Here is a 57671-nt window from a genome sequence, read left to right on the forward strand (position 1 = left end):
GAGTTATTGCTTTTTGTTTAAAAAATGTTCAGAAAGTTGTATCTTTATGCCGTTAAAAACTAACTAATACCCCCAATTTATGAAAACAAGTCGTTGTTTACTTTTCCTGATTTTATTAGGATTTGCCTTTTCTTTAAAGGCTTCGGATACGGTTTATGTACGTGAGACCCAGATCCCTATTTTGATTGAACGACAAGATAATGTGTTGTTTTATCTTCGTTTGGATGCTAAAGAGAGTAAGATATTGAATGAAGTAGTCTTAGACTTAAGTAAAAGTACAAATGTATCAGATATTCAGGCTATCAAACTTTATTATGGAGGAACAGAGGCTTTGCAGGATAGAGATAAGAAAAGATTTGCTCCTGTTGAATATATTTCCAGTCATCGTCCGGGGAATACCTTGGCGGCTATTCCTTCTTATTCAATAAAATGTGCGGAGGTGTTGCACCCCTCTGGCAAGGTTACATTAAGAAGTAATTATCAGTTGTTTCCCGGTGTAAATTTCTTTTGGATTAGTTTACAGATGAAATCTAGTACTTCTTTACAGACAAAAATAAGTTCAGCATTAAAGTCTATTAAGGTAGATGATAAGACTATTATCTGTCAATCAGTTTCACCAAAGGATGTTATTCATCGTATGGGAGTCGGAGTGCGTCACGCTGGTGATGACAACTCTGCATCTTTCCGTATTCCAGGACTAATTACTACAAATAAAGGGACATTATTAGGCGTATATGATGTTCGGTATAATAGTAGTGTAGATTTGCAGGAATATGTAGATATAGGTTTGAGTCGTAGTACGGATGGAGGAAAGACATGGGAGAAAATGCGCCTTCCTTTGTCGTTTGGTGAATTTGGTGGACTACCAGCTGCACAAAATGGAGTAGGGGACCCCTCTATTTTGGTAGATACTAAAACAAATACCGTATGGATAGTTGCTGCATGGACCCATGGAATGGGAAACCAACGTGCATGGTGGAGCTCACATCCGGGTATGGATTTGAATCATACAGCACAATTAGTGATGGCAAAGAGTACGGATGATGGTAAAACCTGGTCCAAGCCTATAAACATAACAGACCAGGTGAAAGATCCTTCCTGGTATTTCTTACTTCAGGGACCGGGACGAGGTATTACAATGAGTGACGGAACATTAGTGTTTCCAACTCAATTTATAGATTCTACCCGTATTCCAAATGCTGGCATTATGTATAGCAAAGATCGAGGAAATACATGGAAAATGCACAATCTTGCACGAACGAATACAACTGAGGCACAAGTTGTTGAAGTAGAACCGGGAGTACTGATGCTGAATATGCGTGATAATCGTGGAGGAAGCAGAGCTGTTGCTATAACCAAAGATTTAGGTAAAACCTGGGAAGAACATCCCTCTTCCCGTAAAGCATTGCAGGAATCAGTTTGTATGGCGAGTATCATTCATGTCAATGCTAAAGATAATATACTAAATAAAGATATCCTTCTTTTTTCTAACCCCAATACCATAAAGGGCAGGAATCATATTACGATTAAAGCAAGTTTGGATGGAGGACTTACCTGGCTTCCGGAACATCAATTATTGTTGGACGAAGCTGAAGGGTGGGGATACACCTGTTTGACTATGGTGGATAAAGAAACAATTGGAATTTTGTATGAAAGTAGTGTGGCACATCTGACGTTTCAGACTGTGAAATTAGCTGATATTATAAAGTAGTTTCATCTTTCAAATTATTTCTTTTAATTAATAAGCATAGAAAGAATGAAAAACAATTATAATTTATTTACAACTTTCCTTTGGCTTATTTTTTGTCTAATTTCAACTGTTGCAGAGGCTGATGATCTTCTATTGCCTAAACCACAGCAGTTTATTTCTAAAAGTTCTGACTTTGTACTGAATAGAATTAATTTGAGAACTCCGGTCCTTCAACAGGAATGGACTGATTTTGTGGTAGAACATGGAGGATATGTGGATACTCATGCAAATTCTGTAATAGAGGTCATAATAGTTCCTTCTTTGAATGGTGTACTCATCAATCAAGAAGAGGCTTATCGTATGACAGTGAATAAACAAAAAATAGAGATTGAAGCCGTAACAGAACGTGGAGTATATTGGGCTATGCAAACTTTAGCTCAATTAGCTGATAAATCAAAGAAAAGAACTAGCTTTCATGGTTGTGAAATTTTAGACTGGCCTGCTTTTCGAATTCGAGGATTTATGCAGGATGTTGGACGAAGCTATTTACCTTTGGAGGAGTTAAAACGTGAGATTGCTATTCTTTCCAAATTTAAAATCAATGTGTTTCATTGGCATTTAACAGAAAACCAGGCATGGCGCTTACAAAGTAAAATATTTCCAATGCTGAATGATAGTACGAACATGACTCGATTTCCTGGTAGCTACTATACATTAGAGGAAGCTAAAGAGTTGGTCGCTTTTTGTAAAGCTCATCAAGTCTTGTTAATTCCGGAGATAGATATGCCGGGACATAGTGCAGCTTTTGTACGTACTTTCCGTCACGATATGCAGACACTGGAAGGCATGAAAATATTGAAACTATTATTGGATGAAATTTGTGATACTTTCGATGTCCCATATATTCATATTGGAACAGATGAAGTAGGATTCACCAATCCACAATTTGTACCTCAAATGGTGGCATATGTACGTTCTAAAGGAAAAAAAGTGATTTCATGGAATCCAGGTTGGAAATATAATCTGGGCGAGATCGATATGATGCAGCTTTGGAGTTATCGTGGTAAAGCTCAGAAAGGCATTCCGGCTATTGATTCCCGATTTCATTATTTAAATCATTATGATACATTTGGTGATATCGTAGCACTATATAATAGTCGGATTTATAATGAAGAAATGGGAAGTGAAGATCTAGCTGGAGTCATTTTAGGAGTTTGGAATGATCGTATGTTGAGTAATGAACAAAATATAATTCTAGAGAATAATTTCTATCCGAATATGCTGGCTATTGCAGAACGTGCATGGAAAGGAGGAGGGACTGAATATTTTGATAAACAAGGTACCATTCTTCCTACAGATGAAAATTCTGATGTGTTTCGTGACTTTGCAGATTTTGAGCATCGCATGTTATGGTATAAAGAACACCTTTTTGCAGGTTATCCATTTGCTTATGTCAAACAGACAAATGTGAAGTGGAATATTACAGACGCTTTTCCAAACGAAGGTGATTTGAGAAAAGTGTTTCCTCCGGAAAAAGAACTCAACGATTCGTATATTTATGAAGGTAAACAATATAAGGTACGTCCGGCAATAGGAGCCGGCATTTATCTTCGACATGTTTGGGGAAATCTTGTGCCGGCTTTTTATAAAGATCCACAAGAAGATCATACGGCCTATGCCTATACTTATGTCTATTCTCCTGCAAAACAGGTTGTCGGATTATGGGTAGAATTTCAGAATTATGGACGCTCAGAAAATGATCTGCCTCCGTTGCAAGGGAAATGGGATTATAAAGAAAGCCGTATCTGGATAAATGATCAGGAAATAGTACCCCCGGTATGGACTGCTATTCACCGGAAAAAAAGTTCGGAAATAGCATTAGGAAATGAGAATTGTGTAACTCGTTCTCCTTTGCAGGTTCAGTTGAATAAAGGTTGGAATAAAGTATTACTCAAACTTCCAGTGGGTAAATTTATAATTGATGAAATTCGTCTGGTGAAATGGATGTTTACTACTGTATTTGTGACTCTTGATGGTGAGAAAGCTGTGGAAGGATTGATTTATTCTCCAGAGAAAAAGTTATAATGTGTCGATAGACATAAGTATGGCTTTGCTCAGGACAGTCGAATATGGCATTTATGTTGAAACATAGTTCAACAGCTAAGAATGATATCCCGCAAGCTACTGATCAACAGATTCGTCTGTTTGATATGAAAGCACGTTGGAATACTAGTGCGGCAGAGTGGGATTCAACGGTGCTAGGTTCTCTAAATCATCTTCAATATTATCGGGATACTGAATGGACTACTTGTACTGCTGAAACTGCATCTGACTTTTCAGCAGTAGCTTATTATTTTGGAAAAGCATTACGGGATAGTTTGCAAGTACCAATAGGACTGATTTGTAATGCAATTGGTGGTTCGCCTACAGAATCTTGGATTGATAGATCATCATTAGAATATGGATTCCCTGCTATTCTGAAAGATTGGTTAAATAATGATTTTATTCAAGGATGGCAAGGGAACGAGCTGCTCTGAATATTAAGAAATCAGCATATTCATTTCAGCGTCACCCTTATGAACCCTGTTACTTGTATGAAGCAGGTATCGCTCCTTTAGAACAATATCCTATCAAAGGAGTCATTTGGTATCAGGGAGAATCAAATGCACATAATAAAGACGCTCATGAGAAACTCTTTAAATTATTAGTTCAGAGTTGGCGAAAGAACTAGAATGAGGATCGTTTGCCTTTTTATTTTGTACAATTACCCAGTATAGACCGTCCTTCATGACCATGGTTTCGTGATAGCCAACGAAAATTGATGAAAGAAATTCCATATACCGGTATGGCTGTATCCATCGATTATGGTGATTCATTAGATGTTCATCCCAATTGTAAGAAACCGATTGGCGAACGTTTGGCACGTTGGGCTTTGAATAAAACATACTCGAAGAAAATAATTCCTTCCGGACCTTTATTTCGCAGTGTCAGCAGTCGGGGTAATGCTGTGTTCTTATCTTTTGATTATGGACAAGGAATGAAGAGCTCAGATGGAAAAACATTACGTACGTTTGAAGTAGCGGAAATAGATGGTCTCTATTACCCGGCAACAGTAGAAATCATAGGGGAACAAGTGAAAATCTATAGCAAGAATGTATCGAAACCACGATACGTACGATACGGATGGCAACCTTTTACTCGGGCTAATTTAGTTAATCAAGCCTCTCTTCCGGCTTCGACCTTTATGGCTGAAATTCTAGTGAAATAAGAATTTTGTATGTTTTATAGTAAAGATTTGACAAGAAAACAGTATCTTTACTCCGTTAAATATCTAATGCCCCCACTATGATTTTAAATTTAACAGGAAAAGTGACCAAAATAGCATGCGGACTACTATGTTGTTGCACTATGACATATGCACAGAATAACGATACTTCGGATGTTGTTATTTTGGACGTTGGCTGGGAGTTTTCTCAAGCAGGAACAGATAAATGGATGTCGGCTACCATACCTGGTACAGTCCATCAGGATTTACTTCATCATAATTTATTGCCTAACCCTTTTTATGGGACTAATGAAGAGAAAATTCAATGGATAGAAAATGAAGATTGGGAGTATAAAACTGCTTTTATGGTATCCGAGGATCAGTTAAAGCGGGATGGAGCTCAACTTATTTTTGAAGGGCTCGATACTTATGCCGATGTATATCTTAACGGATCTTTGTTATTAAAAGCGGATAATATGTTCGTTGGCTACACCCTTCCGATAAAATCAACTTTGCGTAAAGGGGAAAATCACCTACAGATTTACTTTCATTCACCTATACGCCAGACTTTGCCTCAATATGATTCTAATGGATTCAACTATCCTGCAGACAACGATCATCATGAAAAGCATCTAAGTGTTTTCACTCGCAAAGCTCCATATAGTTATGGTTGGGATTGGGGAATACGGATGGTAACGAGTGGTGTTTGGCGTCCGGTAACACTTCGTTTTTACGATGTTGCAACGATATCTGATTATCATGTAAAACAGATGTTATTGACGGATGAGGCTGCAAGCTTATCCAATGAATTGATTATCGACAATATCTCTGAGGAAACAACTGCAGAAGTTGAAATTAAAGTTTCTTTGGATGGAACTAATGTTACAGAAGAGAAGCAATCAGTCATACTACAGCCCGGAATCAATCATATTGCTATTCCTGTAGAAATATCCCAACCTGTTCGTTGGATGCCCAATGGCTGGGGTAAACCTACATTATATGATTTTTCTGCTCAGATTTTTGCTAATGGAAAGGTGGTTGCCGCACAGTCCCATCGAATAGGCTTGCGTACTATTCGTGTAGTAAATGAAAAAGATAAAGATGGTGAATCCTTTTATTTTGAAGTGAATGGCATTCCCATGTTTGCCAAAGGAGCCAATTATATTCCTCAGGATGCTATGTTACCTTCTGTTACTCCGGAGCGTTATCAAACTTTGTTTCGTGATATTCGCGAGGCAAATATGAATATTGTGCGTGTATGGGGAGGAGGAGTATATGAGGACGACTATTTCTATGATTTGGCAGATGAAAACGGAATTCTGGTATGGCAGGATTTTATGTTTGCCTGTACCCCTTATCCTTCAGATCCAACTTTTATGAAAAGAGTGGAGACGGAGGCTGATTTTAATATTCGCCGACTTCGAAATCATGCCTCTTTAGCTATGTGGTGTGGGAATAATGAAATATTGGAAGCCTTAAAATATTGGGGCTTTCAGAAGAAATTTACTTCCGAAGTATATCAGGGAATGCTTAGTGGTTATGACAAATTGTTTCGTGAATTACTTCCTGCAATGGTGAATAAACTTGATACCGATCGGTTTTATGTACACAGTTCTCCTTATTTTGCAAATTGGGGACGACCTGAATCATGGGGAATAGGAGATAGCCACAATTGGGGGGTCTGGTATGGCAAGAAACCTTTTGAATCTTCAGATACTGATATTCCTCGTTTCATGAGTGAATTTGGATTCCAGTCATTCCCGGAAATGAAGACCATAGCAACTTTTGCTGCTCCTGAGGATTATCAGATTGAATCCAAAGTGATGAATGCGCATCAAAAGAGTAGTATTGGTAATGCATTGATTCGTACTTATATGGAACGCGATTATGTTGTTCCCGACAAATTTGAAGATTTTGTTTATGTCGGATTAGTCTTGCAGAGCAAGGGGATACGTCATGGACTGGAAGCTCATCGTCGTAATCGTCCCTACTGTATGGGTACTATGTATTGGCAATTGAATGACAGTTGGCCGGTTGTGTCTTGGTCAAGCATTGACTATTATGGCAATTGGAAAGCTTTGCATTATGAGGCAAAACGTGCTTTTGAACCACTTTTGATTGATCCTATACAGCAGAATGACAGCCTATGTATCTATATACTTTCTGATCGGTTAGACAACATGGAACAAATGAAGCTGGAAATGAAAGTGATCGATTTTGATGGAAAACCGATAGGAAAGAAAAATCAGATAAACTCATTGACTATTCCGGCCAATACATCTTTATGTGTTTACAAGGAAGATTTCAGTACGAAATTAACTCAGGAAGAACTTCAACGTTGTTTTTTGCAATTGACACTTAAAGATAAATCAGGGCATACTCTGGCAGAATCGATTCATTATTTCAAAAAGACGAGAGAATTACTTCTGCCTCAAACAACAGTCAGCTATAAGATGAAACAGACGGATGGAAAGTGTGAATTAACCATTACTTCCTCTAAACTGGCAAAAGATGTTTTCATTGAAGTTCCTTTTCAAGGTGCTCGCTTCAGTGATAATTTCTTTGATCTTTTGCCGGGAGAACATAAGACGGTTGTCATCACCTCTACTTCAATAAAGAAAGGAGAGAAGCTGCCCTTGACCATTAAACATATTCGTGAAACATATAATTAAAGACAAATTTATTAACTAACAAATTTATTAACTAACCCCTAATTTTTATTTTAATGAAACAGTTTTTAAAATTAACCGGTTGTCTTGCAATTGCCGGACTTGTTGCGTCCTGTAAGTCATCGGTGCAGCAAGAAGCCAATTATCAGATTATTCCATTGCCACAGGAAGTAGTAGAGACTCAGGGAGATCCTTTTGTTCTAAAGAGTGGCGTTAAGATTCTCTATCCGGAAGGAAATGAAAAGATGCAGCGCAATGCAGAGTTTCTAGCTGATTATCTGAAAGCATCTACCGGAAAAGATTTTGCTATTGAAGCAGGTACGGAAGGAGAAAATGCAATTGTATTATCGTTAGGATTAGAATCAGAAAACCCGGAAGCTTACCAATTGAAGGTTGAAGGTAATGGAATAGCGATTACGGGGCCTACAGAAGCTGGCGTTTTTTATGGAATTCAATCCTTACGTAAATCATTGCCTATCGTAATAGAGGGAGATATTGTATTACCGGCTGTGGATATCAAAGATTATCCGCGTTTTAGTTATCGTGGTGTACATTTTGATGTAGGACGTCACTTCTTTACAGTAGATGAGGTGAAAACCTATATCGATATGATGACATTACACAACATGAACCGTCTGCATTGGCATCTTACTGAAGACCAAGGCTGGCGTTTGGAAATAAAAAAATATCCGAAATTGACGGAAATCGGTTCCAAACGTTCAGAAACGGTAATTGGACGTAATTCCGGTAAGTATGATGGTAAACCATATGGCGGATTTTACACACAGGAACAGGTTAAAGATATTGTAGCATATGCTGCTGATCGTTATATTACCGTTATTCCTGAAATAGACCTTCCCGGACATATGCAAGCTGCTCTTGCTGCTTATCCGGAACTGGGATGTACAGGTGGCCCTTATGAAGTGTGGAGACAATGGGGAGTATCAGACAACGTGCTTTGTGCTGGAAATGATAAGACCTTGCAATTTATTGATGATGTGCTGACTGAAGTAATGGAACTGTTCCCTTCAGAATATATTCATGTCGGAGGTGACGAATGTCCGAAAACACAGTGGGAAAAATGTCCAAAGTGTCAGGCGCGTATCAAAGCATTAGGTTTACATTCTGATGGAAATCACACTAAGGAAGAACGTTTACAGAGTTTTGTGATCAATCATGCGGAGAAATTCTTGAATGACCATGGTCGTCAGATTATTGGATGGGATGAGATTTTGGAAGGTGGACTTGCTCCTAATGCAACTGTTATGTCGTGGCGTGGAGAAGCTGGTGGTATTGAAGCTGCCAAGCAAAAACATGACGTAATCATGACTCCTAATACTTATCTTTATTTCGATTATTACCAGACTAAAGATGTAGAAAATGAACCGTTGGGTATCGGTGGTTACGTGCCTATCGAAAAGGTATATGGTTACGAACCTACGCCTTCTTCACTTACTCCGGAAGAACAGAAACATATTATAGGTGTACAGGCTAATCTTTGGACCGAGTATATTCCTACTTTTTCTCATGTTCAATACATGGTATTACCACGTTGGGCTGCATTAAGTGAAGTTCAATGGACCATGTCTAATAAAAAGAATTATGCTGATTTCTTATCTCGTCTTCCCCGATTGATTAAATGGTATGATGCAGAAGGATACAATTATGCAAAATTTGTATTTGATGTATCAGCTGAATTTACTCCAAATCCTACAGACGGTACATTGGATATTACACTGACTACAATTGACAATGCCCCTATTCATTATACTTTGGATGGCACAGAACCTACTGCGACATCTCCATTATATGAGGGTACATTGAAAATAAAAGAGAATGGAACATTAACAGCGATTGCAATTCGTAGAAATGGAAATAGCCGTACTGTTTCAGAAAAAATCAATTTTAGTAAGTCCAGCATGAAGCCGATTGTGGCTAATCAGCCTGTCAATAAGCAATATGAGTATAAAGGAGTTACTACTTTAGTCGATGGCTTGAAAGGAAATGGCAATTACAAAACAGGTCGTTGGATTGCATTCTACAAGAATGATATGGATGTGACCATTGACCTTCAGCAATCAACAGAGATTTCAAGTGTTGCTATATCTACTTGTGTAGAAAAGGGTGATTGGGTATTTGATGCAAGAGGATTCTCTGTAGAAGTATCAGAAGACGGTGCAAATTTCACCAAAGTAGCATCTGAAGAATATCCGGTTATGAAGGAAACAGATAAAAATGGTATCTATGAGCATAAACTGACATTCACTCCGGTAAAAGCTAAATATGTAAAAGTTATCGCTCTATCTGAAAAACAGATTCCTGAATGGCATGGTGGAAAGGGAAATCCCGGTTTCTTATTTGTAGATGAAATCACAATTGATTAATGGATAAATGGAAAAGACACTTTAATGTTTGTCTTTTCATCTAATTATTGGGGATATGTCAGTGGGCATATCCCTTTTATATACAAGAATAGCCAAAGGTGCTATATACGATATCAGGCACGTTTACAGATAAAGTAGACGTGAAGTAAAATTGAAAACAGATATTTATGATAATAAAAACTAAAATTCTATTAGGATTAGTTATCTTCTCATTCTATAATGTGTTGAATGCACAGGTACGTACTACTTATACCTTTGAAAAAGGATGGAAGTTTACGCGTGAAGACAATACTGAATCTTTTCAGCCCGGTTATAACGACACTAAATGGCAATCAGTTATAGTACCTCATGATTGGGCTATTTACGGACCATTTGGTATAGATAATGATAAACAAATAACAGCTATCTCACAAGATGGACAAAAAGAAGCAATGGAACACGCTGGACGTACCGGAGGACTTCCTTTTGTGGGAGTCGGTTGGTATCGGTTACAGTTTGAAGCCCCTTCTTTTACGAAAGGAAAAAGAGCTACGCTTATTTTCGACGGTGCCATGAGTCATGCTCGTGTTTACGTGAACGGTCAAGAAGCCGGTTATTGGCCCTATGGTTATAATTCTTTCTATTTGGATGTTACTCCATATTTGAAAGAAGGAGCACCTAATATTTTAGCTGTTCGTTTAGAGAATCAACCGGAATCTTCCCGTTGGTATCCCGGTGCAGGACTTTATAGAAATGTACATCTGGTAGTCACAGAAGATGTACATATCCCGACATGGGGTACACAATTGACTACTCCGGTAGTGAAAGACGATTATGCAAAAGTAAACCTGAAGACTAAGCTTGTAGTACCTACTGATAAAAACTTTGATAAGTACCGTATTGTGACTGATTTGTTGGATAAGAATGGTAAAGTGGTAGCTACTAATGAGAAACAAGGTACTCGTTTTGATGACAATACATTTAGCCAAGAACTAATAGTTACCTCTCCAGCTTTGTGGAGTCCGGAAACTCCGAATCTTTATCAGGCAAACTTCAAAGTTTACGAAGGAGATGTGCTGAAAGACGAATATAGCACAACTTTTGGTATACGTACTATTGAAATTATTCCTGATAAGGGCTTCTATCTAAATGGGAAAAGAACGGTTTTTAAAGGAGTGTGTAATCATCATGATCTTGGTCCTTTGGGTGCTGCTGTCAATGATGCGGCTATTCGTCGTCAAATTCGTATTTTGAAAGATATGGGTTGTAATGCTATTCGTACCTCTCATAATATGCCGGCACCGGAATTGATTAAAGCTTGTGACGAAATGGGAATTATGGTAATGGCTGAAACTTTTGACGAATGGAAAGCAACCAAGGTCGCGAATGGTTATCATCATGTGTTTGATGAATGGGTGGAAAAAGACCTAACTAATTTAATATGTCATTATCGTAATAACCCGAGTGTAGTAATGTGGTGCATCGGAAATGAAGTACCCGAACAATGGCAAGGTGGAACAGGAGCTAAAATGTCTCTTTTCTTACAAGATATTTGTCATCGTGAGGATCCGACTCGTCCTGTCACGCAAGGAATGGATGCACCGGATGCTGTGGTCAATAATAATATGGCAGCAGTGATGGATGTTCCCGGATTTAATTATCGTCCTCATAAATATCAGGAGAATTATAAAAAACTTCCTCAACAGATTATATTGGGTAGTGAAACGGCTTCAACAGTCAGTACTCGTGGTATATATAAGTTTCCTGTCACTCGTCAGTGGATGAAGAAATATGACGATCATCAGTCCTCATCCTACGATGTAGAATCGTGTTCCTGGTCCAATCTTCCAGAAGATGACTTTATTCAGCATGAAGATTTACCCTATTGTATAGGAGAATTTGTCTGGACAGGTTTCGATTATATGGGTGAACCGACACCTTATTATACAGATTGGCCCAGTCACTCTTCATTGTTTGGCATAATCGATTTGGCAGGTTTACCTAAAGACCGTTATTATCTTTATCGTAGTCATTGGAATAAGGAAGAAGAAACATTGCACATCCTTCCACATTGGAATTGGGAAGGGCGTGAAGGCGAAGTAACTCCGGTTTTTGTTTATACCAATTATCCATCAGCGGAATTATTTATCAATGGTAAGAGTCAGGGAAAACGTACAAAAGACCTTTCAGTGACAATAGACAATAGTGCCGATTCTGTTTCTATTATGAATTTAAAACGTCAGAATCGTTATCGGTTGATGTGGATGGATACAAAGTATGAGCCGGGAACTGTCAAAGTGGTTGCATATGATAAAAATGGAAAAGCTGTAGCCGAAAAAGAAATTCATACAGCGGGAAAGCCAGATCATATAGAGTTGATAGCCGACCGTAATAGGATAGAAGCTGATGGAAAAGACCTTTCGTTCGTAACAGTAAAAGTCGTAGATAAAGAAGGGAATCTTTGTCCGACAGCCTCTCATGAAATCACTTTTAAAGTAAAAGGAGTAGGGACATATCGTGCTGGAGCCAACGGGAATGCTGCCTCTTTAGAATCTTTCCAAAATCCGAAAATGAAAGTATTTAATGGTATGATGACTGCTATTGTTTCTTCGACGGAGCAATCTGGCAAGATTATACTTGAAGCTACAGGCAAAGGATTGAAAAAAGGAATCCTGAATCTTGAAAGTGTTTCAGAAAATGTAAAATAAGAAAAATATTTTATTTTAATAAATGTCCCTCTAAGTATTTCATTGAAACGTACTTAGAGGGATTTTCTTTAGTGCTTAAAAGTAGATTAACATCCTATCCGATAAAATTAAAGTGATAAAAGTATGTTCTTTGATTAAATTGTATTACTTTTGCAGCGTTTTAGTACTGTATCCGTTCCTCTATGAACCTTAGTTCTTATATGGAGGGAAGATAAAAAGGCTAAATCCTTAAGAGATGCGCTACTGATTCATAAATGAATTTCGTTTATGGAGGTCAGGGCGCTTTTGTCTTTTAAGATGCTATAAAATCTAATAAAAACTAGGGGATGGTGTAGATAATGAATGAGCGGGGCAACGACCAGCAAATAGAAAAACGACGCGTATGGTATGCCATACAAACTTTCTATTGTAAAGAAGAACATTTGGGGAAATTTTTGGAAGAAAGGGGAATAAACTATTTTATTCCGATGCGCTATACAGAGCAAGAGACTTTGGATGGCAAAAAGCATCGTAGACTCACTCCTGCTGTTCATAATTTATTGTTTGTTGAGAAAACATTTACGGAAAAAGAGTTCTTAGAGAAAATTGAAGGGTGTCCTATCCCTTTTCTAATTATACGAGATCGTAGTACACGCCAGAGTTATGAAATTCCGGATAGAGAAATGTTGGAATTGCGTGCTATTTGTGATCCGAATTACAAAGGAACTCTCTATGTTGATACAACAACAGCTGAAGCCCGCCCAGGACAAGCAGTCCGGGTAATCCGTGGCCCGTTTGCCGGACTCGAAGGTAAACTTACGCAATACAAAAAAAGCTACTATGTAGTCGTTACTTTGGCTACTATTGGTGTTATGCTACACATTCCCAAATGGTATTGCGAGAAAATCAACTAATCATATCTTTTTAATTTTTCTGTACGGCATGTGATGTATTTGAAGGCTATTTTTCAATAGTCCTGCTTTTTTACATCCATACAAAAAGTACTTTTCATATTTATTGAAAATTTTAATTATCGATGAAAATACAAAAACTTTTTAGCGTATTTCTATTTGCTTTGATGCTAGGAAGTACTTCTTTACTCATGGCTCAAACCATGAGTGATCAGCAAGTACTTGAGTATGTGAAGGAAGGTATCAAGCAAGGCAAAGAACAGAAGCAAATGGCTGCTGAACTGGCACGCAAAGGTGTGACTAAAGAACAGGCGATGCGTGTAAAAGAGCTGTATGAAAAACAGAACAATGTGGATACAGCTAAATCCACTGGTACAGATATCAATGAATCTCGTTTGCGTGAGGAAATGAAGGAAAATACTTCCGATATGTTGGAGGATCAGCCTACTACGCAAGATCTGGTTCGTGAAGATCAAGTATTCGGCAGAAATATTTTCAATACAAAGAACCTGACTTTTGAACCTAGTTCTAATCTTGCTACTCCTCCTAATTATCGTTTAGGTCCTGGTGATGAAGTAATCATTGATATCTGGGGTGCCAGCCAGAATACTATTCGTCAGCAAATCTCTCCTGATGGAACCATTAATATTCAAAAGATTGGTCCTGTATATCTGAGTGGACTGACAGTTTCAGAGGCTAATGATTATCTAAAGAAATCCCTGAACAAGATATATAACGGTCTGAACAATACGACTGATCCCAGTTCGGACATTCGTCTTACTTTAGGTAATATTCGTACTATTCAGATTAATGTCATGGGTGAGGTTGTTCAGCCCGGTACATATGCACTTTCTTCTTTCTCAACCGTCTTTCATGCTCTTTATCGTGCAGGTGGAGTGAGTGATATCGGAAGTTTGCGTAATGTTCAACTAGTAAGAAACGGCAAGAAGTTAGCAACGATTGATGTATATGAATTTATCATGAAAGGCAATGCTCAAGATGATATCCGTTTACAGGAAGGAGATGTTGTCATTGTTCCTGCTTATGACGTTCTGGTTAAGATTAGCGGTAAAGTGAAACGTCCAATGCGTTTTGAGATGAAAAAGGATGAACCACTTTCTACTTTGATAAAGTATGCCGGAGGTTTTGAGGCTGATGCTTTTACCCGTTCTTTACGTGTAGTACGTCAGAATGGTCAGGAATACGAAGTAAATACAGTGAAAGACATAGACTATAGTGTTTACCAGATGCGTAATGGTGATGTTGTGACTGCTGAGGCTATCCTTAATCGTTTTACTAATAAGTTGGAGATTCGTGGAGCTGTTTATCGTCCGGGTATCTATCAATTAAGTGGTAAACTGAACACTGTTCGTGAACTAGTAAATGAAGCTCAAGGCTTGACAGGAGATGCTTTTCTGAATCGTGCTGTACTTTATCGGCAACGTGAAGACTTGACAACAGAAGTTCTTTCAGTGGATATTAAGCCTATTATGGACGGAACTGCTCCCAATATTGCTTTATTGAAAAATGATATTCTTTATATTCCGAGTATTCATGATCTTGAAGATAGAGGTAATGTAAGAGTGCATGGTGAAGTTGCAAAACCTGATTCATATCCTTATGCAGATAACATGACTTTGGAGGATTTGATTATTCAAGCAGGTGGCTTACGTGAAGCAGCTTCTACAGTTCGTGTAGATGTTTCACGTAGAATAAAGAATCCCCGTAGTACAGTAGATAATGATACTATTGGTCAAATGTTTTCTTTTGCTTTGAAAGATGGCTTTATAATAGATGGTCAGCCAGGTTTCGTCCTTCAACCTTATGATGAAATTTATGTACGTCGTAGTCCTGGTTATCAAGCCCAACAGAATGTTAGCATTGAAGGAGAAATTTTATTTGATGGTACTTATGCTTTAACTAACAGAGAAGAGCGCCTTTCAGATTTAGTTAAAAAAGCTGGAGGAACTACTAATTATGCTTATTTACGTGGTGCTAAATTGACTCGTGTTGCTAATGTAAGTGAAAAGAAACGTATGGCAGATGTCATTCGTTTGATGCGTCATCAGTTGGGAGAAGCGATGATTGATTCTTTGGGTATTGAAGTGGAAAATACATTTACTGTAGGTATCGACTTGGAAAAAGCATTAAAGAACCCAAAGAGTAATGCCGATCTTGTTTTGCGTGAAGGCGATATCATATCTATACCAAAGAATACAAATACAGTATCGATTGACGGGGCTGTAATGGTTCCGAATACTGTGTCTTATTTAGAAGGTAAGGATATTGATTACTATTTAAATCAGTCTGGTGGTTATTCAGAGGATGCAAAGAAGAGTAAGAAATTTATTGTTTACATGAATGGTCAGGTAACAAAGGTGAAAGGTAATGGTAAGAAGCAGATAGAGCCTGGTTGTGAAATAATTGTACCAAGTAAGGCAAAGAAAAAGACTAATATTGGAGAAATTTTTAGGTTTTGCTACTTCATTTAGTTCTTTAGGAATGATGATTGCTTCAATTGCAAATTTGATAAAGAATTAATTAGATTGATATGGCAGAGAAGCTAGATAAAGAACATAATTTGGAATCAGAAAAAGAAGTAAATAAAGATATGGAAATTGATTTACTTGAGATTTTTCGCAGAATGATTGCTATACGTAAGACATTATATAAAGCAGCTGGTTTTGGATTAATTGTTGGTTTAATTGTGGCAATCAGTATTCCTAAGCAATATACCGTAAATGTTACTCTTTCTCCTGAGATGGGAAATTCTAATGGTAATAATGGGATTGCTGGAATTGCTGCTTCATTTTTAGGCAGTGGGGTTACAATGGGGGAAAATGCGGATGCATTGAATGCTTCTCTTTCAGCTGATATTGTTTCTTCAACTCCTTTTTTATTGGAGCTTTTTAATATGGAGGTCTCAATATCTAATCAAAGTGATAAAATTACTTTTGAGTCTTATCTTGATGAATGTCATTCTCCTTGGTGGAATTATGTAATAGGCTTTCCTGGTATTGTAGCTAACGGAGTAAAAATGTTATTTGAAGACAGAGTAACTACTATTAATAAATTGGGGCAAGGAACTATTGAATTGACAAAAGAAGAAAACAAAAAAATTATTTATCTTAAAAAGAATATAAAAGCTTCAATAGATAAGAAAACTGCTATTACTCATATTTCTGTTACTTTACAAAATCCTAGAGTTGCTGCAGATATAGCAGACTCAGTAATTCATAAGCTACAAAAATGTATTATTGATTATCGTACTTTTAAAGCGAAAGAAGATTGTATATATTTAGAAAGACTATTTAAGGAACGCCAAGAGGAATATTATACTACTCAAAGAAAATATGCTGAATATGTCGATATGAATGATAATTTAATTCTTCAAAGTGTGCGTGCTGAGCAAGAACGTTTACAAAATGATATGAATTTAGCTTATCAAATATATAGTCAGGTTGCCAATCAGTTACAGGTAGCTAGGGCGAAGGTACAGGAAGTGAAACCTATATTTGCTATAGTTGAACCTGCGGTTGTACCTTTAAAATCTTCTAGTATGAGTGGAAAGTTTTATGTATTATTATTTATGTTTTGTTCTGTTTTCTGTGTAACTATTTGGATGCTGTTTGGTAAAGATATATTGGATAGTTTAAAAAGAGAAATAAAGAAGTAGATTTAAAAATTGCCTATTTACAATCATCATATTTTCATGATTTATATATTTATTATTCTAGCTTTCATTATTTCTGCCTGTGTAGCATGGCTTATTATTCCTCGTATTCTGTTAATTTCTCTTCGTAAGAAATTATTTGATATGCCTGATGAACGAAAAGTCCATAAACGTGCTATTCCCCGCTTGGGTGGAGTTTCCTTTTTTCCAACGATATTAATTTCCTGTTGCTTCGTTCTGGCATTACGTACATTAACAGGTTACAATATTCCGACATTACAAGCTGCGTATGTTTTGCCTGAGTGTTTATTCCTTGTTTGTGGAATGACTCTTTTGTATTTAACTGGTATTGCAGACGATCTTGTAGGTGTAAGGTATCGGCAGAAATTTATAATTCAGATTCTCAGTGCCAGTTTTTTTCCTATTGCGGGACTTTGGATAAACGATCTATATGGATTATTTGGAATTTATACGATCTCAGCTTGGATTGGAATTCCTTTTACAATACTGACTATTGTTTTTATTACTAATGCTATTAATCTTATTGATGGGATAGATGGCTTGGCATCTGGTTTGAGCAGTGTAGCCCTTTTGGTATTTGGTATTTTGTTTCTGGAAAAAGGCTTGTGGATGTACAGTATACTTGGATTCAGTACTTTTGGCGTTTTAATTCCATTTTTTTATTATAATGTATTTGGCAGTGCAGAACGGGCAAGAAAGATTTTCATGGGGGATACAGGTAGTCTGACTTTAGGTTACATTCTTAGTTTTCTTGCTATTAAATATAGTCAAAACAATCTGGAAGTTACATCTTATACTCAAGGAGCTTTTGTTATAGCTTTCAGTACGTTGATTGTCCCTGCATTTGATGTGATTCGTGTCGTAATAGTACGTATTCGTAATGGCAAAAGTCCTTTTGAACCGGATAAAAACCATATTCATCATAAGTTTTTGGCAATGGGCTTTACCCCCCGTAAGGCTATGATTACTATTTTATTGGTTTCTTGTACATTCAGTGCTTTAAATATCTTGTTAATGCCTTGGATTGATAATACTGTAATGTTACTAGGGGATATTATTATCTGGATTGCTTTAAACCTTTGGTGGGACAGGGTTAAAGATAAACGTATTCATCTAAAAAGTTTATATTGATATGAAAGGAATCGTATTAGCCGGTGGTTCAGGTACACGTCTGTACCCTATCACCAAAGGAGTCAGCAAGCAACTCCTTCCTATTTTTGACAAACCGATGATTTATTATCCGATCTCTGTTCTGATGCTTGCAGGTATTCGTGATATTTTAATCATCTCCACTCCCTATGATCTTCCTGGCTTTAGACGTCTTTTGGGAGACGGCTCTGATTATGGCGTTCATTTTAAATATGCCGAACAACCCTCTCCCGATGGACTGGCCCAAGCCTTTCTTATTGGTGAGGAATTCATTGGTAATGATTCCGTTTGTCTGGTGTTAGGTGATAATATTTTTCATGGTTCGGGGTTGTCTCAATTGTTGAAAGAAGCTGTCCTTACAGCGGAAGAAGATAAGAAAGCCACTGTCTTCGGTTATTGGGTAAGTGATCCTGAACGTTATGGAGTCGCAGAGTTCGACCAAGCGGGTAATTGCCTGAATATTGAAGAAAAGCCGTCTCACCCTAAATCCAATTATGCGGTCGTTGGTCTTTATTTCTATCCGAATAAGGTCGTTGATGTAGCAAAAAATATTATGCCTTCTTCCCGTGGCGAATTAGAGATAACCACTGTAAATCAGGAATTCCTGCAGGATAATGAGCTTAAAGTTCAACCCCTTGGACGTGGCTTTGCTTGGCTTGATACCGGAACGCACGATTCACTCTCAGAAGCCAGTACGTTTATCGAAGTCATAGAGAAACGTCAAGGTCTGAAAGTCGCTTGTCTGGAAGGGATTGCCCTTCGTCATGGCTGGATAACGCCTGACAAGATGCGTGAACTGGCTCAGCCCATGTTGAAGAACCAATACGGTCAGTATCTCTTAAGAGTAATTGACGAACTTGGTCTTTAATAAATCATCTATTACTTTTTAATCCATTATAACTAATCTATTAAAGCTGTGGAAGTCATCAAAACTACTATAGAAGGCGTGGTTATCATAACCCCTCGCATATTTAAAGATTCCCGTGGTTATTTCTTTGAATCTTTCAATCAAAATGAATTCGAACAGAAAGTCTGTCAAACAACATTCGTTCAAGATAATGAAAGCAAATCCTCGTACGGTGTACTTCGTGGGCTTCATTTTCAGAAACCTCCTTATGCGCAAAGCAAACTGGTACGTGTGTTAAAGGGGGCTGTTCTTGATGTCGCTGTCGATATCCGTAAAGGTTCTCCTACTTTTGGACACCATGTTGCCGTAGAACTGACGGAAGACAATCATTTACAGTTCTTCATTCCTCGGGGGTTTGCCCATGGCTTCAGCGTACTGAGCGAAGAAGTTATCTTTCAATATAAATGTGATAACTTTTATGCTCCCCAATATGAAGGAGCATTGGCTTGGAATGATCCTGATCTTAATATTGATTGGCTCGTTCCTGAAGATAAAATATTATTAAGTGATAAAGATAGGGCGCATCCCAGATTGAAAGATGCTGATTGTCTGTTCGATTACTCTGATGGCCTTTATAATAAATAACCCCTTTTCCCCAATCTTTGTAAATGAATCTATTGGTAACAGGAGCTAACGGTCAGTTAGGTACTGAGATGCGCCGTTTATTGGCTTCGAATCATAAAAATTTGTACATTCACGGATGTGCAAGAGTTGGATATTACAAATTTGGATGATATTCGTCAATGTCTGTTGGAAAACATGACTGATGTTGTCATCAATTGTGCTGCCTACACGAACGTTGATAAGGCGGAAGACGACTATGCAACCGCAGATCTTTTGAATCATAAAGCGGTGGAGAATCTAGCTGTCGCATGTAAAGAAAGAAGTGCTACCCTGATCCATATCTCTACGGATTATGTATTTCAGGGTGATGGTAATCTTCCCTGCATGGAAGATCATCCAACTAATCCATTGGGCATTTATGGTAAGACGAAACTGGCTGGGGAATTAAGTATTCAGAATAGTGGTTGTAACTATCTGATTTTCCGTACCGCCTGGCTTTACTCTCCTTTTGGTAATAATTTTGTGAAGACCATGAGGAGACTGACTTCTGAACGTACTACTCTACAAGTCGTTTTCGACCAGATTGGTACTCCCACATATGCCGGTGATCTAGCACGTTTAATTTACCACATTATAGAAACAAATCAATTGTACAAAACGGGAATTTATCATTTCAGTAATGAAGCGTCTGTTCATGGTATGATTTTGCCAAGGAAATAAATAGTTTGAGTGGAAACAGTTGCGATATCCATCCTTGTCACAGTAATGAATTTCCCAGTAAAGTTAAACGCCCTCATTTTTCTGTACTGGATAAGACGAAAACCAAAGAAACATTCAATTTTAGAATACCTTATTGGAAAGACTCTTTAATCAAGTGTATTCAGGAATTAACCCTTCAAAAATAATATCGATGAATTTGAAAAAAAATATACTCATCACCGGTGGTGCCGGCTTTATCGGTAGTCATGTGGTCCGTTTGTTCGTTACTAAATATCCCGATTACCATATCATCAACTTGGATAAGCTGACTTATGCCGGTAATCTTGCTAATTTGAAAGATATAGAAGCTAATCCTAACTATACCTTTGTCAAGGCTGATATTTGTGACTTTGATCAGATGCGGGAATTAATGAACACGTATCAGATAGACGGTATCATTCATCTGGCAGCCGAAAGTCATGTGGACCGTAGTATCAAAGATCCTTTTACTTTTGCCCAAACGAATGTGATGGGTACCCTTAGTCTTCTTCAAGCAGCTAAACTGTATTGGGAATCTTTGCCGGAAGGTTATACCAATAAACGCTTTTACCATATTTCTACGGATGAAGTATACGGCGCTTTGCAATTTGACGGTACCTTCTTTACAGAAACAACTAAGTATGACCCTCATAGTCCATACTCCGCCAGTAAGGCAGGGAGTGATCACTTTGTTCGTGCTTACCATGACACTTATGGGATGCCTACGATTGTGACCAACTGCTCTAATAATTATGGTCCTTATCAATTCCCTGAGAAACTGATCCCTTTATTTATTAATAATATCCGTCATGGCAAACCTCTACCTGTTTATGGTAAGGGAGAGAATGTACGAGACTGGCTGTATGTTGTTGATCATGCTCGGGCTATCGATACCATTTTCCATGAGGGTAAGATTGCTGATACCTATAATATCGGCGGATTCAATGAATGGAAGAATCTTGATTTGATTAAGGTAATTATCAAAACTGTTGATAAACTTCTTGGTAATACAGAAGGAGCGAGTGATCATTTGATAACTTATGTGACTGATCGTAAGGGGCATGATCTTCGTTATGCGATTGACTCAACGAAATTGAAAGATGAGTTGAAATGGGAACCTAGTTTGCAGTTTGAAGAAGGAATTGAGAAGACTGTGAAATGGTATTTGGAGAATCAGGAATGGATGGATAATATCACAAGTGGTGAGTATGAGCGGTATTATGAGGAGATGTATAAAGGGAAATAGAACTTAATTGTATTATGAAAATTTTAGATGCAAGAATTATTGATTTACCTAAAATATTGGATAAAAGAGGAAATCTTTCTATAATTGAGGAATACAAAAATATTCCTTTTAAGATAGAACGCACGTATTGGATATATGATGTTCCTGGTGGAGAAATGCGTGGTGGACATGCGTATAAAGAAAATCAGGAATTCATAGTAGCTTTATCTGGTAGCTTTGACATCGTTCTGGATGATGGGATAAATAATAAGATCTTTTCTTTAAACCGATCTTATTATGGATTATATGTTCCTAATGGTTTATGGCGTGAAATGAATAACTTCTCAACAAATTCTTTAGCATTAGTTTTAGCATCTACTACTTATAATCCAGAAGATTATATTTATGATTATTCCCAATTTATAGCTTATAATAAATGATTGGTTCCCTTTTAAAAAGCAAGTTTTTATGAATAAGCCCAATGTTTATGACTGCTCTGTTATTGAGCTTCCTAAAATAGAAAATAGAGCTGGTAATATCACTCCTATTCATGGTAATATAAATATTCCTTTTGAAATAAAACGAGTTTTTTATTCCTATGACATTCCAGGTGGTGAGGCTCGTGGTGCACATGCTCATAAAGAATGCCATCAGTTTTTAATAGCTGCGAGTGGGAGTTATGAAGTTGTGTTGGATGATGGGAAAAATAAACGTACTATTCTATTAAACCGCCCTTTCTATGGTTTGCATATTCCACCCGGTATTTGGGCTGCCGAACAAGGATTTTCTTCTGGATCGATATGTTTGGTTTTAGCTTCCCGAATATATGAAGAAGAAGATTATATACGTAATTATGATGACTATTTAAAATACAAATCAAATGGAACCAAGTAAATTAGGACTGTATTATGAAGAGTTTGATATAGGATTAACTCTTTATCACTCTTTATCGAAAACAATATTTGAAAGTGATAACAATTTTTTCAGTTTACTGACAATGAACCATCATCCGGTGCACACCAATATTGATTATGCCTCCAAAAACCAACATGGACAATTATTAGTGGTAGGAACATTAGTGTTTTCTTTGGTTGTAGGTATAACTGTACCGGATATTAGTGGTAAAGCAATTGCAAATTTAGGATATGAAGATATAAGGCATCTTTCCCCGGTGTTTATAGGAGATACGATTTATGCCAGAACTACTATCCTAGATAAACGGGAATCTGTAAGTAAAACAGACAGAGGTATTGTTTATGTGGAAACTTTTGGTTATAATCAAAAGGGTGATAATGTGATAAGTTTTCGTCGGAATGTTTTGGTAAAAAAACAGTTTTCTTGATATGGAGCATCTGTTTCGTAGTTTAATGTTTGTGCCTGCTCATAATGAAAGGCTAATGAATAGCGCAAGCAAAAAGCTTGGCTGACGTATTGTTACTGGATATTGAAGATTCTGTCCAACCTTTACAAAATAAGCAAATAGCTAGAGATAATATAATAAGATATGTACAATCGGGTGTATTTAAGAATAGAGCGATATATCCTCGTATTAATGACCGTGAGAGTGGAGAACTATTGAAAGATATTTATCAATTGACAATACCTGGTATTACAGGATTTATGTATCCTAAGTCGGTAAAAGGAGAAGATATCTATTTTATTGGTAAATTGTTGGAGACTGTTGAGTATGAGAAAGGCTATCCTATAGGTACTTTCAAGTTAATTCCGCTTATAGAGACTACTGGGGCTGTAATGAATATAAAAGATATTTGTATGGCATGTACTCGGGTTGTGGCAGTTGCTTTTGGTTGTGAAGATTATGTGACAAATTTGCAAGGTAAGCATGATAGTAGTGGGGAAAGTATCTTTGCAGCAAGATCTATTATAGCTTTAAGTGCAAGGGCCTGTAATGTCTTTCCGATAGACACGGTACATATCAAAGTACATGATTTGGATGATTTGGAAAGAAACCTAATCTTATCAAAAAAATTGGGCTTTGAGGGAATGTTAGTTTTGAATCCGAAAGAACTTCCTTTGGTGCATCAATATTATTCTCCGAATGAAGAGGAAATTAATTGGGCAACTGAAATGCTTGCTTTGTCTGATACAGTTGTGAAAGAAGGTAAAGGGGTGGCTGTGAAAGACAATAAATTCATAGGTCCTCCTATGGTGAAGATGGCAAAAAATATATTGGATAAAAGAGATTTAATAGTTAATCAGAAAAATGTCTAATATATCTATAATACTTCCTCATAACTGTTGTGGTTGCGAGGCTTGTTTAAATATCTGTCCGACCAATGCAATTAAGATGGATGCTGATTTAGAAGGCTTTTTATATCCTTCTGTTGATAATTGCAAATGTATTGATTGTGGAATTTGTTTAGAAGCATGTAAAGATTCTATTCCTTTTAATAATGAGCTTCAGAATATCTATTCGTATTATTCTGTAAATGAAGATGTTCGTTCTCGCTCTTCTTCAGGTGGTGCATTTTCTATGATTGCTGAAATAATTTTGAATAAAGGAGGAGTCGTATATGGTGCTGGTTTCAATTCTGATTATACTGAATTGATACATGTAAAAGTAACAACTTTTGATGAACTTGATAATATCAGGAGATCTAAATTTATACAAAGTCGAAAGTCTGATATATATACTGATGTTCAACAAAAGCTAGATTCTGGAGTAATTGTGTTATTTACAGGAACTCCATGTGAGGTTGGTGGACTGAAAACTTATCTACAAAAAGACTATGATTCTCTTTATACATGTGACTTGATTTGTGGTTGTGTTTCTTCTCCCAAAGTATATAAAAAGTATATCGATGAAATGAAACAAAATTTTAAATCTGAAGTTGTGTTTGTAAATTTTAAAGATAAAAGAAATGGCTGGCGTAATAAAGCTATCTCAATTAATTTTAGCAATGGTGAGGAATATTATAATTCAATCTTAGACGATTACTATGTGGTGTCATTTCATAGTCGATTTAACATAAGACCTTCTTGTTTCAATTGTAAATATCGAAGTTTATTGCGTATTTCTGATTTTACATTGGGGGATTTTTGGGGTATTGAAAACATAGATAAAACTCAGGATGATAATAAAGGAGTATCTTTTGTTTTAGTGAATACTCGAAAAGGAACTGATTTATTAGCAAAGAATGAAGATTTACATTTCTTGAAGTTGGATTTGGAGGAATACTCAATAAAATATAATTCTAGAATTGATAAAAATCCAGAGTTAGAAGATTGGAGTATGCGAAAGGCTTTTTATAAAGATTTGGAGAATTCCTCATTCAGTGTTGTTGCTGAAAAATATTTAAGAGAAATAAAGGAAAAAAGAAAATTAAGAAAAATGCAAAAATAGATGAAAAAAGTAGTAATAATAGGTGGTGAAGGTAATGGAGGGGTTATTGCATCATGTATTGAGGATAATCGATTAAGATTTAATGACTTAGAATGGGAAGTAGTTGGCTTTGTAAATGACTTTGAAGAAGAGGTGTGCGGCTATCCTGTATTATGTGGAACTGATAATATTCAAAAATTGCTAGATAATTCTGAATATTACTTTATGTGGGGAATTCATATGATAGGTCGTAATATTCTCACAGAAAAACTTTTTCAGAAAGTAAATATTCCAAAAGACCGTTTTGCAACTATAATCCACAAAACTGCTTTTGTTTCTCAAAGTGCTGTTTTGGAGCCAGGAGTATTTGTTATGTCTAACTGTTATATAGGACCTCAATCTTTTATAGGGCAATGTACACTGATGATGGCAAATTCTCTAATAGGACATAATACAGTCGTTGGTCCCTTATGTCATTTCTCTGTAGGGTCTATTACAAGTTCCTATATAACAATAGGCAAATGTTCTGATGTAACTTTGGGTGCAAAAGTAATTGAGAAGAGAAAAATCGGTGATTTTGCAGTTGCTGGAGCAGGAAGTTTGATTACTCATGATATTCCAGATTATGAAATTCATGTTGGTGCACCAGCAAAATTTATGAAACGCGTTAGAGAAGATTAATTATGATAAAATTTTTAGATTTACAAAAAATTACTCAGAAGGATTCTGATGAACTTCATGAGGCTGTCAGTCGTGTAGTAGATGCAGGCTGGTACCTTCAAGGAAAAGAAAATGAACAATTTGAGAATGATTATTCCTCATATATTGGTACTAAATATACTATAGGATGCGCCAATGGATTAGATGCTCTGATTCTTATTTTTCGTGCATATATAGAATTAGGTGTTATGCAGCCAGGTGATGAAGTGATAGTGCCCTCTAATACATATATAGCTTCTATTTTGGCTATTTCAGAAAATGGATTGATTCCTGTATTAGTAGAGCCTTCTCTTGAAACGTTACAGATTGATGACACCAAGATAGAACAGGTTATTACGGAAAGGACAAAGGCTATATTAATTGTGCATTTATATGGCCAGTGTGCATATACCAACAAAATAGGTGATATATGTAAGAAATATAAGTTGAAGTTAGTGGAAGATAATGCTCAAGCTCATGGTTGTTTATTTCATGGCCGTAAAACAGGTTCTTTAGGGGATGCGGCAGGACATAGTTTTTATCCAGGTAAAAACTTGGGAGCTTTTGGTGATGCTGGTGCTGTGACGACTGATGATGAGGAGGTAGCCCGGATAGTACGTGCAGTAGCTAATTATGGATCTCATAAAAAATATGTATTTAAGTATTGTGGACGAAATAGTCGACTTGATGAAATACATGCGGCCGTATTAAGTGTGAAGTTGAAACATTTAGATGAAGATACAGCAATTAGAAGAACTATAGCTCGGTACTACATTGATAATATAAAAAATCCTTTAGTTATAACTCCTGTTATTAACGACTGGGATGCTCATGTATTTCATATTTTTACACTTCGTTGTAAGGAACGTGACCGATTGCAACAATATTTATCGGATAATGGTATTCAAACAATCATTCATTATCCAATACCACCACATAAACAAGAATGTTATAAAGAGTGGAATCATCTTTCATTTCCTATTTCGGAACAAATTCATCAAGAAGAACTAAGCCTTCCAATGAGTCCTGTATTGTCATCAGAGGAAATGTCTATGATTGTAAAAGTGATAAACCAATTTAAGTAATGTTGGAACTTAGGCATATAAAGAGAATCTATAAACGGATTAAACGCGATATTCAATATAATCTGCAACATGAAAATATTGCTCGAGTATTTGAATTAATAGATACTTATGCTGATGTTTCCCAGAGAATAAATGATATATTTAGAGATGACGATATTGAAAAATGGCTTGAAGAAATAGCTGAACATTATATACATGTAACTGAAAATGAATCTACAACAGATTGTAAAAAGGTTATATTCTATGATCAGATAGGTTCCACGGTGTGTTTGAGCTTACAGTATATCAGGGCGCTGATTGCTAATGGCTATGAAATATTGTATATTTTCGAAAGTACTTGTTATTCATTGTATCCAACTTTACGTGCAGAACTTGAATCACATAATATTGGAATTTATTCTTTTAATTCCGATATAAGGAATACAAAAACAGTTTTGTCTTTGGCGAAACAGGTTCAAAAAGTAATTTTAGATTTTGCTCCATCCAAATTGATTATTCATTCTCCTGCGTTCGGGGCATTTGGAGCTTCTGTTCTATATTCATTGAAAGGTATTACCCGATATCGTATTGTACCTGGAGATCATCATTTTTATATTGGTTATAATTGTATAGACTATTTTCTTGAATTTAGAAATTTCGGGATAAAGGTAGCGACTGAAGAACGTCATATTGACAGGAAATTTATCTTTTTGCTTCCTTATTATCCCATCATTGATAAATTTGTAGATTTTCAAGGTTTTCCGGTGGATATAAAAAATAAAATTTGTTTTGCTGCTGCTGGTGCACCTTATAAATTCTATGGTTCAGATTATTTTTTCAGATTTTCTAAATGGTTACTCCATACATATGATAATTGTATATTATTCTTTATTGGATCTTATACGAAGGATTTAAAATCTTTCATTGAAAAAGAACATTTGGAGAATCAATTTATCTTTTTGGGTTACCGGAAAGATTTTACAACCTGTATACAGAATGTTGATATACTGATAAATAGTTATCCGCGGTCAGGAGGGTTGGTTTGTCAAACAGCTGCCTATTTTGAGAAGCCTATTGTTTCTTATACAACAGATAATGATGCCACTAGTCGTTCAGTAAGGGCAATACTTGGTGCAGAAAAAAATGATTCTAGTATTTCTTTTACAGTTGAATCTGAGTTGAAGAAGTATGTTGATAATTTAATCTTCGATTTATCGTTTAGGATATCTGAAGGTAAAAGAGTTAAGTCTATGTTACAAACTAAAGAAAATTTTGATTCTCGTCTGGAGGATATTTTAAGTAACAAGATAAAACCAGATTCTTTTGTGGATAATAGAACTTGTAATTTGGACAATAGGAAACAGATATATATACAATTACAGAACTATTTTTTACCTACTATTTTGGAAGGATTAGTAAAATGTTATGGAGTTTCATTGTTTTGGAAAATTCCATCCCTTTGTTCTTTTGTAATGGTTCATCATCGTTTCCTCTTTAAACAATTTTGTGCAAATTATTTAAAAAAACTCCCTAAATTTATTCAAAATGCCATTCGAGAAAAATTCAAAAAAAGTCTATAAAAATACTTTATTCTTATATTTTCGAATGATACTTTTAATGGGAGTAAATTTGTATACTTCTAGAATAGTATTACAGGCATTAGGTGTAGTCGATTTCGGAATCAGTAATGTCGTGGGTGGTATAATAGTAGCTTTGTCATTTATTAACAATTCAATGACATTAGCGTGAATCGTTATCTATCTTTCGAGATGGGCAAAGAAACGGAACAAAATACTAATAAGATATTTTCTCTATCAGTAAACATTCATGTGTTAATAGCTTTATTTGTTATATTGTTTGGTGAAACGCTTGGACTGTGGTTTATTAACCATAAACTAGTAATTCCAGTAGAACGTATGATTGCTGCTAATTGGATATATCAGTTTTCTATTTTATCATTTGTAATGTCAGTTTTACGTGTTCCATATAATGCAATGATTATAGCTCATGAAGAGATGAAATTATATGCATATATTAGTATTGTTGAAGGATTATTGAAATTATTAATAGCTTTTTCTTTATTATATATTCTCTTTGATAAGTTAATAATTTACGGAGGGTTAATGGCGTTTTCTGTTGGAATTATTACTTTATGTTATATTGTATTGTGCAAACGTAAATTTAAAGAATGTACATATCATTTTTTCTGGAATAAACAATTATTCAAAAGTATGACTCAATATGCAGGAATTAGTACAATGGGAAATTTATCAAGTGTAATTCTTGATCAAGGGCAAAATATTTTGTTGAATATATTTTTTGGACCAGTTTTAAATACTGCTCGTGGCATTGTTTATCAAATTAATATGGCATTAAGTTTATTTGTTGCTAATATGTATATGGCAGCTACTCCTCAAATAACTAAATCATATGCTGCAAATGATAGAGACTATTTAGTGAAGATAGTAAATCAAACAGCATTGTTCTCTTTAATATGTTTGTCTTTATTGATTGTTCCAGTAATTGTAGAATTACCTTATTTACTTCATTTATGGTTAGGAGATGAGTTTCCAAAAGAAACTATTCTTTTTGGTCAATTAGTACTCTTAAATCTGTTTACAGTAAATTTAGTAAAAACATTATTAATTGCAATTCAATCTTCTGCTAAAATTTTTAAAGTACATTTTTATACAGGAATGTTGATTATGTGTAATATTCCGATTGATTATATATTATTAAAATTTGTTCATGTTAATGCTTATTCAATTTTTGTAGTCCAATTATTTATTGATGTTATATTTGTTTGTATAGTTTTATGCTTGGCGAAGAAACAATTAAATTGGGATATAAAAAAATATATTGTTAAAATAATATTTCCTATTTCCTTGCTATTTATTTCAGACTTAATTATTATGATGTTTGTAACTAGTGTTATAGTTTTAGATAATATATTAAATGTTTTATTAATCTTTTCTTTATCCAGTACTTATATTTTGTCTATGTCTTACTGTTTCCTTTTTTCAAAAAAAAATAAGAAGGTATTATCTGGCAGAATTAGATCTTTTTTTAATCATTATAAATAAAATCTTAATATAATAGTTTTTATGAAGTCAATTAATATAATTTGATTATGGCTATTTTGCTGGTTTTATTATTTTTATTTTTGTTTTCGATATTGCTATCTCTTTATCCTCCTATGGAGTATAAATACAATTTATTCTTCTATTATCTTATAGCAATATTCTTGATTTTTACATCCGTTGTATTTTGTTCAGATAGCCCTGATTATGAGGGGTATCTGTTTAATTATGCTGAAATTGTTAAAAACAATGAAAGCTTTAGTGAAATATCCTTCATTGGTATTTCTAAAATAACTTATTGGATGTTTAATGATATATGTTTCTTGTTCTTTATATATGCCATTATAGGGGTTACATTAAAATTTATTGCAATAAGGCAATTGACTAATTTCTGGTTTCTTTCTATAGTTGTATATTTGAGTTGTTTTTTCATGTTACATGAGATGATTCAAATTCGGGCAGGAGTAGCTACAGGTTTATTATTATTGTGTATTAAGCCGTTATATGAAAGAAAATGGAAGCTTTTTATATTACTTGGTATTTGTGCTTGTTGTTTCCATTATTCTGCATTGGTGATTTTTCCCTTGTGGTTTCTTAAGGGAAATCGAATTAATAAAATAGTATGGTGCTTTCCTTTATTATTTGCATATTCATTTTACTTGATGCATCTTACTCCTATGTTTTTTCTGAATAGTTTGTCTGCTATAACAATGAATAATGAACGTTTGGATGGATATATTTTTGATTTACAAAATGCAGATAATGCTAGCGTCTCAGTTTTTAATAACGCTCAATTGATTAGATGTGGAGTATATCTTTTTTTATTATTTAAATCAGACTTAATTGCTCGATTTAATCCATATATTTATCTTTTATTGAAAATATATGTAATTGGTTTATCAACTTTAGTTTTTTTTGCATCTGTCCCTGTCATAGCTTTTCGTATGAGTGAATTTTTTCAGACTGTAGAAATTATTCTTTATCCATTAATTTGTTATGCTTTTGTCAATAGTAGAATACGACAATTAATCCCTATCTGTATTAGTACTATTTTTTTGTTTGTTTTTTATTTTAAATTTTTCAAATAATATTTGTAGTAGAATATGATTGATATTTTATTGTCTACATATAATGGTGAGAAATATTTGCATCAACAATTAGAATCATTAATCAACCAGACATATACGGATTGGAGATTGTTAATACGTGATGACGGATCTACTGATTTGACATTAGATATATTGAAATATTATATTTCTATTTATTCTGATAAAATTTTTCTTATAAATGATAATAAAGGAAATATTGGATCTACTCGGTCTTTCTCAACTTTATTAGAATATTCAGATTCTGAATATATTATGTTTTGTGATCAAGATGATATTTGGCTACCTAATAAAATAGAGTTGACTTATGCTGAATGTCATAAGATGGCAGAAAATAATACTAATAAACCTGTAATGGTTTTTACAGATTTGGTATTATATGGAAATGAAAGTCAAAGTGTAATTGGAACTTCATTTATTCGTTATCAAAATATGGATCCTTTAGTAGTAAATAATCCATGGCAATGTATAGCAATGAGTGTTGCTGCAGGATGCACAATGATGATAAATAAATTAGCAAAAGCTTTTATTTTACCAATGCCTAGTGAATTAGTTCACGATCATTGGATAGTATGCAATATTGCTTTTTATGGTAAGTGTAAATATATAGACAGCCCTACTATATATTATCGTATTCATAACAATAATAGTATTGGCATTAATAAAGTAACGAAAACATATTTACTAAGTAAGTTGCTGAGTTTTTTTAAACAGGTTTATTATTATAAGGCTATGTTTAATACTCTCTCATTTGAAGTAAATAAATTACATGTTTTATTTTACAAAATAAAATTTAATATATATCGTTTTTTAGGTATACGCTTGTACAAATAGTAATATTTTGTGTTTTAATGAATCTCTTAATATATTATTGGGGTATTCGTGGGCAATAAATATATCTATTTAATTTATTTCTTCTCTTTTTTAATTTAATTCTTTTGATTCTTAATTTGATAATTAGTTGTATTTTTTTTATTATTTGCTTTGATGAAAACTAGTCATATTGCTATATTATTAACAACATATAATGGAGAAAAATATTTAAGTCAGTTACTAGACTCTATTGTAAACCAAAGTTGTAAAAATTGGGATTTATATATTCGAGATGATCAATCAACGGATAATACATATTTCCTTATCGAACAGTATACATCTTTATATTCAAATATTCATTTTGTTGTAGATGGTGAAAAAAGGGGAGCAGCTAATGGTTTTATATGGTTACTGTCTCATGTTCAATCTGAGTGTTATATGTTTTGTGATCAGGATGATATATGGTTACCATCTAAAATAGAAAGAACATATGGGAGATATGTCGAGGTATCAAAGAAAAAAGCAAATATTCCAATAGTAATTCATACTGATTTAATAGTAGTAGATACTAATTTGAAAGTTATAGCGTCATCTTTTTGGGAATATACTCGCTTAGGTAAGATTGTAGACGATCAATCTTATATAAAATATTGTAACTCAGTAACAGGATGCACTATGTTATTTAATAATTGTGCAAAACAATATGGTATTAAAGCTTCTAGTAATGTTGTGATGCATGATTCTTGGATAGCAATAGTGACTAATGCTAATCATGGGACTATTATACCTCTACATGAAAAATTGGTTTTATATAGGCAACATACCTCTAATACTTTAGGAGCAAAAAAATACAGAATGACACTAAGACATATTTTAAGTAATTTGAGAAGAATTCAGAATACAAATGTTGCTTGGTTTAAAATGGTTAATAGTATATCTAAAATGACAGTAATGGATTATATCTGTCATAAGATTATTTTGTTATTTATTAAGTAGATATTAATAATTATGCGGAAGAAAATTGCAATCATTGGTACTGTTGGTATCCCTGCATGTTATGGTGGCTTTGAAACTTTAGTCGAAAATTTAGTTGGAAATAATAGGAATGTAGAATATGTAATTTTTTGTAGTACTAAGCATTATAAAAATCGTCCGCCTAAGTATAAAAATGTCCAATTAAGATATATACCATTGAATGCTAATGGATTTCAAAGTGTGTTTTATGATATCTGGTCTTTGATAAAGGCTACTTTTTGTTGTGATGAAATTTTGGTGTTAGGGGTATCCGGGTGTTGTTTTTTGCCTATATACAGATGGTTTTCGAAAAAAAAACTTATTATAAATATAGATGGATTAGAACATAAAAGAAATAAATGGAATCGATATGTTAGAATGTTTCTTCGGTTTTCGGAAAAAATGGCTGTTAAATTTGCAGATGTTGTAGTCACTGATAATAAAGGTATACAAGATTATGTAAAACAACAGTATGATGTTGATTCTGAATTAATTTCTTATGGAGGAGATCATGTTTTGTGCTCTGTTTCCGATAATATAAAATTGGAAATATTGGATTATTATAAGTTGAATGAATGCAGATATTCTTTTTCAGTTTGTCGTATTGAACCTGAAAATAATGTAGACATGATACTTGAAGCCTTTGCAATATCTGGACAAGAACTAGTTTTTGTTGGGAATTGGGATAGAAGTGAATATGGACGTATTTTAAGAAATAAATATAGTTCTATTTCTAATATACATATATTAAATTCAATTTATGATATAACAACATTATATGTACTTCGTTCAAATTGCGCTTTTTATATACATGGGCATAGTGCAGGAGGAACAAATCCTTCTCTAGTTGAAGCAATGTTTTTTGGAAAACCAATTATAGCTTTTGGGGTTATTTATAATAAGGAAACAACTGAAGGTAAAGCCAATTATTTTTTATCGATTAATGATTTAGTAAATATTCTAAAATGTCCATATTCTGATTTCTTTGTAAATGCTAATAATATGTATGAGATTGCAAATAGATGTTATAAATGGGAGCATATCGCTTATTTATATGAAAAGCTTTATTAATTATTGTAAAAAATACTAATTGTTATACTAAGTTTTTCTTATAAGAAATGTTTATGTTGAATGAAAAACGAATCGATCATTTGAATACTTAATTTTAAGAGAGAATCTATAAAATCAAGAATAGATACAATTAACAGAGTCTTTCAGTAAACATTCAAAATAGAACTCAAAAATGATACATATCTCTTTGTTGCGGATCAAAGTACAAAAACTTATTATTGAATACATAACTTTTCTGAATACTCTTTCGTAATTCTCTAAATTCCAGAAAAGAATATCCGCATTTTTTGATTTAAAAGTCTTTATATATTCCTTTTTTGTTTCATTGATGGTATTATTATATGTTATTAGGCAATATATTTGAATAACTTTTATGGCTGGTAGTGACAGCTTATAAATGTTCTGTTTTTAAGATTACATTGGTAAGTTCTTATTCTAGAATTGTTGAAATAGAAAATAAATTGCATAAATAACTGCAATAATATGCATAAATATTGGCATACATTGTATGTATAAAGATGAAATATGCACTTCTTAGCAATGAAAAACTACTTGTTGGTTTAAAACCAAGGAGGTGTTCCTCACCGAGGAACGTCTCCTTGGTCACCGAGAAAACAGTTTTCTCTTAGTGACAAAGTCCTTGAAGCGTTGTTTTGATGTCATTTTCCTTCTATCTTGTAGGTAAGTATAGAAATGTTTGAAATGATAATATGATGATGATTTTGTTTATATTAGAATAAAATGATGGTTTAAAAGTGATATTGTATGTTATTTGCTGGCTCTAATTATGAATTAGTAATATTGTGACTTTCTGAAATTGCAAATGCTGTGGATTTTTTGTTTCATTTGGGTAACTTTTTGAATAGTATCCTGCTTTGATCGTTTAAATATTCTATTTTTAAGGAAGAACTCGTGGAATCAAAAAAGGAATCAAGAAGTCGTAAATAAATTAAGAGCTTGGTCAAAATGGGTGGTTTCATGTTTTTTGCGTGTGCTAAACTTTGTTTAATAGAAATTTGGAAAATGAGCTATCTTATTTTTTTTCTTTTTATTGCTTATTTCAATTAATTTCTTTTAATTTGTTGCGTAATAACCAATAAAACTACTACAAAATGAAAAAATTAGCAGCGTTTTTATTAACTATCGTGCTTTGTTGTTGGTACAGTACAGCGTTTGGCTGGGGGAAAGTAGGACATGATGCCGTCGCGTATATTGCCGAATGTAACTTAACGCCAAAAGCGAAAAAAAATATCGAAAAGTACCTCGATGGACATTCGATTGTCTATTATGCTTCATGGATGGATCAGATTCGGCATACGCCCGCTTATAAACACACTACATCATGGCATACTAATAGTGTTGATGCTGATGGCAATTATGTCCCGAATCCCAAAGGTGATGCCATGTCTTTTCTGGAGGATTGTATTGCTAAGATGAGAGATTACCGCAATCAGAACGATTCGACTATTACGGTCTCAATCCGCTTTATCGTACATTTGGTGGGTGATATGCATTGTCCGGGACATGTAAAGTATCCATGGTATAAGAATATTAATTTCTCACTTAATGGCAAAGAGTACGGTTTTCATAATTATTGGGACGAGTGGGCTCTTACACTCAGTAATAGATGGTATTATATGGAATACCAGCACCAACTTGATCGTTGTTCGAAAAAAGAGAAGCGTGAATTAGGCAAAGGTACACCTCGCGATTGGCTCACTGATAATGCTCGTAACTGTCGTGTGATCTATGACTGGACTAAATCCAATCAGAAGTTGTCGTACGAAGAATCGCGTGATTTTATTAATTTCTCCCATGGCTTTGCTGAAAAGCAGGTCCTGAAAGCTGGATACAGGTTGGCAGCACTTTTGAATGAACTGTTTGGATAATAACCTATGCATTTAGCTCAGTTTTAAAGAATTAATTTGAGCAATAATAAACATAGATAAAATGACCGCTTCTTTTGATATGAAGATGCGGTTATTTTTTTATCGGAATCTCAAACTGGTGAAAATATTTATTTGAGACTTATTCATTTTAGGATACTTAAAATATAGTGACGTTATTCTATAAGTATAGTAACGGTATAATTATAGAATAACGTCACTATATGATCTGGATAGCGTCACCATTTTGTTGTATGAACGGATAGAAATAAAGTAGCTATAAGAAGACAATTTTTCTATCATGGAAACTCTCTAAAAGAGAGTAATGGATTTAGGGAGAGAAGACTGATAATAATAAGAAATCCGTATTTTCAAATTTAGGTAATTGTTGACTAAATAAGCGTTTCTAAATCAAAGAATTGTTCTATAATCATAATCTATTTACAATCAATTTAGCATAGAGCTATACTTCCAATTTCCGATGTATAATAATCTGTAAAATACTCAATTCTTGGGTCTTTTTTTATAATTGGGATTAGACTGTTTTTACTATCTTGTTGCCATATTCATTAATAAATTTAAAATTGTGGTAACAAAATTTGAATCATTTCTAGCTAAGTCAGACTTGGCAAAGAATACTGTCAGCTCTTATGTTTGGACAGTAAATCATTTCTTGGTAAATTATGGAGATGTAAATAAAGAGAACCTTCTGGCTTATAAAGGCTTCTTGATTGAAAATTTTAAGTTGCAAACTGTTAATCTTCGCTTACAAGCCATAAATAAGTACCTGGAATTTATTAAACAAGAAAAGCTGAAACTTAAATTTGTAAAGGTACAGCAAAGAAACTTTCTGGAGAATGTAATTAGCGATGCTGATTATAAATTCTTAAAATCAAAATTAAAGGCAGATGGGCATGATGGATGGTATTTTATTGTGTGGTTTATGGCTGCAACTGGGGCACGTGTGAGTGAACTACAACAAATCAAAGTAGAACATGTATTGGCTGGGTATTTGGATATGTACACAAAAGGTGGTAAGATACGTAGACTCTATATTCCTAAAGGTCTGCGAGTAGAAGCGATTAAATGGATTGCAGAGAAACAGGTCCAATCTGGATATTTGTTTGTGAATCGTTTCGGAGAACGTTTAACTACTCGTGGAATCGCACAACAATTAAAACATTTTGCTGTGAAATATAATCTAAATCCTAAAGTCGTTTATCCACACTCTTTTCGTCACCGTTTTGCAAAGAATTTCTTGGAGCGTTTTAACGATATAGCTTTACTTGCTGACTTAATGGGACATGAAAGTATAGAAACAACTCGTATTTATCTCCGTCGTACGGCAAGTGAACAGCAACAAATTGTAGATAAAATTGTAAACTGGTAAATCTAATAATTTTTTAAAAGTGTGGATATAACCTACATTTTTCAGAGAGATTTCTATCGCACCAAAAATAAAAGAATATGCTGGTTGATTGAGATGAATGAGTCTTGATTGGCAATTTATAATATGATATTTTGATTATTCAATCTTTCCATTAGCTGCCTCCGGATGTTCGCGCAACCATCGACGATATAATTCAAAAAATGTGGGAGCATCGAGTAACTCTATAGAAGGATCAATCTCAGCAATTTTATTCATCATTTGTTTATGCCAAGAAGGTGATTTAAGTATATCACGATACCATCCGAAGGGAATAGGACTGTGTTGCATATCCTGTACAATGAAATTAGCATTTTGCTCAGGTGTCTGAACTAAATCCGAACCTGCACGTAGTATGGGCATATTACCGAAAAGTCGTGTGCGTGGTGTCTTTTGGGGTACTATTCCGTTGGGACTAAATGATGCATAACATTCTAATCCCTTGTCTGTTAAACCTGGTGCTTGACCGTCGATGACGAATCCGGTTATTGTCAGCCCCCATTTCTTATAATAAGGACGGCAATGTCTTGTCCAGGCATCCAGACCGTCGGGTAAACCTGATAATTCCCGTGGTGCTTGCAACATACCCGGCATGAGATAACCTGCACCGTTGTCAGCCGCTGCAAAATAATCGTTTGGCGAAGCTGTACGACGTATATAATCCATTACCATTGGTGCACGACGTTCGAGGACAGGGCTTATGCACCACATTAACGGTAATTTCCCACGTTCGGGGTCTTTCCATAGGTGGGGCAGTACACTTGTAATCCATGCTGAAGAGTCATAATCACCGACATAGAAGATAATGAATTTACGCCCCTCAATGCGTACATGACCTTTATCATCCAGATAACCAAGATGTTGTAATTCTTCATCTGTGATCCACTTTTGTGGATATTGTTTTGCCGTAGGATAATGTTGCCAGAATGAGGCGTTTGCCAAAGCTCCATAACCAATAGCGTCAGCGTCTTTAAAGGTATTGTAAGCACTTATGATACGGCTGAATTCCCATTCCGTAGCTACATCTTCATGTGAACCTCCTGCATGACGGGTATATTTATATGCCCAAGCGGGAAAACCACCTATGTGACATATCTTCTTGCCACGATTTATGCGGTATGCTTCACTAAGCATTTCGGTGAGAGTGGAGAAGTCGCTACCGACAGGTTGTGCTTTTTCGTCTGTTGCTGATTCATCAGCCCATGGGGAGAGATCGAAAAAGAATGCGCGGTGGCTGACAAAAAAGTCATGATTGGTAAGACAGTGAGCATTTATGGGCGCTGAGTGTGGGCTTTGTTTCCAATATTGGTCCAGATAGTAAGCTCCATATTCACCGCTACAACGATTACGTTTCATATAATTGCTTATAAACCAAATATATGGATCGTTTTTTATGGAACCGGTTGACGGACGGTCAGTTTGAGGAATTTGCCCTTGTCCTGTGAACATAGATGTACCGTCACGATTTACAAGCCATACTTTGACTTTTAGTTTGGGACCATTCATAATTAGCCGATTGTATAAACTTCCTTCCGAAGTATCGTAGCGAATAGCTATGAGATCTTCTATTCCGGCTACAGCCGAAGCTACACACGATGTGGAAGCAACATTCGTATCATAAACTACAGCACCACGAATTTTCTTTTTATAATCCTCGGTAAGCTTAACGATGTCATTGTAGTACACTGTATCACGTCTGTTAAGCCATTTACCTTTTTGTCTATATAGGTCCCACCAATATCGATCAACTTCCATGAATTCATTTTTCACGTAATTGATGTAAATGTGCGGTGCATTGCGATTGACAACACCCTGTAAAGTTGCAACACAGTGTAGTATATCCCATATCTCGTTTACTTGTGTTTGGCTATCCGGTGAGTAATTCCACATATATGATAAATCCAGATATGCTATTGGCTCGGTAGTTTTTTGTTGATTTGCGGCAAATAGCAGCGTATTGAGAGTCATTGCGATAATTGTAAGGAGAAGTTTTCGTGTCATAGCTGAAAAGATTTGGTATTTTGCAAATATAGTTGATTTTTGTGAATCAGATTGATAAAAAACGGATAATTGAGCAGTCAGATACGTGTTTTTTTGTTATATTTATAATGTAGGATATGCCACAGGAAGTCTGAAGAACTTATCCGGATCGGTGGAAAAATCACAGAAATGTAGATGAATAAAGAGCAGATAATGAATCCATTGGACGCGATTCGTGGGCGTGTTTTCGGTCTAACAATACAAAAAAGGTCCAATAATATGAAGTGAATTTAACTCGATGAACGTCAATTAGTGTTGGTTTGGGAAGGATGAAGAGAACGGCTATACAACCGTATTTCCTATTCCTGAGAAAATACGGTTGATGACAAATATGAAACAAAATTTCGGATATTGATGTTTTGAAAAATCATTTTCCTGTCAGCACATCAATCATTTGTTGTTGTTTCTCGTTATTTCGGATAATTCCAAATCCTCCTTTGTAGTCCCAATTGGCGTATCCGATACCATATTTTTCGCAGATGGATACGATGTCTTTATACCATTGTATACGATCTTTTTCGGGTGCTCCATGGATAACGCCAAACTCTCCAAGATAGGCTTTCTTACCAAGCTGGGTTGCTGCATCAAAGGCTTGTTTGATTTGATTCTCCAAAGTGTTGATGTCATTGTAGCCATTTTTGCCGGCTGCATAGCCATAACGGTTTTTCATGGATTGTTCCATTGCTTCGAAATCATTATCAGATATAAGATTACCGGGATAATGTATAGTGCATGGAATATCCTTCATGTCTGTCCATGATGCACGATAGTGGGTAAACATGAACGGATTGTAGAAATGAAAACTAATGATAATATTTTTATCATCCTTAGGGACACGTAGTTGTTTTACTGTGTCAAATGACTGCCAACGGTTTGAACCGATGATGATGGTGCGCTTGGGCTCTAATTCTCTTACAACAGCCAAACAATGATTGACTATAGTATTCCATACCTCCGGATCATCTGCCACAGGTTCATTCATAAGTTCGTATGCTACCATCGAACGAGGATATTTTGCTAACTCAGCAGATATTTTGCGCCAACATTCATAGAATCGTTCTTGTGCTTTCTTTTCTGTGAATAGCGGCTTGTCTTGTGCGTTAAAGTGATGGGTTCGAATGATATGCAGATCAACTACAGCACGCAAGTCAAACTCTTTGCACCATCCTAATGCTTTATGTAAAAGTCCGAATGCTTCTGAGTCAGGAGTTAAATCTTCGTTGAACATTTGTTCTTCATCGATGGGAATTCTCAGATGGTCGAATCCAGACTCTGCCAAGAACTTTACATCGTCGCGTGTAAACCACTTTATACGTTCTTCCCCTCGGCTATCACTCTGTGACAACCAATGACTGATGTTTATACCTCGATGAATAGTGAATGACTTGGCATTGCAAGTGCATAGCATCGTTGTAACTGTCATAATAAATAGCAGAAAAATCTTTTTCATGGTATTTGTATGTTAAATGGTTGATTAGTTGCTTACCACTCGTCAGGACCGTGATCATGCCCCCGTGGGCGAACCGGCTTTTCAGAATAAGGTAATTCTTTGCCTGAGTGGACCGCATAAAGTCTCTTAGCTGAATCCATCATTGCTTTGGTTTGCTCTTTATATGGACGGTCAGTGACGTCTATGCAACCACAGTTATAATTTTCACCATCCATACGTCCTAATATATCCTGATCATACCATGTAAAATAGGCAGTGCCAATAAGTCCCGGGTGGGCGTATCCATTCTCTACATAATATCGGTATGCTATTCCACGTTCTTTTTGTGAATCAACTTGCCAAAGAGATTGGCCTTGTCCACGATCAACCGTACCAAAATGAAATTCACCAATGATCATTGGGCGACCAGACTCTGCTAATACGCGGTCCATCATTTTGCTATCTGGTGCAAGTGCATAGCAGTTGAAACTGATGACATCAAATACTTTACTACAAATATCCAATAGTTTACCATTAACAGCATGTATATCTCCAAAGCGATAGCCGAGATTGAGATGATTGGGATCGAGTTTCATCTGCATCGCCTTCAATTCTTCAATATATCGGCGGAATGTATCATATACGAATGCTTTACGTGTTTCAGGGGTATCGCCATTTTGAGTTAGGTATTTTATTAAAGCAGTTTTAATTCCTCTTTCAGGACCGTCGATGATTAGTTTACATACGCGTTGCTCTTGCCCTACCCAAACAGGTTCGTTCCCCATAAAATAACCTATCAGCCAGGGATTATCACGATTGGGGTCAATGGTATGACGCATTGAACGTTCTAACTTTTCATGAAAGTTCTCTTCATAAATATTACCCAAACCCATAAGAGAAGCATCAGCACCAGCGGGGTAGAGTGTGCACATAAAGGCTTTTCGGTTCAGTTGCTCTAAACGTTTGTCGGACCAGTTACCAATGGTATTCACCCCCCATTTGTCCATACGTTTAATTGTGGTTTCGGCAGCTTTAGTGAAGTTATCTTCACCATAACGCCGTTCGAGATTCCAAGCATCATAGTATGCTATCGTACCATTGCGTGAATCAGTCTTGTGAATGAATTTTTCGGGTGGTAGTTGCTTAAGCATATTTTCGCGATGTTCGACATTACGTACTGAACCTCCTCCTGAATTGTACACACAGTCGACACCTACTGAAAGGAACAGATATCCTTCAGGATCGACGAACCACCAACGTCCGTCAATACATTCGGTACGGAAAAATCCGGTACCTTTGATGCGATGAGCTTTATAACCGCCGTATTTCGAATAACCGTAAAGTTTTTCTGCTGATACTTTTTCTTGTTCCTCAGCATGCCATGCTTTTTGAAGTTGATTTGATGAGTGTATCTTATTTGGATAATCGACTAAGTTGGACTGTCCGAATTCATCTAGTGCAGGTATTTCTCCCAGATAGGTATCTCCCGGATCATTAACAGCAAGTTCAATGTTACGAATTTCGAAGGTTTGATCGCCGATTGGTGCTCGCATACGTGCTCCAAGTGAATCAACTCCTGTCATAGGACCTACATTTCCGCCAATATTTATCCACCCTGTGTAACGTGCTGATTGTAAGTGGCAGCCATATCAACCGCGGAAGCTGGAGGTTCGCTAAAAAAACGTATGGGAATGGCTAGACGATTCCATTGGCCGGGGGTATAAGAATGAATACGCACTTCATCGTAACCATGTGAGGTGGTAAATCCCAAATGAAAACGTTGTGAGGTTGATACTTTCATTTCGATGATCACATAATTATAGCCATTCCAGTCTGTAGGCATTTTAGGTTGATGTCATGAATAGCGATTTTACCGCCAGACATCTCTCGTGAGGAATTAAAGCGAATGCTGTGGCTTGGTGAGTTGGCCACTGTTGTTACTGCCCAGAATGACAGTAAAGTACAAATAATGTGTAATTTCATAATGTATAGCAGTTTAGTTTGATAGCTAAAAACAAAGGTAAGATTTTTATTTTATTTTATACTTAAAAAATAGGCCGTCTTGCAATAAATTGTAAAACAGCCTATATCATATAAAGCTTTCGATCAGAAAGAATTAGTATAAAATCTTTAATCGAAGAAACTCTTGAATTTCTTAAATATTTTCTCTTTTACGGAAGTACTAGGCTTAAAATTATCGGAATCGTCCATTTTTTCAAGCATACTCTTTTCTTCTTTGTTCAGAGCTTCCGGTACATAGATGCTGATGTTTACCAATAAATCTCCTGTTCCGTAACCATTAACATTTGGAAGTCCTTTGCCACGTAAGCGAAGAACCTTTCCTGGTTGTGTACCTGAATCGATTTTTACTTTTACTTTCCCGTCAATTGTAGGAATTTCTACTGCACCACCTAGCGCGGCTGTTGGAAAACTTAATAATAGATTATAGATTAAATCATTTTCGTCACGAATCAAGTCCGGATGCGGTTCTTCTTCTACAAGGATCAGCAGATCTCCTGGTACACCATTGTGCTTTCCGGCATTTCCTTTTCCACTCATGGAAAGCTGCATACCGTCTGCTACTCCGGCAGGAATCTGTACGGTTACTACTTCCTCGCCATAAATAATTCCGTCTCCTCCACACTCGTTACACTTGTTCTTGATGATTTTACCTTCACCATTACAAGTTGGACAAGTAGCACGAGTTTGCATGGTCCCTAAGATTGTTTGCTGGTTACGGATTACTGTACCACTACCTTTACAAGTTGGACAAGTTTCTGTGTCTCCGTCACTTTCAGCACCTGTACCATGACAGTGATTACATGGTACATATTTTTTGAGTTTGAATTTCTTTTCTACTCCTGTTGAGATTTCTTTTAAAGTCAGTTTCACCTTCACACGAAGATCGCTACCGCGATAGCGTCTTTGCTGTGTGCTACCACCACCGCCAAATCCACTGAAACCACCAAAGCCTCCGCCACGGCCTCCGAAGATATCACCAAACATAGAGAAGATATCATCCATAGACATACCTTCGCCACCGAAACCTCCGAATGGACCGCCATTGCCTGCCGCACCGCTTACGCCTGCGTGTCCGAACTGATCATAACGCGAACGTTTGTCCGGATTGCTCAATACATCATATGCTTCGGCGGCCTCTTTAAATTTCTCTTCCGCCGTTTTATCACCCGGGTTTTTATCCGGGTGATATTGGATTGCTTTCTTGCGATAAGCTTTTTTTATTTCTTCTACTGTGGCTGTCTTCGATACTTCCAGCACTTCATAATAATCTCTTTTTTCTGCCATCTTTATTTTGTTTTCAGCCAATCATTATTCATTATTCATCGTTCATTAAATAACTATTCTCCGACCACCACTTTTGCATGGCGGATTACTTTGTCATTTAATGTATATCCGGTTTGTACACAATCCAGGATTTTTCCTTTTTGTTCCTTAGTCGGTGCAGGAATAACGGCGATTGCTTCATGATAATCGGTATCCAATGGTTGGTTGATAGTTTCGATTACTTTTACTCCGTTTTGTCCCAGAACTGCTATGAATTTGTTGTAGATTAGTTCGACACCCTCTTTAACAGCATTGACATCTTTAGCTGTTTCCATAGTCTTAATTGCACGTTCGAAGTCATCAATTACAGGTAAAATGCTACTGATGCTTTTTTCGCTACCGTTCAGGATAAGTTCTGCTTTTTCCTTTATTGTACGTTTACGATAGTTATCGAATTCAGCAGAGAGACGCAGATATTTGTCTTTCTGTTCTTCGATGGTAGCATTAGCTTCATCGAGTTCTTTCTCTAACTTTTCTTCCGGAGTCAGAGGAGTTACATCTTCCGCTTGTTCATTCTGCGGTTGATCCGCTGTATTCTGAGTTTCTTCAACGTTCAGTTCTTCTTCTTTTACTTTTTTTTCTTTAGGGTCCATATCTTAATCTATTTTTTGTTCATAATATCAAAATACCGAGCAAAAACTTTGCCAATATGGCGGTTTTGCCAAAAAACGTTGCAAAGGTAATACATTTATGCCAGATTGACACATTCCTAATAGTTCATTATTCATTTTAAATGTCTACCTTTGCACACTCAAAAGGTCAATAGTAACTAGTAAAATAGTAAATAATAGAAGATGATTACAGTTTCAAACGTTTCGGTACAGTTTGGTAAAAGGGTGTTGTTTAATGACGTAAACTTAAAGTTTACGAGTGGTAACTGCTATGGTATTATTGGTGCCAACGGTGCAGGAAAGTCTACATTTCTTCGTACGATTTATGGAGATTTGGATCCTACAACCGGTTCAATAGCATTGGGACCGGGAGAACGACTCTCAGTCTTGAGTCAGGATCACTTTAAGTGGGATGCTTTTACAGTAATGGAAACCGTGATGATGGGGCATACCGTTTTGTGGGATATCATGAAACAACGTGAAGTGTTGTATGCCAAAGAAGACTTTACAGATGAGGATGGATTGAAAGTATCTGAACTGGAAGAAAAATTTGCTGAACTTGATGGATGGAACGCAGAGAGTGACGCTGCTATGTTGTTGAGTGGGTTGGGTGTGAAGGAAGATAAGCACTATACATTGATGGGTGAACTGAGTGGTAAAGAAAAGGTACGTGTGATGCTGGCACAGGCATTGTATGGTAACCCAGATAACCTGCTATTGGATGAGCCTACCAATGATTTGGATATGGAAACAGTAACCTGGTTGGAAGAGTATCTTTCAAATTTTGAACATACGGTATTGGTTGTGAGCCATGACCGTCACTTCCTTGACTCTGTTTGTACACATACTGTGGATATTGATTATGGAAAGATTAATCTTTTTGCAGGTAACTATAGTTTCTGGTATGAATCCAGCCAGTTGGCTCTTCGTCAGCAACAGAACCAGAAGGCAAAAGCGGAAGAGAAAAAGAAAGAGTTGGAAGAGTTTATTCGTCGATTCAGTGCTAATGTGGCGAAGAGTAAACAGACTACAAGTCGTAAGAAAATGTTGGAAAAACTGAATGTCGAAGAAATTAAACCTTCTTCACGTAAGTATCCGGGTATCATTTTTACCCCCGAACGCGAACCGGGTAATCAAATTCTGGAGGTATCAGGGTTGAGTAAAAAGACAGAAGAAGGTATTGTATTGTTCAATGACGTAAACTTTAATGTGGAAAAGGGAGATAAAATTGTATTCCTTTCACGTAATCCGCGTGCAATGACAGCATTTTTCGAGATCATTAATGGAAATATGAAGCAGGATGCCGGACACTTTAATTGGGGGGTGACTATTACAACGGCTTATTTACCTTTGGATAATACTAGTTTCTTTGATACGGACTTAAATCTGGTAGACTGGTTAAGTCAGTTTGGTGAAGGTAACGAGGTATATATGAAGAGTTTCCTTGGGCGTATGTTGTTTTCTGGTGAAGAAGTATTGAAGAAGGTTAGTGTTCTTTCCGGAGGCGAAAAGATGCGTTGTATGATTGCCCGTATGCAGCTTCGGAATGCAAACTGTTTGATTCTGGATACTCCGACTAATCACTTGGACTTGGAATCTATCCAGGCATTTAATAATAATCTGAAAACATATAAAGGAAATATTCTTTTCTCATCTCATGACCATGAGTTTATTCAGACGGTTGCAAACCGTATTATCGAATTGACTCCGAATGGTATTATTGATAAGATGATGGAATATGATGAATATATTACTTCTGATCATATCAAAGAGTTGCGAGCGAAAATGTATGGCGATTAATAAATAATCGTTTATAAATAGCGGGCTGAAAGTTTAACTAAATGTAATCCGTATGGATTGTTAGTTTGGCTTTCAGCCCGAATTATATACTGGAATTATTTCTTGTAAATCAGTTTACTAGGAGTATTTGCTCCAAACAAATCATCACCTAATGTAGTAATTTTATTTCCTGTAGCTACAACGTGTCGAAGATTGTCGCATCCCATGAATGCTCCATATTCAATAGCTGTTACACTGGGTGGTAGCTCTAATGTGCCGCAAAGACGTCCGCAATTACTGAATACCCGTTGTCCTATAGATTTGAGGTTATGTGGTAAATAAACCCTCAATAGGTATTTTTTTTGTGAAAAAGTGAAATCCGGAATCGCGGTAACATTTGTGTTGGAAATGTCAATAGAGACTAAATTAGGCATATAGTCACGTATTAATTTGAAGTCTGCATTATCAAGTTTTCCTTCAATAGTCAGAAAATTAATATCTTTTGGCTGTAATCCGGCACTGATTATTTCATCTTCTAACTTACCCATTGCTCCAACTTGCAACGTCGTTTCTACCGGTTCTCCTTCAATGAAAGCAAATTTTTCCCATCTGTTTTTATTGCGATATTCGTCACTACTACCTAACGGAACAAATATAGCGGTTATGCTATCTGCTAATGCTTCCGGTAGCAAATTAGGAGCTGTCTTTTTTCGGATCTGACAGATTTTTAGTTTATCACAACCTTTGAATGCAGCGTCTTCTATATTCTTGGTCTTTTCAGAGAGAATAACTTTCTCAAGAGTTGCTTTTCCTTTCGTTACACCATTTACTACGTTTGAAAATGCATAAGCTGGAATAAAATTCGGCATATACATATAAAACTTTCCATCTGGATAAGTTCCTGCTTTTCCGCTATACATCTTTATTTCAGCATTAGAGATATCCAATACTTTCAGATTATTAAATTCATCTCGCAGATGCCTAAAGTCTTCCGCGTTCAGTTTTCCTGTTAGTGTCAGATGCGTTACACTGTTTGCTTCTTCTTGAGTCATCATGGAAATCAGTGTGCCGGGTTTGCTGACATAATAGGTTTTACTCACTTGTGAGGCTGCTCCTAAAGCGTTAGTAGCCAGTAATAAACTTATCAGTAGTTGTCTAATTTTCATAATCATGCAGATTTATTCATACAAATATAGGAAAAATAGATAAAATACGACGTTATTTTATGTTTTATATCTAATTTTGCAACCTGATAACACATTATAAAAAATGGAAGTGGAAGAATTGATTGAAAAAAGGAAGCTCAACGTATTCCTGCATGGGTAAGTATCTTACTAATGATGGTGGGGGGCTTTATGTTTTTTGGGCTATATAGTACGATCGTTAGTTGGGGATTAGCGGTAACTATTGGGGAAGGAGTGATGAAAGCAGGGATGTGGAAGTATATTATAGCAGAATTCTGTATGTTGCTGGCTGTTCTTTCTTCGGCAATGATTCTGCTTTATTGGGAGCGTCGTCCTTTTTCAGATTTGGGATTATCTCTAAAAGGTCATATTGAAGGAATTTGGTATGGAGCTTTATTGGCCTTTGCAATATACGTTATTGGTTTTGGTTTGTCTTATGTTTTTGGATTAGTAGATGTAACAGGTTTTCAATTTGATCCTGTAACATTAGTATGGACTTTCTGTTTTTTCTTGCTTGTTGCATTGACGGAAGAAATTATGATGCGTGGCTATATTTTGGGACGATTGATGCACACTAAACTAAATAAGTTTCTTTCTCTTTTGATCTCCTCTTTATTATTTGCTACTATGCACCTTTTTAATCCGAGTATTTCTTTTTTACCAATGTTGAATCTGGTGCTTGCCGGGATGCTTCTTGGAGCACCTTTTTTATATACCCGTAATCTTTGCTTTCCTTTGTCACTCCATCTTTTTTGGAATTGGATACAAGGCCCAATATTAGGCTATGAAGTGAGTGGTAATGATTTTGGTACTTCAATGCTGACTTTGTACTTGCCTGAAGAAAATGTACTAAATGGCGGAGCCTTCGGGTTTGAAGGCTCGCTCATTTGTACAGTACTTATGATTGTATTTACTATTCTGATTATATGGTGGGGAGAGAAAAGAGAAGCAATCAGTCTTGCGGTACCCCGATCATGCTAAGTTGAATACGTTTTCGGTTGGTATCTACATTCATGACTTTGACCATGACTTGCTGGTGAATAGATACGATTTCTGTAGGATCAGAGATATATCGTTCCGCTAATTGGGAGAGATGTACAAGTCCGTTCTCTTTTATACCTATATCGACAAATGCTCCGAAATTTGTGATATTTCCTACTATGCCAGGTAGAATCATACCTTCGCGTAGGTCTGTAATGGTACGTACATTTTTATCAAATTCGAAAACTTTAATTGTTTTACGCGGGTCACGTCCAGGTTTGTCAAGTTCTTGCATAATATCTTGCAAGGTTGGTAAACCGACAGTAGAGGTAATATAATTAGATATATTAATTTTCTGTCGAAGTTCTTTATTTGCGATCAATTCGCTGACAGAACATTTCAGGTCTTTTGCCATTTGTTCTACAATACAATAGCTTTCCGGATGTACAGCTGTATTGTCCAAAGGGTTTTGTGCATTAGGGATACGAAGGAAACCGGCACATTGCTCAAAAGCTTTCGCACCCATTCGTGGAACTTTTATTAATTCTTTACGAGAGGAAAATGCTCCGTTCTCAGCACGATAATTTACGATGTTTTGTGCTAATTGTGGACCTAAACCGGAGATATAAATCAAAAGATGATTGCTAGCTGTATTCAAGTTTACACCAACTAGGTTTACGCAGTTTTCAACTGTCTGGTCAAGTGCTTTTTTCAGTTTTGTCTGGTCTACATCATGTTGATATTGTCCTACTCCAATAGACTTGGGATCGATTTTGACAAGCTCTGCTAAAGGATCCATAAGTCGGCGACCAATAGAAACGGCTCCTCGTACTGTTACGTCATAATTAGGAAACTCATCACGGGCGATTTTGGATGCCGAATAAATAGAAGCTCCCTGTTCACTAACTACAAATACGGGGATCTGACGGTCGAAAGTCTGCTGATTGATAAAATCTTCCGTTTCACGGCTGGCTGTCCCATTTCCAATTGAGATAGCTTCAATCTGATAAGCTTCTACCATTTTACGAAGTTTGGAAGCTGCTTCTCCGGTTTTGCTGACAGGAGGATGAGGATAAATGTTTTCATTATGCAATAAATTGCCCTGTGCGTCCAGGCAGACCACTTTGCATCCTGTACGAAATCCAGGATCAATAGCAAGTACCCGTTTTTGTCCTAAGGGAGGTGCTAATAACAACTGACGTAAGTTTTCTGTAAATACAAGGATCGCTTCATCATCTGCTTTCTCTTTGGACTGAGCTGCAAATTCTGTTTCAATAGAGGGCTTGAGTAGTCTTTTATATGAATCAGTAATTGCTTCGTTCACTTGACGGCTGCATTCGTTATTGCCATGAATAAAATGTCGTTTCAGGCGTTCAATGCATTCTTCGTCATCCGGATTGATAGACACTTTTAATAATCCTTCTGCTTCTGCTCTACGAATGGCAAGTAGACGATGAGAAGTACAACGTTTCAAAGATTCGGAAAAGTCGAAATAGTCTCGATATTTAGCAGCTTCTTCCTCTTTCCCTTTTATCACTTTGGCAATGATTTGCCCCTGACGATTAAATTGGTTACGAATAACATTTCGAGCTCGTTCGTCTTCATTTACTTGTTCTGCAATGATATCGCGAGCACCTTTCAATGCATCTTCTACATCTTTTACTTCGCCTTTGACGAACGTAGCAGCTTTGGAAGTGAGATTGTTTTCTCTCTGTAACAGCATGATCGTGGCAAGAGGCTCCAAACCTTTTTGACGGGCTACCTCTGCACGTGTTTTCCGTTTGGGTTTATAGGGAAGGTAGATGTCTTCCAATTCTGTCGAATTCCAAGTACCGTTGATACGTTTTTCAAGTTCCGGAGTTAGTTTTCCTTGTTCTTGGATTGTACTAAGAATTGTTTCTTTTCTTTTAGTTATATCGCATAATTTATCATGCTGGTCTTTGATATTTTCAATTTGTACTTCATCTAGTCCACCTGTAACTTCTTTACGGTAACGGCTAATAAAAGGGATAGTTGCACCTTCTGCCAGGAGTTGGAGAGTACTACTGATCTGTTTTTCCGGTATACCTAATAATCCGGAAATCATTCTGTGAAATAAATCCATAAATATTTTTTTTGCAAATAAATGAATGACAAAAATACACATAAATCTATTATAGCCAACAAGTTTTATTATATTTGCAAGATAAAATAACAAGAGTGCACATCAAAACTATATAAGCATGTCAGTTTGGGTAAGACACATAGAATGCCTGATTATATTAGTGTTGTTTCTATTCCAGTCCGCTAATTTACGGGCCGTTTCTAAGGACAAAAATCCTATTCTGATTATCTGTTCTTATAATCCGGCGTCACAACAAACTTCTGTAACTATTTCGGATTATATGGAAGAATATCAAAAACTGAGAGGAAAACATGATATTATCATTGAGAATATGAACTGTAAGAGTTTCTCAGAATCTCCTCTTTGGAGTGAACTGATGACTGAGATTCTTTCGAAATATCAGGGAGATAGACATCCGGCACAAATTATTCTTTTAGGTCAGGAAGCATGGGCTGCATATCTTTCACAACGCGATTCTATGCAAATAAAAGTACCTGTAATGTGTAGTCTGATTAGTAGTAATGTAGTGATTTTACCAACTGATACAGTTTCCTCTTTGAGCACTTGGTTGCCTGAATCTATTGATCTTTTCGGCGATCATCTTGACATTCCTGAACTAAAATCAGGTTTTATTTATCAGTATAATATTGATGATAATATTCGGATGATTCAGTCTTTTTATCCAAAAACTAAGAATATTGTTTTCATCTCGGATAATACTTATGGTGGAGTGACTATGCAAGCGTTGGTACGTAAAGAAATGAAGAAATTTCCTGAGTTGAACCTAATTCTTTTGGACGGACGCCAACATACTATTTATACAGTTGTTGAAGAATTACGACATCTGCCGGAGAATACGGCGATCATGGTAGGAACTTGGCGAGTAGATATGAATGAAGGTTATTTTATGAGAAATGCTACATACGCCATGATGGAGGCTGCACCCAAAATTCCTACCTTCACACCTTCCTCTGTGGCCCTTGGCTATTGGGCTATCGGAGGAGTTCTGCCGAATTATAAAAAGGTTGGAGAGGATATGGCTGTAGCAAGTATAAGAATTGACGATAATCCGGAAGATACATTGCAAAATTTAACTGTCATTGGCAGTAAGGCAGTATTGGACTATCGGAAAGCGAAAGAATTGGGATTGAATCCAAAGATTCTTCCTTTAAAAGTACAGATTGTCAATCAGCCTGTTACTTTTTACCAACAGTATACTTATCAAATATGGATGGCAGGTTCCGCTTTTGTTATATTGGTGTTAGGATTGTGTATTTCACTTTTTTATTATTTTCGGACAAAACGTTTGAAGGATGAATTATTAACTTCGGAGAAAGATTTGCGGATAGCGAAAGATAAGGCTGAGGAATCCAATCGTCTAAAGAGCGCTTTCCTTGCTAATATGAGCCATGAGATTCGAACACCTCTAAATTCGATTGTTGGATTCTCGGATGTGCTATCAATGGGCGATAGTACGGAGGAAGATCGTCAATCTTATTATAAAATAATTAAGTCTAACTCTGATTTGCTGTTGCGTTTGATTAATGATATTCTGGACTTATCCCGTTTGGAAGCAAATCGGGTAACTTTGACTTGGGAATATTGTGATATAGTGCAGTTGTGTAAGCAAGTTGTGGCTTCGGTAAGTTTTTCCCGGCAGTCTTCGGACAATCAGTTTCTGTTTAATAGTCGATATGAGGCTTTTCAGATGGAAACTGATGTACAGCGTATCCAACAGGTCATTATTAATCTGATGTCGAACGCAGATAAATTTACGAAGAATGGAAAGATTACGTTGGATTTTTACCTAGATGAGAAAAAGAAGGTGGCTATTTTCTCAGTAACAGATACTGGATGTGGTATTCCTAAAGAGAAACAAAAGTTGGTGTTTGAACGCTTTGAAAAATTGAATGAGTATGCTCAAGGAACTGGTCTCGGATTGTCGATATGTAAATTAATTGTATATAAATGGAAAGGTGATATATGGATTGACTCTGATTATACAGAAGGGGCACGTTTTGTATTCTCACATCCGCTAAATATAGAGAAAGAATGAAAAAAAACGTATGTATTTTTGTCTGGCTTCTTTGCTTAGTGCTGTCAGTGGCAGCCCAGGAGAAGTTCGTGAAATTAAAGATTGTACAAACGAGTGATGTACATGGTAATTACTATCCTTATAATTTTATCACTCGTCAGGAATGGGAGGGAAGTTTGGCGCGTATATATGTTTTTGTGCAAAAAGAACGTGAACAATATAAAGAGAATTTGATTTTACTAGATAATGGGGACATATTACAGGGACAACCTACGGCATACTACTATAATTATATAGATACGATTTCTCCTCATATATGTTCGGAGATGATGAATTTCATGAAATATGATGCTGGGAATATGGGAAACCATGATGTGGAAACCGGGCGTAATGTATTCGATCGTTGGATTCGTATATGTGATTTTCCGGTATTGGGCGCTAATATCATTGATACGTCTACTGGAAAAACTCATCTGGCTCCGTATAAGGTGCTTGAACGTGATGGTGTGAAAATTGTTGTATTGGGAATGATTACGCCTGCTATACCTGCGTGGCTTTCGGAAAACCTATGGAGTGGACTGAGATTTGATGATATGGAGGAAACGGCACGTAAGTGGATGAAAATCATTCGTGAAAAGGAAAATCCGGGTTTAGTTATTGGCTTGTTTCATGCAGGTCAGGAGGCATTTAAGATGTCGGGGAAATATAACGAAAATGCATCTTTACAAGTTGCGAAAAACGTTCCGGGTTTTGATATCGTATTGATGGGACATGATCATACACGTGAGTGTAAGAAGATAATAAATGTTGCGGGAGATTCAGTATTGATTATTGATCCCGCTAGTAACAGTGTCGTGTTTTCTAATGTAGATATAACCTTGAAGTTGAAAGATGGTAAGATACTGCATAAAGATATTCAGGGAGTACTGACTGAAACGAAAGATTATGGAGTAAGCGAAGAATTTATGAAACATTTTACTTCTCAGTATGAAGCGGTACAGAATTTTGTTTCTAAGAAGATCGGTACATTTACGGAAAGTATTTCAGCACGTCCCGCTTTCTTTGGGCCATCGGCTTTTATCGACCTGATTCATAGGATACAACTTGATATAACCGGAGCTGATATTTCTTTTACTGCACCTCTTTCTTTTGATGCAGAAATTATGAAAGGAGAAGTGTATGTTAGCGATATGTTTAATCTATATAAGTATGAAAATATGCTTTATGTGATGACTTTATCCGGAAAAGAAATCAAGGATTATTTGGAAGATTCTTATTACTTGTGTACGAATCAGATGAAGTCTCCAAATGACCATTTGCTTTGGTTTAAAGAGAAGCTTAAAGAGGGGGCGGCGGATAGGGCTGCTTTACAGAATTTCAGTTTTAATTTTGATTCTGCGGCGGGTATAATATATACAGTGGATGTAACTAAACCTAGGGGTGAAAAGATTACTATTATTAGTATGGCGGATAGTACTCCTTTCCGCATGGAGGAGACTTATAAAGTGGCTTTGAATTCTTATCGTGGTAATGGAGGTGGAGAATTGCTGACTAAAGGAGCAGGTATTCCCCAAGAGAAGTTAAAAGATCGCATTATATTTTCTACGGATAAAGATCTTCGCTTTTATTTGATGCAATATATTGAAAAGAAAAAGATAATAAATCCCCAGGCTCTTAATCAGTGGAAGTTTATTCCTGAGGAATGGACAGTTCTTGGTGCTAAACGGGATTATGACTTACTTTTTAAAAAAGGGAAGGAGAAATAACTATCTATGTTTTTTGTAAATAATGAAATGAGCGGTTTTTGTTTTCACTTTGGATAATTCTATTGTTAGTAGCTAGTCAAAAAGTAGGAGAAAATGTTCTTTTTCTCTGATTGAGGCTTTGGATAAGTTGGAAATTGGATAACTACTGGTATATTTGTCGTCAAAAAGAGAGTGTATGAATATCCAACATGTTCCTAAAATAGGTATTTCATCAGTGTTTCATTCTAAACATATAGATCCTGCTAATATTGATGTTGTAGATAATGATATTGCACTATTTGACACAGAGAGTATAATATCTTTGTTTGATGGTCCAAGTAAATTGGAAGTATTGAGCGTAGGTCTTTGTTTGGGAGGAAGTACTAATTTTAATATAAGCCTTCGTGATTACGAACTGGTTCCCGGTAGGATGGTAGTGGCATTACCTAGCCAAATTATTGAAAATCGGAAAGTAAGTAGTGGTTTCAAGGGAATATTTTTCGCGATATCTAAGAATTTGTTGGAAGGATTGCCTAAAATGGGGAATGTACTCTCACTCTTTTTCTATTTGAAAGATTATCCATGTCTTGATCTCACTCCCAGTGAACAAGAATTAGTCTTAGAGTATCATTCATTTATCCGTAAACGATTGAAAAATAAAGAAGATGCTTATCGTAAGGAAGTAGTAGTTGGATTGATGCAGAGTTTCTTTTTTGAACTTTATAATATTTTTCGTAATCATGCTCCGGTTGTATCAACTGTAGTGTCTAGTAAAAGTCGTAAGGAGCATATCTTTGAACAATTTTATGAGTCTCTGATTCAATCGTATCAATCCGAACGAAGTGTAAAATTCTATGCTGATCAATTGTGTCTGACACCTAAACATCTTTCGGGCGTAGTGAAGGAGATTAGTGGTAAAACGGTGGGAGAGTGGATTGACGAGTTTGTGATATTGGAGGCGAAAGCTCTTTTGAACTCAACGAGTATGAATATACAGGAGATAGCTGATCGGTTAAACTTTGCCAACCAATCTTTTTTTGGAAAATATTTTAAACATTATGTGGGAGTATCTCCTAAAGAATATCGTAAGAATAGATAATAATGACAAACGTATCTACAGTTCTTCTACAATACTCCTGAGCGTACACGACTTAATGTTTCCGGTGTCATTAATAAATAAGAAGCTATATTTGCTAATGGAGCTCGTTTGATTATTTCAGGATGCTGTTCAAGTAAGAGATTATATCGCTCACGTGCAGTTTCGAAGCGCCATGAGTCTGCTTTTATCTGTGATACAATCAGGGAATATTCTAATATTTTCCGATAGAACATATTGATTTCCCAGTTTTCTTGTGTTAATTTCTGTATTTCATCATAAGGAAATAAATATATAACAACAGGCTCTAATGTTTCAACCATCAATCGGGTGGGAACCCGCTTCAGAAAACTTTCAATACACATCAATATGCAACCTTCATAGGAGAAATGTTCAGTGACGTCTTTTCCATTTTTATAATAATATTGTCTAAGCATTCCCTTGCCAACAAATACAATTTCGTTGGCTATTGCTCCTTCCTTGAGTGCTATTACTCCTTTTGGGTATTCTTTGCGAATTAATATCTTTTCTATCTGTCGGCGTCCTTCGAGACTCATTTCCGGAAAACGGGAGTTTACAACGGCATCTACTGTTTCTCTTAATAATGTATCCATGTCTTTTCCGTTTTGTTGTGTGCAAAAATACTAAAAACGAATGACATAAATCAGGTGTGGAACAAAAAAGATGTATCTTTGTTTTTGAAATAAGATATTTATGGTAATGAAAAAAATAATAGAAATGGCAGTATTACTGCTATGTTTGTATGGTTGTGCTAAAGATAATGATGCTATCTATTACCCGATAAGTAACGTGGATATTGAAACAGGAGGTCCGGCTTTGATAGTGGAAGAAGGGCAAGTTCCTCTTATTCGGAGTTATAATGACGAAGATTATGTGTTGGATACTGTTGCGCAATATCCGAATAATCCGACATTGGGTAAATTGACATTTATGATTGATTTGAAGAACCAGTTAGCTGACGAAGAAGTTGTCGGCTTTAATGGTGTTGGAAAATCGAAATTAACTATGAGCCTCGGTTATAAGGACGGCAATTATTCGGCGATAAGCAAGTGCCTATATATACATCTCTGGATGTAACGACTCGATATGCGGTTAAACTTCGTTTGAAGGGGGAACTAGCTTTATCGGGAGATGAATGGATGATAGATTATGTGTATACTCAACTGGCTAGTTTGTTTCAACCGTATCCACCATCCTCTTTTCCGGCTGAGGTGTTCATGTGCAAAGGGGGGATGAAATTTGGAACTTTTGATCCGTTTCGCAGAACTTGTACTTTTGATATAAGTTATGATCGTTCAGATTTGTCTTTTAGCCAATTATATTTTAATATGTTTATTAATTTGGCTGGGCAGAAACGGGAAGACAGAATTCGTTTGAGATTGATAAGGAATCATTCTTTGAGGTATATGAGCAGAAAGAGGCTGTTTAGTGTTAAATTAAAATCCATAGACACAGTGAACTCCTAATGAAAAATGATTGTCATGTTTACTCCAAGAATATTCTATGGCTGGTTCTAGATGGAAATGCTCTAAATGAATTGAATCGCAAGTTATTTCGAGATGTACTGATAATTATGCTTGCTTGCTATGTTTATGACTTTCTCTGTGGTCATGCGTTCTAATCCCCCACCTATGCCCATGGAGTGTGATCTCCATGGGTGCGAAGATAATGTGCATGTATTCCAAATACCCAATTGTGATGTGAATGTGAGTAGGTTACACTCGGACTGATACCAATCCCATTTCGAGCATGATGATGTTTTTGAGCTTATCTTTTGAAGTATATATCCATTTTATTTTATTCAAAAAGACAAGGGAAATATATGGGTAACTGGAGTGAAAAACACTAATAAAAGAAGGAAAGAAAGGAAAAACATAAGATACGCCAGAAACATTCGGAAAATATTTTTATGGCTTATCTAAATTTTCTTTTGGATC

General features: G+C 35.9%; 41 protein-coding genes and 5 pseudogenes (1 of these 46 running past the window's edge). 37 read left to right on the forward strand and 9 right to left on the reverse strand.

What is annotated here, in order from left to right; all coding sequences use genetic code 11:
- Nucleotides 1–79: 79 nt before the first annotated feature.
- The 30 genes and pseudogenes from JCM17102_RS13820 (at nucleotide 80) to JCM17102_RS13970 (ending at nucleotide 37328) form a co-directional block, all read left to right on the forward strand.
- The gene (locus tag JCM17102_RS13820; RefSeq protein WP_025075563.1) at nucleotides 80–1711 is read left to right on the forward strand and encodes a sialidase family protein; all 1632 of its coding nucleotides are present in this window, start codon (nucleotides 80–82) and stop codon (nucleotides 1709–1711) included.
- 45 nt (nucleotides 1712–1756) lie between these two features.
- Entirely contained in the window at nucleotides 1757–3775 is a 2019-nt protein-coding gene (locus tag JCM17102_RS13825; protein ID WP_025075564.1) for a family 20 glycosylhydrolase, read from the forward strand.
- A 17-nt stretch (nucleotides 3776–3792) separates the two neighbouring features.
- A pseudogene (locus JCM17102_RS27695) lies at nucleotides 3793–4958 on the forward strand (sialate O-acetylesterase); the annotation flags it as partial.
- A gap of 77 nt (nucleotides 4959–5035) precedes the next feature.
- Entirely contained in the window at nucleotides 5036–7627 is a 2592-nt protein-coding gene (locus JCM17102_RS13845) for a beta-mannosidase (RefSeq protein ID WP_025075568.1), read from the forward strand.
- Nucleotides 7628–7680: 53 nt separating this feature from the next.
- Complete coding sequence (locus tag JCM17102_RS13850) at nucleotides 7681–10008, forward strand: glycoside hydrolase family 20 protein (protein ID WP_025075569.1); 2328 nt, start codon at nucleotides 7681–7683, stop codon at nucleotides 10006–10008.
- 167 nt (nucleotides 10009–10175) lie between these two features.
- A complete protein-coding gene (galB, locus tag JCM17102_RS13855) occupies nucleotides 10176–12695 on the forward strand; it encodes a beta-galactosidase GalB (protein WP_025075570.1) in 2520 nt (839 codons plus the stop codon).
- Between the two features lie 338 nt (nucleotides 12696–13033).
- The gene (locus tag JCM17102_RS13860; protein WP_025075571.1) at nucleotides 13034–13588 is read left to right on the forward strand and encodes a UpxY family transcription antiterminator; all 555 of its coding nucleotides are present in this window, start codon (nucleotides 13034–13036) and stop codon (nucleotides 13586–13588) included.
- A 122-nt stretch (nucleotides 13589–13710) separates the two neighbouring features.
- Nucleotides 13711–16126, forward strand: a pseudogene (locus JCM17102_RS27700) (SLBB domain-containing protein).
- Between the two features lie 10 nt (nucleotides 16127–16136).
- Complete coding sequence (locus JCM17102_RS13870) at nucleotides 16137–17261, forward strand: GumC domain-containing protein (protein WP_025075572.1); 1125 nt, start codon at nucleotides 16137–16139, stop codon at nucleotides 17259–17261.
- 36 nt (nucleotides 17262–17297) lie between these two features.
- A complete protein-coding gene (locus tag JCM17102_RS13875; protein WP_025075573.1) occupies nucleotides 17298–18410 on the forward strand; it encodes an MraY family glycosyltransferase in 1113 nt (370 codons plus the stop codon).
- 1 nt (nucleotide 18411) lies between these two features.
- Complete coding sequence (gene rfbA, locus JCM17102_RS13880; RefSeq protein ID WP_025075574.1) at nucleotides 18412–19296, forward strand: glucose-1-phosphate thymidylyltransferase RfbA; 885 nt, start codon at nucleotides 18412–18414, stop codon at nucleotides 19294–19296.
- A gap of 48 nt (nucleotides 19297–19344) precedes the next feature.
- A complete protein-coding gene (gene rfbC / locus JCM17102_RS13885; RefSeq protein WP_025075575.1) occupies nucleotides 19345–19920 on the forward strand; it encodes a dTDP-4-dehydrorhamnose 3,5-epimerase in 576 nt (191 codons plus the stop codon).
- Between the two features lie 23 nt (nucleotides 19921–19943).
- Nucleotides 19944–20804 (forward strand): annotated as a pseudogene (gene rfbD / locus JCM17102_RS27705) (dTDP-4-dehydrorhamnose reductase).
- A 5-nt stretch (nucleotides 20805–20809) separates the two neighbouring features.
- A complete protein-coding gene (rfbB, locus tag JCM17102_RS13895; RefSeq protein WP_025075576.1) occupies nucleotides 20810–21883 on the forward strand; it encodes a dTDP-glucose 4,6-dehydratase in 1074 nt (357 codons plus the stop codon).
- 14 nt (nucleotides 21884–21897) lie between these two features.
- Complete coding sequence (locus tag JCM17102_RS13900) at nucleotides 21898–22302, forward strand: sugar 3,4-ketoisomerase (RefSeq protein ID WP_025075577.1); 405 nt, start codon at nucleotides 21898–21900, stop codon at nucleotides 22300–22302.
- Nucleotides 22303–22330: 28 nt separating this feature from the next.
- Nucleotides 22331–22756 (forward strand): sugar 3,4-ketoisomerase, encoded by a 426-nt coding sequence (locus tag JCM17102_RS13905; RefSeq protein ID WP_025075578.1) that lies wholly within the window; start codon nucleotides 22331–22333, stop codon nucleotides 22754–22756.
- The gene (locus JCM17102_RS13910) at nucleotides 22743–23204 is read left to right on the forward strand and encodes a MaoC family dehydratase (protein ID WP_025075579.1); all 462 of its coding nucleotides are present in this window, start codon (nucleotides 22743–22745) and stop codon (nucleotides 23202–23204) included. Before JCM17102_RS13905 ends, JCM17102_RS13910 begins: the two co-directional genes overlap by 14 nt.
- 77 nt (nucleotides 23205–23281) lie before the next feature.
- Nucleotides 23282–24094: an HpcH/HpaI aldolase/citrate lyase family protein gene (locus JCM17102_RS27710; protein ID WP_275564400.1), complete on the forward strand. Its 813-nt coding sequence runs from the start codon at nucleotides 23282–23284 to the stop codon at nucleotides 24092–24094.
- Nucleotides 24087–25226 (forward strand): Coenzyme F420 hydrogenase/dehydrogenase, beta subunit C-terminal domain, encoded by a 1140-nt coding sequence (locus JCM17102_RS23955; protein ID WP_051572918.1) that lies wholly within the window; start codon nucleotides 24087–24089, stop codon nucleotides 25224–25226. Before JCM17102_RS27710 ends, JCM17102_RS23955 begins: the two co-directional genes overlap by 8 nt.
- Nucleotides 25227–25886, forward strand: a complete 660-nt coding sequence (locus JCM17102_RS13925) for a PglD-related sugar-binding protein (RefSeq protein WP_025075581.1) — start codon at nucleotides 25227–25229, stop codon at nucleotides 25884–25886. It abuts the gene before it with no gap.
- Between the two features lie 2 nt (nucleotides 25887–25888).
- Nucleotides 25889–26989: a DegT/DnrJ/EryC1/StrS family aminotransferase gene (locus tag JCM17102_RS13930; protein ID WP_025075582.1), complete on the forward strand. Its 1101-nt coding sequence runs from the start codon at nucleotides 25889–25891 to the stop codon at nucleotides 26987–26989.
- On the forward strand, nucleotides 26989–28548 hold the full coding sequence (locus JCM17102_RS13935; protein ID WP_025075583.1) for a glycosyltransferase: 1560 nt from the start codon (nucleotides 26989–26991) through the stop codon (nucleotides 28546–28548). Before JCM17102_RS13930 ends, JCM17102_RS13935 begins: the two co-directional genes overlap by 1 nt.
- Before the next feature lie 37 nt (nucleotides 28549–28585).
- Nucleotides 28586–28717: a hypothetical protein gene (locus JCM17102_RS31775; protein ID WP_275564401.1), complete on the forward strand. Its 132-nt coding sequence runs from the start codon at nucleotides 28586–28588 to the stop codon at nucleotides 28715–28717.
- Between the two features lie 20 nt (nucleotides 28718–28737).
- Complete coding sequence (locus JCM17102_RS27715) at nucleotides 28738–30051, forward strand: MATE family efflux transporter (RefSeq protein ID WP_148302065.1); 1314 nt, start codon at nucleotides 28738–28740, stop codon at nucleotides 30049–30051.
- A 47-nt stretch (nucleotides 30052–30098) separates the two neighbouring features.
- A complete protein-coding gene (locus JCM17102_RS23965; RefSeq protein WP_025075584.1) occupies nucleotides 30099–31136 on the forward strand; it encodes an EpsG family protein in 1038 nt (345 codons plus the stop codon).
- 15 nt (nucleotides 31137–31151) lie between these two features.
- On the forward strand, nucleotides 31152–31988 hold the full coding sequence (locus JCM17102_RS23970) for a glycosyltransferase family 2 protein (protein ID WP_025075585.1): 837 nt from the start codon (nucleotides 31152–31154) through the stop codon (nucleotides 31986–31988).
- 153 nt (nucleotides 31989–32141) lie between these two features.
- Nucleotides 32142–32963: a glycosyltransferase family 2 protein gene (locus JCM17102_RS13955; RefSeq protein ID WP_025075586.1), complete on the forward strand. Its 822-nt coding sequence runs from the start codon at nucleotides 32142–32144 to the stop codon at nucleotides 32961–32963.
- Between the two features lie 12 nt (nucleotides 32964–32975).
- Nucleotides 32976–34052 carry a DUF1972 domain-containing protein gene (locus JCM17102_RS13960; protein WP_025075587.1) on the forward strand — a complete coding sequence of 359 codons (1077 nt, stop codon included), beginning with the start codon at nucleotides 32976–32978 and terminating at the stop codon, nucleotides 34050–34052.
- Nucleotides 34053–35164: 1112 nt separating this feature from the next.
- Nucleotides 35165–35941 (forward strand): S1/P1 nuclease, encoded by a 777-nt coding sequence (locus JCM17102_RS13965; protein WP_025075588.1) that lies wholly within the window; start codon nucleotides 35165–35167, stop codon nucleotides 35939–35941.
- A gap of 583 nt (nucleotides 35942–36524) precedes the next feature.
- The gene (locus tag JCM17102_RS13970) at nucleotides 36525–37328 is read left to right on the forward strand and encodes a tyrosine-type recombinase/integrase (protein ID WP_025075589.1); all 804 of its coding nucleotides are present in this window, start codon (nucleotides 36525–36527) and stop codon (nucleotides 37326–37328) included.
- A gap of 135 nt (nucleotides 37329–37463) precedes the next feature.
- Here JCM17102_RS13970 and JCM17102_RS13975 read toward each other — a convergent pair whose 3' ends face one another.
- The 6 genes from JCM17102_RS13975 to JCM17102_RS14000 form a co-directional block, all read right to left on the reverse strand.
- A complete protein-coding gene (locus tag JCM17102_RS13975; RefSeq protein ID WP_025075590.1) occupies nucleotides 37464–39365 on the reverse strand; it encodes a GxGYxYP domain-containing protein in 1902 nt (633 codons plus the stop codon).
- 406 nt (nucleotides 39366–39771) lie between these two features.
- Nucleotides 39772–40854 carry a glycoside hydrolase family 5 protein gene (locus JCM17102_RS13980; protein ID WP_025075591.1) on the reverse strand — a complete coding sequence of 361 codons (1083 nt, stop codon included), beginning with the start codon at nucleotides 40852–40854 and terminating at the stop codon, nucleotides 39772–39774.
- Nucleotides 40855–40886: 32 nt separating this feature from the next.
- Nucleotides 40887–42416, reverse strand: coding sequence for a hypothetical protein (locus JCM17102_RS13985; RefSeq protein WP_025075592.1), 1530 nt, complete (start codon nucleotides 42414–42416; stop codon nucleotides 40887–40889).
- Nucleotides 42417–42439: 23 nt separating this feature from the next.
- Nucleotides 42440–42676, reverse strand: coding sequence for a hypothetical protein (locus JCM17102_RS13990; RefSeq protein ID WP_025075593.1), 237 nt, complete (start codon nucleotides 42674–42676; stop codon nucleotides 42440–42442).
- 287 nt (nucleotides 42677–42963) lie between these two features.
- Nucleotides 42964–44139 (reverse strand): molecular chaperone DnaJ, encoded by a 1176-nt coding sequence (gene dnaJ, locus JCM17102_RS13995; RefSeq protein WP_025075594.1) that lies wholly within the window; start codon nucleotides 44137–44139, stop codon nucleotides 42964–42966.
- Nucleotides 44140–44192: 53 nt separating this feature from the next.
- Entirely contained in the window at nucleotides 44193–44771 is a 579-nt protein-coding gene (locus JCM17102_RS14000; RefSeq protein ID WP_025075595.1) for a nucleotide exchange factor GrpE, read from the reverse strand.
- Between the two features lie 201 nt (nucleotides 44772–44972).
- Between JCM17102_RS14000 and JCM17102_RS14005 the strand changes: the two genes are divergently transcribed.
- On the forward strand, nucleotides 44973–46589 hold the full coding sequence (locus tag JCM17102_RS14005; RefSeq protein ID WP_025075596.1) for an ABC-F family ATP-binding cassette domain-containing protein: 1617 nt from the start codon (nucleotides 44973–44975) through the stop codon (nucleotides 46587–46589).
- Nucleotides 46590–46684: 95 nt separating this feature from the next.
- Here JCM17102_RS14005 and JCM17102_RS14010 read toward each other — a convergent pair whose 3' ends face one another.
- Entirely contained in the window at nucleotides 46685–47734 is a 1050-nt protein-coding gene (locus tag JCM17102_RS14010; RefSeq protein ID WP_025075597.1) for a leucine-rich repeat domain-containing protein, read from the reverse strand.
- A 144-nt stretch (nucleotides 47735–47878) separates the two neighbouring features.
- Here JCM17102_RS14010 and JCM17102_RS27720 point away from each other — a divergent pair, with 144 nt between their 5' ends.
- Nucleotides 47879–48733 carry a CPBP family intramembrane glutamic endopeptidase gene (locus JCM17102_RS27720; protein ID WP_051572923.1) on the forward strand — a complete coding sequence of 285 codons (855 nt, stop codon included), beginning with the start codon at nucleotides 47879–47881 and terminating at the stop codon, nucleotides 48731–48733.
- On the opposite strand, the gene JCM17102_RS14020 is transcribed toward JCM17102_RS27720, so the two are convergent.
- A complete protein-coding gene (locus tag JCM17102_RS14020; RefSeq protein WP_025075599.1) occupies nucleotides 48705–50837 on the reverse strand; it encodes a Tex family protein in 2133 nt (710 codons plus the stop codon). The two genes, JCM17102_RS27720 and JCM17102_RS14020, sit on opposite strands and share 29 nt — an antisense overlap.
- A gap of 118 nt (nucleotides 50838–50955) precedes the next feature.
- Here JCM17102_RS14020 and JCM17102_RS23975 point away from each other — a divergent pair, with 118 nt between their 5' ends.
- The 3 genes from JCM17102_RS23975 (at nucleotide 50956) to JCM17102_RS14035 (ending at nucleotide 55716) form a co-directional block, all read left to right on the forward strand.
- Nucleotides 50956–52893, forward strand: coding sequence for a sensor histidine kinase (locus JCM17102_RS23975; RefSeq protein WP_033886883.1), 1938 nt, complete (start codon nucleotides 50956–50958; stop codon nucleotides 52891–52893).
- Nucleotides 52890–54638 carry a bifunctional metallophosphatase/5'-nucleotidase gene (locus JCM17102_RS14030; protein WP_025075600.1) on the forward strand — a complete coding sequence of 583 codons (1749 nt, stop codon included), beginning with the start codon at nucleotides 52890–52892 and terminating at the stop codon, nucleotides 54636–54638. The genes JCM17102_RS23975 and JCM17102_RS14030 overlap by 4 nt, the downstream gene beginning before the upstream one ends.
- A 175-nt stretch (nucleotides 54639–54813) precedes the next feature.
- Nucleotides 54814–55716 carry a helix-turn-helix domain-containing protein gene (locus JCM17102_RS14035; RefSeq protein ID WP_025075601.1) on the forward strand — a complete coding sequence of 301 codons (903 nt, stop codon included), beginning with the start codon at nucleotides 54814–54816 and terminating at the stop codon, nucleotides 55714–55716.
- A 26-nt stretch (nucleotides 55717–55742) separates the two neighbouring features.
- Here JCM17102_RS14035 and JCM17102_RS14040 read toward each other — a convergent pair whose 3' ends face one another.
- A complete protein-coding gene (locus JCM17102_RS14040; RefSeq protein WP_025075602.1) occupies nucleotides 55743–56327 on the reverse strand; it encodes a Crp/Fnr family transcriptional regulator in 585 nt (194 codons plus the stop codon).
- A gap of 100 nt (nucleotides 56328–56427) precedes the next feature.
- Here JCM17102_RS14040 and JCM17102_RS27725 point away from each other — a divergent pair.
- A pseudogene (locus JCM17102_RS27725) lies at nucleotides 56428–57163 on the forward strand (DUF3845 domain-containing protein).
- A 470-nt stretch (nucleotides 57164–57633) separates the two neighbouring features.
- Nucleotides 57634–57671 (forward strand): annotated as a pseudogene (locus JCM17102_RS32675) (hypothetical protein); its annotated part runs 73 nt beyond the window's last position; the annotation flags it as partial.

The organism is Bacteroides faecichinchillae JCM 17102 (assembly GCF_000614145.1).
In the GTDB taxonomy this organism is placed as follows: Bacteria; Bacteroidota; Bacteroidia; order Bacteroidales; family Bacteroidaceae; genus Bacteroides; species Bacteroides faecichinchillae.

Bases quoted from the DNA above. Each gene is read 5' to 3' on its own strand.
- JCM17102_RS13875 (WP_025075573.1), top strand. From the start codon at position 17,298: ATGATTTATATATTTATTATTCTAGCTTTCATTATTTCTGCCTGTGTA.
- JCM17102_RS13980 (WP_025075591.1), bottom strand. From the start codon at position 40,854: ATGAAAAAGATTTTTCTGCTATTTATTATGACAGTTACAACGATGCTA.
- JCM17102_RS14000 (WP_025075595.1), bottom strand. From the start codon at position 44,771: ATGGACCCTAAAGAAAAAAAAGTAAAAGAAGAAGAACTGAACGTTGAA.
- JCM17102_RS23975 (WP_033886883.1), top strand. From the start codon at position 50,956: ATGTCAGTTTGGGTAAGACACATAGAATGCCTGATTATATTAGTGTTG.
- galB (WP_025075570.1), top strand. From the start codon at position 10,176: ATGATAATAAAAACTAAAATTCTATTAGGATTAGTTATCTTCTCATTC.
- JCM17102_RS13820 (WP_025075563.1), top strand. From the start codon at position 80: ATGAAAACAAGTCGTTGTTTACTTTTCCTGATTTTATTAGGATTTGCC.
- rfbA (WP_025075574.1), top strand. From the start codon at position 18,412: ATGAAAGGAATCGTATTAGCCGGTGGTTCAGGTACACGTCTGTACCCT.
- JCM17102_RS13990 (WP_025075593.1), bottom strand. From the start codon at position 42,676: ATGCCTACAGACTGGAATGGCTATAATTATGTGATCATCGAAATGAAA.
- JCM17102_RS14035 (WP_025075601.1), top strand. From the start codon at position 54,814: ATGAATATCCAACATGTTCCTAAAATAGGTATTTCATCAGTGTTTCAT.
- JCM17102_RS23965 (WP_025075584.1), top strand. From the start codon at position 30,099: ATGGCTATTTTGCTGGTTTTATTATTTTTATTTTTGTTTTCGATATTG.
- JCM17102_RS13960 (WP_025075587.1), top strand. From the start codon at position 32,976: ATGCGGAAGAAAATTGCAATCATTGGTACTGTTGGTATCCCTGCATGT.
- JCM17102_RS31775 (WP_275564401.1), top strand. From the start codon at position 28,586: ATGGGAGTAAATTTGTATACTTCTAGAATAGTATTACAGGCATTAGGT.
- JCM17102_RS14005 (WP_025075596.1), top strand. From the start codon at position 44,973: ATGATTACAGTTTCAAACGTTTCGGTACAGTTTGGTAAAAGGGTGTTG.
- JCM17102_RS13965 (WP_025075588.1), top strand. From the start codon at position 35,165: ATGAAAAAATTAGCAGCGTTTTTATTAACTATCGTGCTTTGTTGTTGG.
- JCM17102_RS23955 (WP_051572918.1), top strand. From the start codon at position 24,087: ATGTCTAATATATCTATAATACTTCCTCATAACTGTTGTGGTTGCGAG.
- JCM17102_RS13925 (WP_025075581.1), top strand. From the start codon at position 25,227: ATGAAAAAAGTAGTAATAATAGGTGGTGAAGGTAATGGAGGGGTTATT.
- JCM17102_RS14030 (WP_025075600.1), top strand. From the start codon at position 52,890: ATGAAAAAAAACGTATGTATTTTTGTCTGGCTTCTTTGCTTAGTGCTG.
- JCM17102_RS13870 (WP_025075572.1), top strand. From the start codon at position 16,137: ATGGCAGAGAAGCTAGATAAAGAACATAATTTGGAATCAGAAAAAGAA.
- JCM17102_RS13850 (WP_025075569.1), top strand. From the start codon at position 7,681: ATGAAACAGTTTTTAAAATTAACCGGTTGTCTTGCAATTGCCGGACTT.
- JCM17102_RS13900 (WP_025075577.1), top strand. From the start codon at position 21,898: ATGAAAATTTTAGATGCAAGAATTATTGATTTACCTAAAATATTGGAT.
- JCM17102_RS13975 (WP_025075590.1), bottom strand. From the start codon at position 39,365: ATGACACGAAAACTTCTCCTTACAATTATCGCAATGACTCTCAATACG.
- JCM17102_RS14020 (WP_025075599.1), bottom strand. From the start codon at position 50,837: ATGGATTTATTTCACAGAATGATTTCCGGATTATTAGGTATACCGGAA.
- rfbB (WP_025075576.1), top strand. From the start codon at position 20,810: ATGAATTTGAAAAAAAATATACTCATCACCGGTGGTGCCGGCTTTATC.
- JCM17102_RS27715 (WP_148302065.1), top strand. From the start codon at position 28,738: ATGGGCAAAGAAACGGAACAAAATACTAATAAGATATTTTCTCTATCA.
- JCM17102_RS14040 (WP_025075602.1), bottom strand. From the start codon at position 56,327: ATGGATACATTATTAAGAGAAACAGTAGATGCCGTTGTAAACTCCCGT.
- JCM17102_RS13860 (WP_025075571.1), top strand. From the start codon at position 13,034: ATGAATGAGCGGGGCAACGACCAGCAAATAGAAAAACGACGCGTATGG.
- JCM17102_RS13910 (WP_025075579.1), top strand. From the start codon at position 22,743: ATGGAACCAAGTAAATTAGGACTGTATTATGAAGAGTTTGATATAGGA.
- JCM17102_RS13845 (WP_025075568.1), top strand. From the start codon at position 5,036: ATGATTTTAAATTTAACAGGAAAAGTGACCAAAATAGCATGCGGACTA.
- JCM17102_RS13905 (WP_025075578.1), top strand. From the start codon at position 22,331: ATGAATAAGCCCAATGTTTATGACTGCTCTGTTATTGAGCTTCCTAAA.
- JCM17102_RS13955 (WP_025075586.1), top strand. From the start codon at position 32,142: ATGAAAACTAGTCATATTGCTATATTATTAACAACATATAATGGAGAA.
- JCM17102_RS13935 (WP_025075583.1), top strand. From the start codon at position 26,989: ATGTTGGAACTTAGGCATATAAAGAGAATCTATAAACGGATTAAACGC.
- JCM17102_RS13825 (WP_025075564.1), top strand. From the start codon at position 1,757: ATGAAAAACAATTATAATTTATTTACAACTTTCCTTTGGCTTATTTTT.
- JCM17102_RS23970 (WP_025075585.1), top strand. From the start codon at position 31,152: ATGATTGATATTTTATTGTCTACATATAATGGTGAGAAATATTTGCAT.
- JCM17102_RS14010 (WP_025075597.1), bottom strand. From the start codon at position 47,734: ATGAAAATTAGACAACTACTGATAAGTTTATTACTGGCTACTAACGCT.
- JCM17102_RS13930 (WP_025075582.1), top strand. From the start codon at position 25,889: ATGATAAAATTTTTAGATTTACAAAAAATTACTCAGAAGGATTCTGAT.
- JCM17102_RS13985 (WP_025075592.1), bottom strand. From the start codon at position 42,416: ATGACAGGAGTTGATTCACTTGGAGCACGTATGCGAGCACCAATCGGC.
- dnaJ (WP_025075594.1), bottom strand. From the start codon at position 44,139: ATGGCAGAAAAAAGAGATTATTATGAAGTGCTGGAAGTATCGAAGACA.